The sequence below is a fragment of the Leclercia sp. LTM14 genome, from assembly GCF_023736175.1.
Lineage (GTDB): Bacteria > Pseudomonadota > Gammaproteobacteria > Enterobacterales > Enterobacteriaceae > Enterobacter > Enterobacter barmai.
The window spans coordinates 1-57,671 of record NZ_JAIKTT010000004.1 but is presented as its reverse complement, the minus strand read 5'-3'; the positions used below and the strand labels follow the sequence as shown (position 1 = coordinate 57,671).

Annotated in this window: 50 protein-coding genes, 1 tRNA gene, 2 rRNA genes and 3 pseudogenes (1 of these 56 running past the window's edge); 28 read left to right on the top strand and 28 right to left on the bottom strand. The window is 55.4% G+C overall.

All coding sequences use genetic code 11. The features are described 5' to 3' along the window. A protein-coding gene (locus tag K5I40_RS11050) for a glutamate synthase small subunit (RefSeq protein WP_039031611.1) crosses the window boundary here: on the top strand, nucleotides 1-491 show its 3' portion. It extends 928 nt beyond the left edge of the window; 491 of the gene's 1,419 nt are visible here — the last part of the coding sequence; its start codon lies beyond the left edge, outside the window; it ends in the stop codon at nucleotides 489-491. Between the two features lie 41 nt (nucleotides 492-532). On the opposite strand, the gene K5I40_RS11045 is transcribed toward K5I40_RS11050, so the two are convergent. From K5I40_RS11045 to zapE, 10 genes are all read right to left on the bottom strand, one after another. Continuing rightward, the gene (locus K5I40_RS11045) at nucleotides 533-1,216 is read right to left on the bottom strand and encodes a DUF1120 domain-containing protein (RefSeq protein WP_251929709.1); all 684 of its coding nucleotides are present in this window, start codon (nucleotides 1,214-1,216) and stop codon (nucleotides 533-535) included. A 14-nt stretch (nucleotides 1,217-1,230) separates the two neighbouring features. Continuing rightward, the gene (locus tag K5I40_RS11040; protein WP_251929710.1) at nucleotides 1,231-1,749 is read right to left on the bottom strand and encodes a hypothetical protein; all 519 of its coding nucleotides are present in this window, start codon (nucleotides 1,747-1,749) and stop codon (nucleotides 1,231-1,233) included. A gap of 7 nt (nucleotides 1,750-1,756) precedes the next feature. After that, complete coding sequence (locus tag K5I40_RS11035; protein WP_223074539.1) at nucleotides 1,757-4,135, bottom strand: fimbrial biogenesis usher protein; 2,379 nt, start codon at nucleotides 4,133-4,135, stop codon at nucleotides 1,757-1,759. A gap of 20 nt (nucleotides 4,136-4,155) precedes the next feature. Continuing rightward, complete coding sequence (locus K5I40_RS11030) at nucleotides 4,156-4,827, bottom strand: fimbria/pilus chaperone family protein (RefSeq protein WP_039031608.1); 672 nt, start codon at nucleotides 4,825-4,827, stop codon at nucleotides 4,156-4,158. A 168-nt stretch (nucleotides 4,828-4,995) separates the two neighbouring features. After that, nucleotides 4,996-5,706 (bottom strand): DUF1120 domain-containing protein, encoded by a 711-nt coding sequence (locus K5I40_RS11025; RefSeq protein WP_039031607.1) that lies wholly within the window; start codon nucleotides 5,704-5,706, stop codon nucleotides 4,996-4,998. Nucleotides 5,707-6,171: 465 nt separating this feature from the next. Beyond that, nucleotides 6,172-6,663, bottom strand: coding sequence for a ClpXP protease specificity-enhancing factor (gene sspB / locus K5I40_RS11020; RefSeq protein WP_039031832.1), 492 nt, complete (start codon nucleotides 6,661-6,663; stop codon nucleotides 6,172-6,174). Nucleotides 6,664-6,668: 5 nt separating this feature from the next. Continuing rightward, nucleotides 6,669-7,307, bottom strand: coding sequence for a stringent starvation protein SspA (gene sspA, locus K5I40_RS11015; RefSeq protein ID WP_039031606.1), 639 nt, complete (start codon nucleotides 7,305-7,307; stop codon nucleotides 6,669-6,671). 311 nt (nucleotides 7,308-7,618) lie between these two features. Continuing rightward, on the bottom strand, nucleotides 7,619-8,011 hold the full coding sequence (gene rpsI, locus K5I40_RS11010) for a 30S ribosomal protein S9 (protein ID WP_003025138.1): 393 nt from the start codon (nucleotides 8,009-8,011) through the stop codon (nucleotides 7,619-7,621). Nucleotides 8,012-8,026: 15 nt separating this feature from the next. Then, the gene (gene rplM, locus K5I40_RS11005; protein ID WP_024551131.1) at nucleotides 8,027-8,455 is read right to left on the bottom strand and encodes a 50S ribosomal protein L13; all 429 of its coding nucleotides are present in this window, start codon (nucleotides 8,453-8,455) and stop codon (nucleotides 8,027-8,029) included. 338 nt (nucleotides 8,456-8,793) lie between these two features. Beyond that, complete coding sequence (gene zapE / locus K5I40_RS11000) at nucleotides 8,794-9,918, bottom strand: cell division protein ZapE (protein ID WP_223074538.1); 1,125 nt, start codon at nucleotides 9,916-9,918, stop codon at nucleotides 8,794-8,796. 189 nt (nucleotides 9,919-10,107) lie between these two features. Here zapE and zapG point away from each other — a divergent pair, with 189 nt between their 5' ends. The 3 genes from zapG (at nucleotide 10,108) to degS (ending at nucleotide 13,197) form a co-directional block, all read left to right on the top strand. After that, nucleotides 10,108-10,506 (top strand): Z-ring associated protein ZapG, encoded by a 399-nt coding sequence (gene zapG / locus K5I40_RS10995; RefSeq protein ID WP_039031604.1) that lies wholly within the window; start codon nucleotides 10,108-10,110, stop codon nucleotides 10,504-10,506. A 170-nt stretch (nucleotides 10,507-10,676) separates the two neighbouring features. Further along, a complete protein-coding gene (gene degQ, locus K5I40_RS10990) occupies nucleotides 10,677-12,041 on the top strand; it encodes a serine endoprotease DegQ (protein ID WP_039031603.1) in 1,365 nt (454 codons plus the stop codon). A gap of 88 nt (nucleotides 12,042-12,129) precedes the next feature. Then, nucleotides 12,130-13,197: an outer membrane-stress sensor serine endopeptidase DegS gene (gene degS, locus K5I40_RS10985; protein WP_039031831.1), complete on the top strand. Its 1,068-nt coding sequence runs from the start codon at nucleotides 12,130-12,132 to the stop codon at nucleotides 13,195-13,197. 66 nt (nucleotides 13,198-13,263) lie between these two features. Here degS and mdh read toward each other — a convergent pair whose 3' ends face one another. After that, nucleotides 13,264-14,202 (bottom strand): malate dehydrogenase, encoded by a 939-nt coding sequence (mdh, locus tag K5I40_RS10980; RefSeq protein WP_039031602.1) that lies wholly within the window; start codon nucleotides 14,200-14,202, stop codon nucleotides 13,264-13,266. Between the two features lie 404 nt (nucleotides 14,203-14,606). Here mdh and argR point away from each other — a divergent pair, with 404 nt between their 5' ends. The 3 genes from argR to yhcN (K5I40_RS10965) all read left to right on the top strand — a co-directional run bounded on the left by argR (nucleotide 14,607) and on the right by yhcN (K5I40_RS10965) (nucleotide 16,094). Continuing rightward, complete coding sequence (gene argR, locus K5I40_RS10975) at nucleotides 14,607-15,077, top strand: transcriptional regulator ArgR (RefSeq protein ID WP_032614540.1); 471 nt, start codon at nucleotides 14,607-14,609, stop codon at nucleotides 15,075-15,077. 376 nt (nucleotides 15,078-15,453) lie between these two features. Further along, nucleotides 15,454-15,717, top strand: coding sequence for a peroxide/acid stress response protein YhcN (gene yhcN / locus K5I40_RS10970; RefSeq protein ID WP_039031600.1), 264 nt, complete (start codon nucleotides 15,454-15,456; stop codon nucleotides 15,715-15,717). A 113-nt stretch (nucleotides 15,718-15,830) separates the two neighbouring features. After that, a complete protein-coding gene (gene yhcN, locus K5I40_RS10965) occupies nucleotides 15,831-16,094 on the top strand; it encodes a peroxide/acid stress response protein YhcN (protein WP_039031599.1) in 264 nt (87 codons plus the stop codon). A 60-nt stretch (nucleotides 16,095-16,154) separates the two neighbouring features. Here the strand turns inward: yhcN (K5I40_RS10965) and K5I40_RS10960 are convergent, their stop codons facing one another. From K5I40_RS10960 to aaeX, 5 genes and pseudogenes are all read right to left on the bottom strand, one after another. Further along, nucleotides 16,155-16,424: a barstar family protein gene (locus tag K5I40_RS10960; protein ID WP_039031598.1), complete on the bottom strand. Its 270-nt coding sequence runs from the start codon at nucleotides 16,422-16,424 to the stop codon at nucleotides 16,155-16,157. Nucleotides 16,425-16,469: 45 nt separating this feature from the next. Continuing rightward, nucleotides 16,470-17,924 carry an NAD-dependent succinate-semialdehyde dehydrogenase gene (locus K5I40_RS10955; RefSeq protein WP_223074537.1) on the bottom strand — a complete coding sequence of 485 codons (1,455 nt, stop codon included), beginning with the start codon at nucleotides 17,922-17,924 and terminating at the stop codon, nucleotides 16,470-16,472. 87 nt (nucleotides 17,925-18,011) lie between these two features. Next, nucleotides 18,012-19,979: a p-hydroxybenzoic acid efflux pump subunit AaeB gene (aaeB, locus tag K5I40_RS10950; protein ID WP_139563714.1), complete on the bottom strand. Its 1,968-nt coding sequence runs from the start codon at nucleotides 19,977-19,979 to the stop codon at nucleotides 18,012-18,014. A gap of 5 nt (nucleotides 19,980-19,984) precedes the next feature. Then, nucleotides 19,985-20,916, bottom strand: a pseudogene (aaeA, locus tag K5I40_RS10945) (p-hydroxybenzoic acid efflux pump subunit AaeA). A gap of 7 nt (nucleotides 20,917-20,923) precedes the next feature. Continuing rightward, nucleotides 20,924-21,127 carry a p-hydroxybenzoic acid efflux pump operon protein AaeX gene (gene aaeX, locus K5I40_RS10940; protein ID WP_072036688.1) on the bottom strand — a complete coding sequence of 68 codons (204 nt, stop codon included), beginning with the start codon at nucleotides 21,125-21,127 and terminating at the stop codon, nucleotides 20,924-20,926. Between the two features lie 177 nt (nucleotides 21,128-21,304). On the opposite strand from aaeX, the gene aaeR reads away from it, so the two are divergent. Further along, nucleotides 21,305-22,228 (top strand): HTH-type transcriptional activator AaeR, encoded by a 924-nt coding sequence (aaeR, locus tag K5I40_RS10935; protein WP_039030635.1) that lies wholly within the window; start codon nucleotides 21,305-21,307, stop codon nucleotides 22,226-22,228. Nucleotides 22,229-22,277: 49 nt separating this feature from the next. Here aaeR and tldD read toward each other — a convergent pair whose 3' ends face one another. The 8 genes from tldD to csrD form a co-directional block, all read right to left on the bottom strand. Continuing rightward, nucleotides 22,278-23,723: a metalloprotease TldD gene (gene tldD / locus K5I40_RS10930; protein WP_223074535.1), complete on the bottom strand. Its 1,446-nt coding sequence runs from the start codon at nucleotides 23,721-23,723 to the stop codon at nucleotides 22,278-22,280. 86 nt (nucleotides 23,724-23,809) lie between these two features. Then, the gene (gene yhdP / locus K5I40_RS10925) at nucleotides 23,810-27,607 is read right to left on the bottom strand and encodes an AsmA2 domain-containing protein YhdP (protein ID WP_223074534.1); all 3,798 of its coding nucleotides are present in this window, start codon (nucleotides 27,605-27,607) and stop codon (nucleotides 23,810-23,812) included. Between the two features lie 42 nt (nucleotides 27,608-27,649). Further along, the gene (rng, locus tag K5I40_RS10920; protein WP_039030638.1) at nucleotides 27,650-29,119 is read right to left on the bottom strand and encodes a ribonuclease G; all 1,470 of its coding nucleotides are present in this window, start codon (nucleotides 29,117-29,119) and stop codon (nucleotides 27,650-27,652) included. Further along, complete coding sequence (locus K5I40_RS10915; protein ID WP_223074533.1) at nucleotides 29,109-29,702, bottom strand: nucleoside triphosphate pyrophosphatase; 594 nt, start codon at nucleotides 29,700-29,702, stop codon at nucleotides 29,109-29,111. The genes rng and K5I40_RS10915 overlap by 11 nt, the downstream gene beginning before the upstream one ends. Before the next feature lie 9 nt (nucleotides 29,703-29,711). Next, complete coding sequence (gene mreD / locus K5I40_RS10910) at nucleotides 29,712-30,200, bottom strand: rod shape-determining protein MreD (RefSeq protein ID WP_032614566.1); 489 nt, start codon at nucleotides 30,198-30,200, stop codon at nucleotides 29,712-29,714. Beyond that, nucleotides 30,200-31,216, bottom strand: a complete 1,017-nt coding sequence (gene mreC / locus K5I40_RS10905; protein WP_039030640.1) for a rod shape-determining protein MreC — start codon at nucleotides 31,214-31,216, stop codon at nucleotides 30,200-30,202. The genes mreD and mreC overlap by 1 nt, the downstream gene beginning before the upstream one ends. 62 nt (nucleotides 31,217-31,278) lie before the next feature. Continuing rightward, nucleotides 31,279-32,322 (bottom strand): rod shape-determining protein MreB, encoded by a 1,044-nt coding sequence (gene mreB, locus K5I40_RS10900; RefSeq protein ID WP_000913396.1) that lies wholly within the window; start codon nucleotides 32,320-32,322, stop codon nucleotides 31,279-31,281. 279 nt (nucleotides 32,323-32,601) lie between these two features. Next, nucleotides 32,602-34,542: an RNase E specificity factor CsrD gene (gene csrD / locus K5I40_RS10895; RefSeq protein WP_039030641.1), complete on the bottom strand. Its 1,941-nt coding sequence runs from the start codon at nucleotides 34,540-34,542 to the stop codon at nucleotides 32,602-32,604. A 183-nt stretch (nucleotides 34,543-34,725) separates the two neighbouring features. Here csrD and K5I40_RS10890 point away from each other — a divergent pair, with 183 nt between their 5' ends. The 13 genes and pseudogenes from K5I40_RS10890 to K5I40_RS10830 all read left to right on the top strand — a co-directional run bounded on the left by K5I40_RS10890 (nucleotide 34,726) and on the right by K5I40_RS10830 (nucleotide 46,840). After that, nucleotides 34,726-35,700, top strand: coding sequence for an MDR family oxidoreductase (locus tag K5I40_RS10890; protein ID WP_139563719.1), 975 nt, complete (start codon nucleotides 34,726-34,728; stop codon nucleotides 35,698-35,700). A 77-nt stretch (nucleotides 35,701-35,777) separates the two neighbouring features. Beyond that, complete coding sequence (msrP, locus tag K5I40_RS10885; protein ID WP_138370327.1) at nucleotides 35,778-36,779, top strand: protein-methionine-sulfoxide reductase catalytic subunit MsrP; 1,002 nt, start codon at nucleotides 35,778-35,780, stop codon at nucleotides 36,777-36,779. Then, a complete protein-coding gene (msrQ, locus tag K5I40_RS10880; protein ID WP_223074532.1) occupies nucleotides 36,780-37,379 on the top strand; it encodes a protein-methionine-sulfoxide reductase heme-binding subunit MsrQ in 600 nt (199 codons plus the stop codon). It begins immediately after the preceding gene. A gap of 233 nt (nucleotides 37,380-37,612) precedes the next feature. Then, nucleotides 37,613-38,065 (top strand): type II 3-dehydroquinate dehydratase, encoded by a 453-nt coding sequence (aroQ, locus tag K5I40_RS10875; protein ID WP_039030645.1) that lies wholly within the window; start codon nucleotides 37,613-37,615, stop codon nucleotides 38,063-38,065. Nucleotides 38,066-38,087: 22 nt separating this feature from the next. After that, nucleotides 38,088-38,558 carry an acetyl-CoA carboxylase biotin carboxyl carrier protein gene (accB, locus tag K5I40_RS10870; protein ID WP_039030646.1) on the top strand — a complete coding sequence of 157 codons (471 nt, stop codon included), beginning with the start codon at nucleotides 38,088-38,090 and terminating at the stop codon, nucleotides 38,556-38,558. A gap of 10 nt (nucleotides 38,559-38,568) precedes the next feature. Next, nucleotides 38,569-39,918, top strand: a complete 1,350-nt coding sequence (gene accC / locus K5I40_RS10865; protein ID WP_039030647.1) for an acetyl-CoA carboxylase biotin carboxylase subunit — start codon at nucleotides 38,569-38,571, stop codon at nucleotides 39,916-39,918. A 108-nt stretch (nucleotides 39,919-40,026) separates the two neighbouring features. Beyond that, entirely contained in the window at nucleotides 40,027-40,272 is a 246-nt protein-coding gene (locus tag K5I40_RS10860; protein WP_039030648.1) for a YhdT family protein, read from the top strand. Continuing rightward, nucleotides 40,262-41,713: a sodium/pantothenate symporter gene (gene panF, locus K5I40_RS10855; RefSeq protein WP_223074531.1), complete on the top strand. Its 1,452-nt coding sequence runs from the start codon at nucleotides 40,262-40,264 to the stop codon at nucleotides 41,711-41,713. The genes K5I40_RS10860 and panF overlap by 11 nt, the downstream gene beginning before the upstream one ends. A gap of 11 nt (nucleotides 41,714-41,724) precedes the next feature. Further along, entirely contained in the window at nucleotides 41,725-42,606 is an 882-nt protein-coding gene (gene prmA / locus K5I40_RS10850) for a 50S ribosomal protein L11 methyltransferase (protein WP_138370330.1), read from the top strand. 377 nt (nucleotides 42,607-42,983) lie between these two features. Next, nucleotides 42,984-43,948: pseudogene (gene dusB / locus K5I40_RS10845) on the top strand (tRNA dihydrouridine synthase DusB). 23 nt (nucleotides 43,949-43,971) lie between these two features. Next, nucleotides 43,972-44,268 carry a DNA-binding transcriptional regulator Fis gene (fis, locus tag K5I40_RS10840; protein ID WP_000462905.1) on the top strand — a complete coding sequence of 99 codons (297 nt, stop codon included), beginning with the start codon at nucleotides 43,972-43,974 and terminating at the stop codon, nucleotides 44,266-44,268. 199 nt (nucleotides 44,269-44,467) lie between these two features. Next, nucleotides 44,468-44,632: a DUF2556 family protein gene (locus K5I40_RS10835; RefSeq protein ID WP_039030652.1), complete on the top strand. Its 165-nt coding sequence runs from the start codon at nucleotides 44,468-44,470 to the stop codon at nucleotides 44,630-44,632. A gap of 126 nt (nucleotides 44,633-44,758) precedes the next feature. After that, nucleotides 44,759-46,840 (top strand): bifunctional diguanylate cyclase/phosphodiesterase, encoded by a 2,082-nt coding sequence (locus K5I40_RS10830; RefSeq protein WP_223074530.1) that lies wholly within the window; start codon nucleotides 44,759-44,761, stop codon nucleotides 46,838-46,840. 10 nt (nucleotides 46,841-46,850) lie between these two features. Here K5I40_RS10830 and envR read toward each other — a convergent pair. Then, nucleotides 46,851-47,497 (bottom strand): annotated as a pseudogene (envR, locus tag K5I40_RS10825) (acrEF/envCD operon transcriptional regulator). Nucleotides 47,498-47,890: 393 nt separating this feature from the next. Between envR and K5I40_RS10820 the strand changes: the two are divergent. The 7 genes from K5I40_RS10820 to K5I40_RS10790 all read left to right on the top strand — a co-directional run bounded on the left by K5I40_RS10820 (nucleotide 47,891) and on the right by K5I40_RS10790 (nucleotide 57,227). Further along, nucleotides 47,891-49,030 carry an efflux RND transporter periplasmic adaptor subunit gene (locus tag K5I40_RS10820; RefSeq protein WP_039030655.1) on the top strand — a complete coding sequence of 380 codons (1,140 nt, stop codon included), beginning with the start codon at nucleotides 47,891-47,893 and terminating at the stop codon, nucleotides 49,028-49,030. Between the two features lie 10 nt (nucleotides 49,031-49,040). Further along, on the top strand, nucleotides 49,041-52,154 hold the full coding sequence (locus tag K5I40_RS10815) for an efflux RND transporter permease subunit (RefSeq protein WP_039030656.1): 3,114 nt from the start codon (nucleotides 49,041-49,043) through the stop codon (nucleotides 52,152-52,154). Nucleotides 52,155-52,474: 320 nt separating this feature from the next. Next, nucleotides 52,475-52,696 (top strand): lipoprotein, encoded by a 222-nt coding sequence (locus K5I40_RS10810; RefSeq protein ID WP_039030657.1) that lies wholly within the window; start codon nucleotides 52,475-52,477, stop codon nucleotides 52,694-52,696. 376 nt (nucleotides 52,697-53,072) lie between these two features. Next, nucleotides 53,073-54,098, top strand: coding sequence for an amino acid ABC transporter substrate-binding protein (locus tag K5I40_RS10805; RefSeq protein ID WP_223074529.1), 1,026 nt, complete (start codon nucleotides 53,073-53,075; stop codon nucleotides 54,096-54,098). A gap of 68 nt (nucleotides 54,099-54,166) precedes the next feature. Continuing rightward, on the top strand, nucleotides 54,167-55,348 hold the full coding sequence (locus tag K5I40_RS10800; RefSeq protein WP_039030659.1) for an amino acid ABC transporter permease: 1,182 nt from the start codon (nucleotides 54,167-54,169) through the stop codon (nucleotides 55,346-55,348). Nucleotides 55,349-55,357: 9 nt separating this feature from the next. Further along, the gene (locus K5I40_RS10795; RefSeq protein ID WP_039030660.1) at nucleotides 55,358-56,461 is read left to right on the top strand and encodes an amino acid ABC transporter permease; all 1,104 of its coding nucleotides are present in this window, start codon (nucleotides 55,358-55,360) and stop codon (nucleotides 56,459-56,461) included. 7 nt (nucleotides 56,462-56,468) lie between these two features. Next, nucleotides 56,469-57,227, top strand: a complete 759-nt coding sequence (locus K5I40_RS10790) for an amino acid ABC transporter ATP-binding protein (RefSeq protein ID WP_138370334.1) — start codon at nucleotides 56,469-56,471, stop codon at nucleotides 57,225-57,227. Nucleotides 57,228-57,328: 101 nt separating this feature from the next. Here K5I40_RS10790 and rrf (K5I40_RS10785) read toward each other — a convergent pair. The 3 genes from rrf (K5I40_RS10785) to rrf (K5I40_RS10775) all read right to left on the bottom strand — a co-directional run. Further along, nucleotides 57,329-57,444, bottom strand: a 5S ribosomal RNA gene (gene rrf, locus K5I40_RS10785). 43 nt (nucleotides 57,445-57,487) lie between these two features. Further along, nucleotides 57,488-57,563: transfer RNA gene (locus K5I40_RS10780), tRNA-Thr, on the bottom strand. A gap of 14 nt (nucleotides 57,564-57,577) precedes the next feature. Next, nucleotides 57,578-57,671 (bottom strand): 5S ribosomal RNA (gene rrf / locus K5I40_RS10775); the annotation flags it as partial.

Genomic DNA, 57,671 nt, shown 5'->3' with positions numbered 1-57,671 from the left:
ATGCCACGCACGTTATCTGTGCCTATCGTCGTGACGAAGAGAACATGCCGGGCTCCAAACGCGAAGTGAAAAACGCGCGTGAAGAGGGCGTGGAGTTCCAGTTCAACATCCAGCCTCTGGGTATTGAAGTGAATGCCAACGGTAAAGTCAGCGGCGTGAAGATGGCGCGTACCGAGATGGGTGCGCCGGATGCGAAAGGCCGTCGTCGCGCGGAAATCGTTGCCGGTTCCGAGTATGTGATCCCAGCCGATGCGGTGGTGATGGCGTTTGGTTTCCGTCCACACAGCATGGAGTGGCTGGCGAAACACAGCGTTGAGCTGGATTCTCAGGGCCGCATCATTGCCCCGGAAGGCAGCGATAACGCCTTCCAGACCAGCAACCCGAAAATCTTCGCCGGTGGCGATATCGTTCGCGGTTCAGACCTGGTAGTTACCGCCATTGCCGAAGGCCGTAAAGCGGCTGAGGGCATCATGAACTTCCTGGAAGTGTAATAAATCAGGGCTCGGCGAGCGCAGGCCCGCCGAGCGTCCTATCACAAATAGACGATGCTGATCACTGCTTCGCCGTCCAGCTTAATCACCTGACTGCTGTTCAATTTGTTCGCCAATGTAACACTCACCTGCAGCGGAAGGCTGACGGTGCTGATGGGCTGTGGGCTCAGCATACCTTTCTGCACAAAGGTGTAAAAATAGTCCTGACTTGTTGGCAGGGGCAATAACGCGCTTTTTGCCCACGGCCCCGCCTGGTTTGCCGAACCCGCAATATCAACCAACACGCTTTTGTCGCCATCCGTTGCGGTCACGCCTGCCGCATTGATTTGTACGGCATAACTTCCAATCGCTTTTTTCTCCGCCGTCAACCCGAGTCCAAAAAGCCGCGCCGGCTCGCTGACGTACTGTCCGCCATTAATCTGAAACCGCGCTCCCGCGTGGCCATTTTCATCCTCGCCAGATACTACCGACGCTGCACGCGTGTCCCGGGCAGTAATGGCTATTGCTGTAGAGGATTCGCAGGTGACCGATAACGTTATATCTCGCGTGCCAAGCTGGGAAAAAGTAGCAGTAGAGATACTTCCTGTAGTGCGGCTACCGAAATCAACGACGCCGTTATTGCTCAGGGTCGGGGTGCAGGCCGCGGCATCAGCCGTGACCTCAAAGTCGACGCTGACGGTATCATTTGCCGCCGCAGAGGCGGCCATCAGGACTGTCACCAGCACGCATATTCGTCGCATCATCGCACATCCATTTTTATCTTCAGGTTACCGCGCCAGATAGTTCTTTCAACAATCGCGCCGGGTTTGATGGCAGAACGGACGGTAAAAGTTACCGTAGCCGTTTTCCCGTAGGTCTCGCTGCCGTCCATGAAAGCGAGCCCCTGATGCGGTAAAATCGCCAGGTTCTCGCTGTCGCTGGAGTGCGGCAGGACATCTGCCAGATTGACCGGCGCAAGACGGACAGGTTTGTCATCAACCAAGGCATGCGAAGCGACTATCTGCATCTCACCGTCGGCACCGAGTGCAAACGTCCCGTTTTGTACACGATCGCTCCCCGGAAACAGCCGTATACGCTGCGGTTCGCTGCATACCACCCGCACCTGGAATTGTTTTTCCGGCAGTGAAAGCAATGGTCCTTTAACTTGCTGCCGCTCGGCGGGGCTCAGATTGCCCCAGCTCACCTTTTGCTGGCTGGCAAAAATCTGGCATTCAGCCCAGCCACGCCCCGATATGGCCAGCAGCGCAACCATCAGCACGATTTTTTCACAGGCAAACTCCTTTTGCCGTTTCGTAGAACACACCTGTTTCCACCACTTCCGGTAACGCCAGCTTAATGCGGCAGACGCCGGACTCCCCCTGGGCCAGGAGCACCTGACTTGAGTTGACGTTATTCAGGAAAACCACCCCCTCGTCTACGGATGTGGTGAGGTAGTTGCCGTCCTCGTCCGTAATGGCGAGGTTTTTAGGCAGTTTTTTACCATCAGCCATACTTATTTCCAGTAAGACGCGACGCTGGGTAACGGCAGTAAACTGGACTTTCCCCACAGAACCCCGGCCCTGCTTCAGCTGGTGCGTACCGTTGCCGATATCGACGTTTTTAGGCAACGTTTCGGTACTCACTTCAATACGGGAATTCCGCCAGGCGTTAAGCGCAGGCAATACGGCATATCCGCGCGAATCCGTCCAGACTGGCCCCTGAGGCGTATCAATTTTTACCCCTGAAAGCGGCTGTGCCAGTGAGGCAATCCCGAACGTTTCACGTACCGGTACAGGCGATAACGTAATGCCATCGCCGTGGGCCACAATCCCGCCCTGCAATGAGCCGGTATAGCTGCGCCGATCCTGCCCTGCCACGCTGCCGTTCAGCATCAACTGCGTATAGTGCAGATTGCTGCTGATGCTCGCGTTTACGCTCCTGTCGTGCGCATACCTGCCCTTATCAGTTCCCAGGGTATAAATAGTCTCGTCTCCAAGATTACCGGACATCGTTGAGCCATACCGGGTTTCACTATCTCCATGACGCACATAGGTATTCACGTGACTTTTACCCAGCGGAATACTGACGTTGAGATAGAACGAATCTTCTTTTTTCCCCTCGCCACTGCTGCCATTCAGCTGACGTTGCCAGTTAGCCGAGACATACGCAGAAAAAATCTTGTCGCCCCAGCCTGCCGTTACATAACCGGTTTTAGTGTCATCCTGGCGACTTTTCGTCTCATAGAAACTGCTGCTGAAAGTTCCCCAGCCTGGACTGCTCCACTGGAGTCCAACTGAATATTCCAGCTTTTTCGTCGCGGTGTAGTTTCGATCAATAAACTGCGAGAACTCGCGATAGCCAGAGGTGTAGTAAGCCGATGACGCCGTAATGCTTAAGCCGGACGCCATCGTCATGCTGGCCTCAGCGCGGTAGCTCTGCCCATGCAGCGCAAGCTTGCGATCGTATGATTGATTCGCCTTCAGACCCAGCGATAGCGGCGTCAGGGGGGCTGCATCAATACTTGCCCCCACCGCCTGAAAATCACTGGCGACAATCGCACCGACATTGATATTGCTGCCCGACAGTAAACGCCAGCCGTTTGACGCGCTGACTACCAAAGGTTTGTCATCATAATTGTCGCTGACGCGTCCCAACGATAAAAAGAACCCAGCCGGGTTGCCCATCCGCTGAAGATAAAGCGTGGAAGGAACCGCATAGCTATGCTTATTACCGTCATTTTCGATAACCGTGACGTTCAGATCGCTGGTGTAATTGCGCAGTGAAATATCTGTTAAGGTAAACGGCCCAACGGGAACCAGAGTGGAATGAATCAGGATCCCCTGCTGGCGAACCTCGACTCTCGCCTGGCTGGTATTGGCTATGCCGCTGACCTTTATTCTCCCTTCTGGTGCTTCCAGCGCATCTTCTGGCGTAAATGTCATGCCATATAAACCAACCCCTTCAAGCAGCGCGTTGTTCATATTTACTTCTCCCGCCATGGCGGTAGTGCGTAAACCTACGAAAGTACGCTGCAAATAGGTTTGCCCATTTTCACTGTTAAACTGCCCCTGAGAATGGCTTAAGAGCTGCTGGCTACGTAATAACCAACCGGCGAAATTCACACCGCCGTCAAGCTGCATCTGAGAATAGGTCGCACTGTCACCACTATATTCGCTGCGTGAACTCATCGCCGAATAATTCAATACACCAGCGGAACCGTCAGTAATAAATTCAGCTGCTGATAAACTTTGGTGGGCAATGTTATCAGCTGACACTACTAACTCAACCAATTCCCTGCCCGGCACAGGATTGAGTACCGTCTCTGGAAAGTGCTTAAGATAGTCATAACATCCCTCTGTATAATCAGCAGGAAGACGTAAACCCGCCAGCTCAATAAACGACTTACTGAAGCAGAGTTCGCCGTCCTGATTAAAAGAGGCAATGATATTGCCTTTATTTTCCCCGTTAACAATAACTGTTATAGAAATTTCACCGGGCATAAACCGTGCCTTTTGGGCAAAATAACCGGATATCCCAGGATCAATACCTAAGGATTTTAATGTTTCACTATCAAACTCAATCGGAGAGGGATCTGTATCAGAGGCATATCCTTGCCTCGATAATATCAAACTGAGCGCACACACGAGCAGCGTTCTTTTAAACATCCTTGTCTTCCCTGAACGACTTACTGTAACGGTGCTATATATCGTTCACCTTTGTATCCATAGCGACTGGCCGGATAAAATTCCACTTTAGTATCCGATTTATTGGGCAGCGCCAGCGTCATACTGGTGTGAGGCAATAAATAGGTGTTTTTCAATGAGCCTTGCTTGCCAGAGGGCAAAGAGGTAAAAGAGGCCGTCATCCGGACCACATAACTCGATGGGTTACTTACCACTAAGTCGTTACCGCGTTTGTTCCACTTGAGGTGTTTCCATGGTTCAAGATCTTGCGCGAGTCCGGCAGGATGAATAATTACCGGCAGATCCTGACGCACAGTAACAGCCAGTCTCTGTTTATTTTTCTCTTTAGGGGGAATCCCCTCAAAAGTTACCCTTTTTAGCTCTTCATGCATTAGAGGCTTTGTCATCTGCAACATAAAGCGAACACGTTGCATCGCCCCTGCCTCTACCCGTACCACAGGTTGCGAGGCAATTAAACGCACCGTCTTGTCGCTTTCTGGCAAATCAACAATAGTGGTGTAAAGCAATGCTGGACCCGAATCGGTGTTTGTCACATTCATACTGGCTTCACCTTTTTCTGCGTCAACCAGCAATACGGACGTTTCAGGCAACATACCTGAGGCAAATACCTGTCCGGATAAAATAAGCAGTGAAAGAATAACGCTACGTTTCATAATGTTCTCATTAATAGTAATAATGAAAGAAAGTGTTAACTCCCAGAGGTTAAAATAATTACCACAATAAAATCATAAAAAATAAGAAGAAAATAAAATCATAGTATTTTAACTGGCATGCGACATTTTCCCTTTATGGATTATTTATCGCATGCCTTTAATTATATATTACAGATATACCAGGCTCAGCGTAGCGTTACCGTCGAAGTTAATTTCATCGAAGCCCAGGATATCGCTGGTCTGCACGCCAGCAGTAATTTTCATCGGTACAGACATTTCGGTAAACAGTACTGGCACAGCGGAGTCTGCTTTGCCCACAGACATGATACGAGCACCAGCGATGCGCTGGCGAACGGCAGTACTGGTAGCCCAGTTTGCGCCGTTATCATCAGTGTAGAACAGTTTTGCCGCCGCGCCATCAACAGTGGCGTTTACGCTATCAGCAGTAATGGTGTACACACCAATGTTCGCGTTGTTGGTTGCTTTACCCAGTCCAAAGCCAAACACAGATTCAACAGTATTGGTGTAGCCAGACACGGGATGAGGCAGGAATTTGTTTGCGGATAAGGTCACTACAGAGCTGGAACGGTTATCCGTAAATTTGACGCCCACTGATGCTGCCGCGTCACAGGTCACGTTCATAGTAATATCTTTGTCACCCAGCTGTACCAGGGTGTTACCGGATGTTGCGGTACGAATAGATGCTGCTGCGATAGAACCGAACGACACTTCACCGCTGTTGCTTAATGTCGGAGTACAAGCAGCCGGAACAACGCTACCAGAGACTTTCAACGTTACATCGTTAGCAGCATTTGCCTGAGCAGCGACCAGCAGAGCAGCACATACACCCAGCGCGGATAAATTAAGTTTAAAAGCCATTTTTAAATTTCCTTAACTTGATCAACCAACTTTCTAATTAGCTGGTTGTTTCCTTTTGAAATATTACGACTCACTATGGAGGGTATTATTAATAAACTATTTGTAATAAATAGTGTCGACAAGGTTACAGGATTTTCTCATAGAGAGTATTTATGATATCTAAACAAATTTTCAACCTTACCTAAAAACATATTTATAAAAAATAGATTGTGGGTGCAGAAATAATTGCACTCCAGGTTGGGGTTAGTTTTCAGGCTAAAAATCAAGAGAGTAATCGTGATGCAATTAAATTAAATATATCACACTGATAAAAGAACAGAAGGTTTAATAATCCATACAAATAGATTGCAGACTAATGATAATTAATAAAACTCTTTTTAAGCGACTGAATGGCTGCTTTCCTACAACTGTAGACAAGGGCAGCAGAAATAAAAAAGGGCCTTTCGGCCCTTTTGTTTACAAATTTTATTTCACAACGCGTAACGATGGACGCCCACCGCGCGGCGGCGGTGTATCGTCAGGGTCATCGTCGTGATCGGGTTTATCGCCGTCGATAATCGACATAACCGGTTCGCTTTCGCTCTCGGCTGCGCCATTTTCATCGTTGAGGCTGGAAACGTCTTCATCATAAGCCGCTTCCGGCTCAAACATGGTGCCCGCGCCGTTTTCACGCGCATAGATTGCCAGTACGGCAGCCAGCGGCACAGATACCTGACGCGGAACGCCGCCGAAGCGGGCATTGAAGCGCACTTCGTCGTTCGCCAGCTCAAGACCGCCCACCGCGCGCGGCGCGATGTTCAGCACAATTTGCCCGTCACGTGCGTATTCCATAGGAACCTGCACGCCCGGTAACGTCACATCCACTACCAGGTGCGGCGTGAGCTGGTTATCCAGCAGCCATTCATAGAAGGCACGCAGCAGATACGGACGGCGCGGAGACAGCTGTGACATTTCCACAATCATTAGCCCCGGCCGAGACGCATTTCACGTTCAGCTTCAGTCAGAGAAGCCAGGAAAGAGTCGCGTTCAAATACGCGCGTCATATAGCCTTTCAGCTCTTTCGCGCCCGGACCGCTGAACTCAACGCCCAGAATCGGCAGACGCCACAGCAGCGGAGCCAGGTAGCAGTCTACCAGGCTGAACTCGTCGCTCAGGAAGAATGGACGCTGACCGAACACCGGTGCGATGGCCAGCAGCTCTTCACGCAGCTGTTTACGCGCGGCATCGGCTTCTGAGGAGGAACCGTTAGCAATAACGTTCATCAGCGTATACCAGTCTTTCTCGATACGCTGCATGTACAGACGGCTTTCCCCACGCGCAACCGGGTAGACCGGCATCAGCGGCGGATGCGGGAAACGCTCATCCAGATATTCCATAATGATACGGGATTCCCACAGGGTCAGCTCACGATCCACCAGCGTTGGCACGCTCTGGCTTGGGTTGAGATCGATCAGATCCTGAGGCGGGTTATCCTTTTCCACATGCTCGATCTCAAAACTGACACCCTTCTCGGCCAGCACGATACGAACCTGATGGCTATAAATGTCAGTAGGACCAGAAAACAGCGTCATTACCGAACGTTTGTTGGCAGCGACAGCCATGAAAACCTCCAGGTATATTCAGAATTTTTACTGCTACCGGCCATACAGGCCAGCCAGATGTTTTACTGCCCATCCCAGGGAATTCTTAATCCTGTTCAAAAAGAGAACAAAAATCGAGCATTCACCGTTATTTGGACACAAAAGTGGATGATAGTTTACCAGATTTTGCGACCTTTGTGGTGAGGGGATTCTGGAAATGCGGAAAAAGAGGTCAGAAAGGAAGTCTGCAAGGGAAGGCGTTGCGCTTTCTCCATAAAAAAACCCGCCGAGGCGGGTTTTCGCAAATTGTTGTCTGCCGAAGCAGAAACCAATTAACGTTTGGAGAACTGTGGACGACGACGTGCTTTACGCAGACCGACTTTCTTACGTTCAACCTGACGAGCATCACGAGTAACGAAGCCAGCTTTACGCAGTTCGCCACGCAGGGACTCATCGTACTCCATCAGAGCGCGGGTGATACCGTGACGGATCGCACCAGCCTGACCAGAGATACCACCACCTTTAACAGTGATGTACAGATCCAGTTTCTCAACCATGTCGACCAGTTCCAGCGGCTGACGAACTACCATGCGGGCAGTTTCACGACCGAAGTACTGTTCCAGAGAACGTTGGTTGATAACGATTTTACCACTGCCCGGTTTGATGAACACGCGAGCGGCGGAGCTTTTGCGGCGACCAGTGCCGTAGTATTGATTTTCAGCCATTGCCTATAATCCCGATTAGATGTCAAGAACTTGCGGTTGCTGTGCCGCGTGGTTGTGCTCGTTACCTGCGTAAACTTTCAGTTTACGGTACATAGCACGACCCAGCGGGCCTTTTGGCAGCATGCCTTTAACCGCGATTTCAATCACACGCTCAGGACGGCGGGCAATCATCTCTTCAAAGGTCGCTTGTTTGATACCGCCGATGTGGCCGGTGTGGTGATAGTACACTTTGTCAGTACGCTTGTTGCCGGTTACAGCAACTTTGTCAGCGTTCAGAACGATGATGTAATCACCGGTATCGACGTGCGGAGTGTATTCCGCTTTGTGCTTACCGCGCAGGCGACGAGCCAGTTCGGTAGCCAGACGGCCCAGAGTTTTACCGGTCGCGTCAACAACATACCAGTCGCGTTTTACGGTTTCTGGTTTAGCTGTAAAAGTTTTCATTAAAAGCTTACCCAAATAAATAAGTTACACGTTGGTGAACACCCAAACGTTTAGTAGTTGAGGTTCACACGACATTGTCCAGCAAACCTACCCCTTCGAATAGCCTATGCCGGCGCAGAGAAAGTTTTGGGAAAAAAACCTTCTTGTAACGTGGGGTCGCAAGATTATAGAGAAGTCAGGGGTAAAGATCGACCCCTAATTGTGATTTGACGCGGGTTTTTCCGGGGTGTGGAAAGTGCGCTCTGGTGCCCTCACTCCCGGCCCCTCTCCCACGGTGAACAGTGCGGTCTGGTGCCCTCACCCCCAGCCCCTCTCCCACGGGGAGAGGGTGGCTATCTTTAGGGCATGTGTTCGCGCTTGAGGTACTCTTCGCTCTGCATCTCCTGCAGGCGTGACAGGCAGCGCTGGAACTCAAACTTCAGCCGCTCCCCCTGATAGATCTCATATAAAGGCACGGCGGCGCTCACCACCAACTTAACGTGGCGCTCGTAAAACTCATCCACCAGCGCGATAAAGCGTCGGGCTTCGCTCTCCATCAGCGTGGTCATCACCGGCACATGGAACAGCATTACCGTATGGAACAGGCGCGAGAGCGCAATGTAGTCGTGCTGGCTGCGGGCATCAACGCAGAGGGTATCAAACGACACGGCGAGGGTCTGGTTGACGACGCCCAGCGTTTGCAGCGGACGATGGTTTACCTCCAGCACCGGGGCGTCACCCCGTTCCGCACCGACCAGCGCCAGCCACAGTTTGTCCATCTGCTGCTGTGTCTCTTCATTTAACGGCGAAATCCACAGATGGGCCTGGGTCAGGGTACGCAGACGGTAGTCGACGCCAGCATCCACGTTCATGATGTCGCAATGCTCTTTAATCGCCGCGATAGCGGGCAGGAAACGGGCGCGTTGCAGGCCGTTTCGGTAGAGCTCATCCGGCGGAATGTTCGACGTCGCCACCAGGGTAATGCCCCGGGCAAACAGCGCTTTCATTAAGCCGCCCAGCAGCATGGCGTCGGTAATGTCCGAGACAAAAAACTCATCGAAGCACAGCACATCGGTTTCGGCTTTAAAGCGTTCGGCGACGATATCCAGCGGATCGCTCTGCCCCTGCAGAGCCGTCAGCTCCTCATGCACCCGCAGCATAAAGCGGTGAAAGTGCAGGCGCTGCTTACGCGTGCCGGGCAGGCTCTGATAAAACAGATCCATCAGCCAGGTTTTGCCGCGTCCGACGCCTCCCCACATATATAAGCCGCGTACCGGCGCCACACTCTGGAGCTCTTTCTTGCCCAGCAGTCGTCCAAATGCGGCTTTTAACCCCCCGGCAGGCGCGGCCTCAACCGGCTTTGTTGTCAGTGCATGCCAGATGCTGTCCAGACGACTTACCGCTTCACGCTGGACGTTATCTGGCTGATGGGTGCCCTCATTCAGGGCCTGTTGGTAACGCGATGTTGGGGAGAGGTTCTGCATGATGTTATTGTTATTCCTTCAATTAATACCCGTCAGACTGCGCAGTTGACGAAAAAAGGCCGTTCTACAGTACGCGATGATGCGGCGGGATTCCACTTCTAAGGAAATAGCGGTTATAGTGGCATAATCAGGCCCTGGCATGGAGCCGAGCCAACACCCTACGGAACCACAAGACAACGGGAGAAGTTCATGACCTGGGAATATGCGCTAATTGGTTTAGTCGTCGGCATCGCTATTGGCGCCGTGGCCATGCGTTTTGGAAATCGCAAACTGCGTCAGCAACAGGCGTTGCAGTACGAACTGGAAAAGAACAAAGCTGAGCTGGAAGAGTATCGTGAAGAGCTGGTAAGCCACTTTGCTCAGAGCGCCGAGTTGCTGGACAACATGGCGCATGATTACCGTCAGCTTTATCAGCACATGGCGAAAAGCTCCAGCAGCCTGTTGCCGGAGATGAGCGCGGAAAACAATCCGTTCCGCAACCGTCTGGCGGAATCCGAAGCCGGTAACGATCAGGCCCCGGTCCAGATGCCACGTGACTACTCCGAAGGTGCATCCGGCCTGCTGCGCGGTGGCGCAAAGCGCGAATAATCGCATATCGAAAATAAATTTTACGGGCGCAGCCCTTGCGCCCGTCCTTTCTTCCCGACCCCAGCTATTATTTAGTCAAACACCTCATTGTTCAGCGTTTTAAAATTCAATAACATCAGACTGTTTTAGGGCCGTTATTCCTTCATTCCAGGTTGCGAGAGCCAGCATAAATGAACAAGAAAAATCAGCTGTTGAGCGCGTTAGCATTGAGCATCGGATTATCCCTGTCGGCCTCTTATCCGCTGGCCGCCGCACTCCCTTCGCAGGTTCCGGGCGAGGCCGCGCTGCCGAGCCTGGCCCCGATGCTGGAAAAGGTCCTCCCCGCTGTGGTGAGCGTGCAGGTCGAAGGTACCGCCGTGCAGAGCCAGCGCATTCCGGAAGAGCTGAAAAAATATTTTGGCGACGAAGCCCCCGACCAGGCGCAGCCTTTTGAAGGGCTGGGCTCCGGCGTGGTGATTGACGCCGCCAAGGGCTATGTCCTGACCAATAACCACGTTATCAGCCATGCCGATAAAATCAGCGTGCAGATGAACGATGGCCGGGAGTTCGACGCCAAACTGATTGGCGGTGACGATCAGAGCGACATCGCATTGCTGCAGCTGCAGAATCCCACCGGCCTGACGCAAATCGCTATTGCTGACTCCGATAAACTGCGCGTGGGTGATTTCGCGGTGGCGGTAGGTAATCCCTTCGGCCTCGGCCAGACCGCCACGTCCGGCATCGTCTCTGCGCTGGGTCGCAGTGGTCTGAATCTCGAAGGGCTGGAAAACTTTATCCAGACCGACGCCTCCATTAACCGGGGCAACTCCGGCGGCGCGCTGCTGAATCTCAACGGCGAGCTGATTGGTATTAACACCGCGATCCTCGCCCCTGGCGGCGGCAGCGTCGGGATTGGCTTTGCCATCCCCAGCAATATGGCCCGTACCCTGGCACAGCAGCTGATTGAGTTTGGCGAAGTGAAGCGCGGCCTGCTGGGTATTAAAGGCACGGAAATGAGCGCCGATATCGCCAAAGCGTTCAACCTGAACGTGCAGCGCGGCGCCTTCGTCAGCGAAGTGCTGCCGAATTCCGGCTCTGCAAAAGCGGGCGTGAAATCCGGGGACGTCATCGTCAGCCTGAACGATAAACCGCTGAGCAGCTTTGCCGAACTGCGCTCGCGTATCGCCACCACCGAGCCTGGCGCCACGGTTAAGCTCGGCATTTTACGTGACGGGAAACCGCTGGATCTGCAGGTCACGCTGGATAAAAGCACCTCGTCATCGGCCAGCGCAGAGATGATTGCTCCGGCGCTGCAGGGGGCGACCTTGAGTGACGGGCAGTTAAAAGACGGCACCAAAGGCATCACCCTTGATAGCGTCGAGAAGAGCAGCCCTGCCGCACAGGCGGGTCTGCATGAGAATGATGTGATTATTGGGGTGAACCGCGTTCGCGTGCAGTCTATCGCCGAAATGCGCAAAGTGCTGGAAACTAAACCGACCGTTATCGCCCTGCAGATCGTGCGCGGCAACGACACGCTCTATATCTTGCTGCGTTAAGCCTGTACCTGTCCGGACATCACCCCGTGTGATGTCCGGATAAGTCATGTTATGCTGCTTGCGTTCTCCCTTTAACGACGCCCGTATCATGGTTTTGAAGCTAATTCGTTCGGTCGCCATCGGCCTGGTTGTAGGTGGCCTGTTACTGGCCGCAATGCCCTCTTTACGTCAGTTCAATCAGCTGGCTGCGCCGCAGTTCGACAGCGCTGATGAAACGCCTGCCAGCTACAATCAGGCAGTACGCCGCGCCGCCCCTGCGGTGGTCAACGTTTATAACCGTGGGCTGAACAGCACAAGCCATAACCAGCTGGAGATCCGCACCCTGGGCTCCGGGGTGATCATGGATGAACGCGGCTACATTATTACCAACAAACATGTCATCAACGATGCCGACCAGATCATCGTTGCGCTGCAGGATGGCCGCGTCTTTGAAGCCCTGCTCGTTGGTTCAGACAGCCTGACGGATCTGGCAGTCCTCAAAATCAACGCCACGGGCGGTCTGCCGGTTATCCCCATCAATCGTAAACGGACGCCGCATATCGGCGACGTGGTGCTGGCGATTGGTAACCCCTATAACCTCGGGCAGACCATTACCCAGGGGATTATCAGCGCCACCGGGCGTATCGGCCTGAACCCTTCCGGACGTCAGAACTTCCTGCAAACCGATGCCTCCATCAACCACGGCAACTCCGGCGGCGCGCTGGTGAACTCGCTGGGCGAACTGATGGGCATCAACACCCTGTCGTTTGATAAAAGCAACGACGGCGAAACTCCCGAAGGTATCGGCTTCGCGATCCCGTTCCAGTTGGCCAACAAGATTATGGACAAGCTGATTCGTGACGGGCGCGTGATCCGCGGCTACATTGGCATCGGCGGGCGTGAGATTGCTCCGCTGCACGCTCAGGGTGGCGGCATCGATCAGATTCAGGGGATTGTGGTGAACGAAGTCACCTCCGGCGGCCCGGCGGCAGAAGCAGGCATTAAGGTCAACGATGTGATCGTCTCGGTGAACGGTAAACCGGCGCTGTCGGCGCTGGAAACCATGGACCAGGTGGCGGAGATCAGGCCTGGCTCAATCATCCCGGTGGAAGTGATGCGTGATGATAAGAAACTGACCCTGCAGGTGACCATTCAGGAATACCCGGCCACCAACTGAGTCAGCAGGCATAAAAAACCGGAGCATCGACTCCGGTTTTTTATTGCCCCGAGGGGAGAGCGTCGCTTATTTGTTAACGAACTCTTCGCCCAGAACGATATCGTTCTTCAGGGTATCCAGCATGCCGGCCATCGCCTGCTGTTCAAACGCGCTCAGGGTGCCGATAGATTTACGCTCTTCGATACCGTTTTTACCCAGCAGCAGCGGCTGAGAGAAGAAGCGTGCGTGCTCGCCGTCACCTTCAACATACGCGCATTCCACCACGCCTTGCTCGCCCTGCAGGGCGCGTACCAGAGACAGACCGAAACGTGCCGCAGCCTGGCCCATAGACAGGGTTGCAGAACCGCCACCCGCCTTCGCTTCCACCACTTCGGTGCCGGCGTTCTGGATACGTTTGGTCAGGTCAGCCACTTCCTGCTCGGTGAAGCTCACGCCTGGGATCTGGGACAGCAGTGGCAGAATGGTCACGCCAGAGTGGCCGCCGATAACCGGCACGTCGAGTTCGGTTGGCTGCTTGCCTTTCAGTTCCGCAACAAAGGTGTTGGAGCGGATGATGTCCAGCGTGGTCACGCCAAACAGTTTGTTCTTGTCATACACGCCCGCTTTTTTCAGCACTTCTGCCGCGATAGCAACGGTGGTGTTAACCGGGTTAGTGATGATACCGATGCAGGCTTTCGGGCAGGTTGTCGCTACCTGCTGAATCAGGTTCTTAACGATACCCGCGTTCACGTTGAACAGGTCGGAACGATCCATACCTGGCTTACGCGCAACGCCTGCGGAGATCAGCACAACGTCCGCGCCTTCGAGGGCCGGGCGAGCATCTTCACCGGAGAAGCCTTTGATTTTGACAGCCGTAGGGATGTGGCTGAGGTCAACCGCCACACCTGGGGTTACCGGGGCGATATCATACAGAGAGAGTTCTGAGCCTGCAGGCAGCTGAGTTTTCAGTAGTAGGGCAAGCGCCTGGCCGATACCGCCAGCAGCGCCGAGGACTGCGACTTTCATCCTAAACTCCTTATTATGGTGAGCTAACTTTCTGTTACTCCGTCGCGGCGACCTTAATTCAGCAGATCAATAATTACAATCGTGGTGTTCTAAGAATTAGCGGTCACGCGCTTTTCGCATCTGCCGCAAGGCTATCGGGCGTTATGCGGTGACTAAGCAACGAATCAAGAGGTGGTTACAATACACCCTCGCAAGCCACCAAAACAACATCAATTTGATAACATTTAATTTACTTTTAAGCTTATTTGCGAGGCGTGACGCAGGCATGTTCCTTGATAACGAATTTTGATAAAATCACTCCCTTTCATAACATTATTTCAGCCTAAGATTGGGCAGATAATTTGCATAAAAATTCATCCATGTGCATAATAATGTTGTTTCTACCGCTATATTTCGGGTGATTTATGCGAATCTCTTCTAAACAAGAAGAATTGGTTAAAGCGTTCAAAGCGCTGCTTAAAGAAGAAAAATTTAGTTCTCAGGGTGAGATCGTCCAGGCCCTGCAGGAAGAGGGTTTCGAAAACATCAACCAGTCGAAAGTCTCCCGCATGTTAACCAAATTCGGCGCGGTGCGTACCCGCAACGCCAAAATGGAGATGGTCTACTGTCTGCCTGCCGAACTGGGGGTGCCGACAACCTCGAGCCCGCTGAAGAACCTGGTGCTGGACATCGACTATAACGATGCCGTGGTGGTGATCCACACCAGCCCGGGTGCGGCTCAACTGATTGCCCGCCTGCTCGACTCGCTGGGTAAAGCGGAAGGTATCCTCGGCACCATCGCCGGTGACGATACTATCTTCACCACCCCGGCCAACGGTTTCTCGGTGAAAGATCTCTACGAAGCCATCCTGGTGCTGTTCGAACAGGAACTCTGATCCCCTTCCCTGCTGCCGTCGCGGCGGGGAATCTTCTGCTCCCGCCTCGTTCACCCCTACAATCTGTTATCTGCAATTTAACAAATAGTGCGATTTTCTGCCCAAATACATTCACTCAGTGAATGATAAAACGCAAAATCGCACGAATAATCAAAGCAGCGTATCCCATTAATTTAATTAAAAATAATGGCCATACCCCCGCTTAAACCCCGTTTTTTTATTCCCTGTAGTTATAAAAATGCTTTTGCTTAATACGTGATTACACAAGAAACAATTAGCATGGTATTAATTTTTGCCGTTATTAGTGTATACTTGATTTTGTGATGAGGGTCACGAAACGAAGACCCCAGTAAAGAATATGACGAGGAAAAGAATCATGAAAATCAAAACTACCGTAGCCACGCTAAGCATTCTGTCTGTTCTCTCTTTCGGTGCCTTTGCCGCCGATTCAATCAACGCCGATCAGGCTCAGTCTCGTGAATCTATCGGTACCGTTTCAATCGGTGCAATCGGTACTTCGCCGATGGACATGAACCAGATGCTGAACAAAAAAGCCCAGGAGCAGGGTGCCTCTTCCTACCGCGTGATCGAAGCGCGTACCGGTGACCACTGGCATGCGACTGCTGAGCTGTACAAATAAGTTTTACCAGGCACGACCCGAACTACCCGATATCTCTGTTCAACGGCACCAGGCATAAAAATAGCAGCACAACCCTTCTCGCCGTTGAGCTTGCCCTGTAAGGAGTAAAGACTATGAACACTAAATTAATCATCGCCGCAGGTTTCGCTTCCGTTCTCTCATTTGGTGCCAGCGCAGCTGTACATCAGGTGAATGCCGATCAGGCACAAAGCCTGCAACCAATGGGAAGCATCTCTGTAGGTGCAGTTGCTGGTTCTCCGATGGATGTCCGTGAGGCACTGGCAGCAAAAGCTGAAAAAGCGGGCGCCAGCAGCTACCGCGTTACCGAACTGAACACCGGCGACCACTGGCATGCGACCGCCGAGCTGTACAAATAAACCCTCGTCGTATTGATTTACGACTTGCCCCTGCTTCGCAGGGGCTTTTTTATGCCTGCACTAACGTACGTTAAAGCGAATCTGCCCTTCCAGCTCCTCTTCCGCCTCATCAAACAACAGGATCAGCGCGCCAAAACGCCTGCGCAGCTTTTCCGGCAAATGGATAAATTCGATTTCAAGCGGTAGCGGTAACTGGCTGCTGGTGACGATGTCCCACAGGGAGTCCAGATCCGTCACGCTCTCCTGTCCCATGCCAAAGGCTCGTGAAAATTCACGGTAGAAGTCTTCCTGACTGTCGATTTCATCAAAATCAAACGTATAGATATTCATTGCCAGCCACCCCGTCCAGGTGGGCGGCTTAAGCCGCCCTGTCGATTATAATCCCCCGATATGCAGGGTTTTCACTTCCAGGAACTCCTCCAGTCCCAGTACTGACCCTTCGCGACCCAGCCCCGACTCTTTCACCCCGCCAAAAGGCCCAAGCTCTGTAGAAACCGCGCATTCGTTAATCCCAATCATGCCGCTCTCAATGGCCTGCGACACGCGGAACACCCGCTGCAAATTCTGGGTATAGAAATAGGCGGCCAGGCCATAGGGCGTATTGTTGGCGCGCTGGATCACCTCCTCTTCCGAGGTAAAGCGGAAGCAGGCCGCCACGGGCCCAAAGGTCTCTTCGCTGGCAAGTGCCATCCCTTCATGGCAATCCCCCAGTACCGTTGGCTGCCAGAAGTTTCCACCCAGGGAATGAGCCTTGCCGCCCGCCAGCACCGTCGCCCCTTTGGCAACCGCGTCCTCAACGTGCTCGCGCACTTTTTTCACCGCGGAAGCTTCAATCAGCGGCCCGACAACGGTGCCCTCTTCCAGGCCATCACCGACTTTTAAGTCGTTTACGGCGGCGGCGAGTTTGCTGACGAACTCGTCGTACACCGACTCCTGAATATAGAAGCGGTTAACGCTGACGCAGACCTGGCCCGCATTGCGAAACTTGTTGGCAATCGCTCCTTTCACCGCAGCATCAATGTCGGCATCCTCAAAGACGATATAGGGTGCGTTGCCGCCCAGCTCCATCGACACTTTTTTCATGGTTTCTGCGGCATTGCGCATCAGGGTTTTGCCGACCGCCGTCGAGCCGGTAAAGGAGATTTTGCGCAGCTCAGGGCTAGACATGATCGCATCGCTTATCTCAGCGGTATTGCCCGCCACTGCGTTAAGCACGCCGTCCGGTACGCCCGCTTTTTTAGCCAGCGTCAGCAGCGCAAAGGCGCTCAGCGGCGTGTTGTTGGCCGGTTTTATTACGCCGGTACAGCCAGCAGCCAGGGCCGGGCCCAGCTTGCGGGTCAGCATCGCCATGGGGAAATTCCACGGCGTGATGGCCGCCACGACGCCAATCGGTTCGCGGGTGGCAAGAATGCGGGAGCCGGGTTTAACCGGTGGGATGATTTCGCCGTTGGCGCGTTTGGCCTCCTCGGCAAACCACTGGATAAAGCTCGCCGCGTACTCCACTTCCCCTTCCGCCTCTTTCAGCGGTTTGCCCTGCTCGGTGGTCATCAGCTGGCCAAGCCACTGCTTGTTTTCAATGATGAGTTCATACCAGCGATAGAGGATGGCCGACCGCTCTTTTGCGGTTCTGGCACGCCAGGCCGGGAAAGCACGGCTCGCGGCGGCGATAGCCTCTTCGGTCTCTTTTTTACCTGCTTTTGCCACCTGGGCGATCGCCGCCCCGGTAGCCGGGTTAAGTACATCGAATGTTGTATCGAGCGTTTTCCATACGCCATCGACTAAATATCCGGTCTGAAATAGCGCACTGTCCTGTAGAGCCTGGGTAGTCATGTATCCTCCCAATCCGGGTTTAAGTACTTGCCCGAATAAGTATAGCCATAAAAAAACCGACGCTTATGGCGTCGGTTTTCAGGAGGATCAGCTGTCGGTGAGGGCATTCTGGTAGCGATGGAGCATGCCCACCAGCCGCTGCACCGGTTCGGTCACCTGTCGCGGCGCCTCCCAGATGCGCAGTTTTTCCTGGTAGATCTCCAGTTCGCCCAACAGCTGGGTAAAGTAGCGTCGGCGCTTGTCGTCGCTGGAGGCGGATATCACATGATCCGCAGTACGTCGCAGCTGGCGGTGGAACGCCGAGAGATCGTCATTCACCGGGATCGGGGCATTGCGCAGACGCTGGTGAGCGATGATCAGCGTCAGGGCCAGGCGGAATTTGGCGATATCCCCCGGGAACTTGGTCAGCAGTAAAAAGAGCTGCTGGTAGAGCGCAGGCAGGTGGTTCTCTTTGCGCCGGGCGGTATTGGTCGTCATCGCCGAGACGGCAGCAGATACAAACTGGTTCAGCAGCACGCGTCCGGTTCTGGCCTGCGAGTTATCGCGCACCAGCAGGATCACCATCATCGCCAGGAAGCAGCCGACAATCTGCCCCAGCGCGCTGTCGAGAAACTGGCTGAAATGGAAGGTCATCGGGTTATCCAGCACCAGAATATTGATGGTGCTGGCCAGCGCCCCCAGCGAACCCAGGCGGCGCTTCTGTACCTCGATACCAATAAAGAAGGCCATCACGGCAAGACTGATACAGAGCAGCAGCATGCTTTGCTGGGTCGACGGAAGAACCACCAGGAAATAGAAGGCGCCAAGCGGCAGCGCTGCCAGAGTGCCGTACAGGAAATCGAGCGCCACCATCCGGGGATTTGGCAGACGCATCGCCAGCGAAGTCACCACCGCAATCATCACCATCGCGCCGCTGCCGGAGGTCCAGCCGGTCCACAGCCAGAACAATGTTCCGAGCATACAGGCGAGCGTAGTCCGCCAGAAGTTCACCATCGCATGGTGACGTTCTGCCGACTCGGCCTTAACCACCACTTCCCCCTGCAGCACCTCCTCTTCGGTGGCGCTGATTTTGGTATTGCCGATCACCCCACGTTTGAGCAGCAGGTAGCGCGTCGCCGCCCCGACCCAGGTATAGATGGTCACCGGGGTGTCGCGCTCGCCGGTCCAGGCGATGACCCGGCGCATACGTTTGAGCTGTTTATGCACGTCCTGAACGGTGGTGACGGGGACGGCAAACTGCTCCCGGAAGGTATCGGTGATCGCCTCCGGGCGCGTGTTCTGGATCAGGTAGGTTTCGCAGGCCTGGGTGATCAGCGTTAAGGAGACGGTATTGAGCGCCTTCAGGCGGCGGTTAGCCCGCGACCAGCGGGACGACTCCATATTGAGGTTGCTGCGCATCCCTTCCAGGGCGGTGGTACGACGCACCAGCGCGCTCCAGGCGTTATCCACCTCTTCACTGTCGCCGTGCTTAATGCACAGCTGCATGAGCTGATACTGGGCGACGATCAGCGCGTCCAGTTCGCGATCCACCTCCTGTTTGATCGAGCGCGGGGAGAACAGCAGATCCGCCACGATCGCACAGACGATCCCCATGACGATCTCGCTGCAGCGCTCCACGGCAAACTGCGGCGCCAGCAGAGGGTTGGTCTGGATGGTGATAATAATGATCAGCGCCGTATAGCCGGAAAGGCCCCAGGCGTAGGAGTTCTCTACCCGCACCAGGGAGGAGATCCAGGTACAAAAGCCGGCCCAGATACAGCACACCATCAGCATCAGCAGCGGGGTGCGGATCATCAGGATGACGATAGTCAGCGCGGCGATACAGCCGATAAAGGTGCCGACGATACGCAGCATCCCGCGATAGCGAATCGCGCCGGAGTAAGGTTCCCCCCCCGCCGCAAACGCCGGGCCCGCGGCGACAATCGCCGCCGTCAGCACCGCCCAGCGGGGCGTTTCCAGCTGAAAGTGGAACCCGACAAACAGCGCCAGCACGATGGCGAAGGCCAGCTTAACCGCAAAGCGCAGGTGCTGGTTGGCGATGGAGAAGATACCCATGGCGATTAACCAAACTCACGCAGGCGGTGGGCAATTTTGCGGAACAGCGAGTCGTGGCTGGCATCCCGGTCTTTCTCACCGGTGATCACCACCGTTGCCGTTGTCCCCGCAGGCCACAGGTCACCCTGCTGTTCATCCAGACGAATGCGTACCGGCACGCGCTGGGCCAGACGTACCCACTCCAGATTGGAATCGACCGTCGCCATCCCCTTGCTGTCGCGGGTGGCGCTGGAGTTGGTCACCCCTGCCGACACGCTGTCGACGGTGCCTTTCAGCATCCGGTTGCTGCCAAGGGGGGTGATCTCCGCCCGGTAACCCGGACGAACGTTTTCCAGCTTGGTCTCTTCCATATAGGCAAGCACATAGAAAGAGTGCTGTTTGACCAGCGCCACGGCGGTGGAGCCGCGGGTAATAAATTCGCCGGTGTAGACGTTAAGGTTGGTCACCCAGCCGTCGGACGGTGCGCGGATCACGGTACGCTCGAGATCGAGCTTCGCCAGATCGCGGGTCGCTTCGGCTTTCGCCTGTTGATGCAGAACGGTTTGCAGCACGTTGTTGGACTGGTCGATCTCCTCCCGGGACATCGCCTGCACCCCCAGCTTATTACGGCGTCCGGCTTCACGACGCTTTTCCGCCGCCAGCGCCTGGTAGTAGGAGACGTCCGCTTCGGCCTGTTCCAGCGCTTTCTGGTAACGTGGCTGGTCGATGGTGAACAGCACCTGATCTTTTTGACCAGCTGGTTGTCATGCACGTTAACGGCGGTGATCAGCCCCGCCACGTCCGGGGCGATGGCCACGATGTCGGCGCTAAAGCGCGCGTCACGCGTCCACGGCGACTCGGTGTAATAGACCCACGCGCGGAAAATAGCGATGAACGCGAGGATGACCAGTGCCAGCGTAATGGCGGTACGGGAGATTTTTCTTGTTAGTGTTTTCACATCTACCTCAAACAAACATGCGCGATACAAGATAGAACAGGCAGCAATAGAGCGCGGAATTGAACAATGCAGGGTGCCAGACGAAATCATAGATCCCGGTTGGAGCCAGCACCTTTCGCACCAGCCAAAAAATTGCCAGTGATAAAAGTAGTTCGAAGAATATCGGTGGGAACGACAATCCGAACACCACGATAACGGGAAACAGACTCATGTTGACCTTGATTAGAGCGAGCAGGCGAAAGAATTATTCAGCGTACGGCACCGCAGAAGTGGCCAGAAAAGCCGGGCGAGAGTGGCGTAGCTATAATGTATTAATAATATATTAACGTAACTGTTATGCTGTTATCTATCATATGTGATCTAAATCACTTTTAACTCAGAGTGAATAATGGAACGTCTAAAACGGATGTCAGTTTTTGCCAAAGTCGTTGAGCTGGGCTCCTTTACCGCCGCGGCGAGGCAACTACAGATGAGCGTATCGTCGATCAGCCAGACCGTTGCCAAACTGGAAGATGACCTCCAGGTGAAGCTGCTCAACCGCAGCACCCGCAGCCTCGGCCTGACGGAAGCCGGCAAAATTTATTACCAGGGCTGTCGGCGAATGTTGTATGAAGCCCAGTCGGTGCATGAGCAACTCTACGCCTTCAACAACACCCCCATCGGCACGCTGCGCATCGGCTGCTCTTCAACTATGGCACAAAATGTCCTGGCCGAAATGACCGCCGATATGTTGCAGGAGTATCCGGGGCTGACGGTGAATCTGGTCACCGGCATTCCCGCCCCGGATCTGATTGCCGACGGGCTGGACGTGGTGATCCGCGTAGGTGCCCTGCAGGACTCCAGCCTCTTTTCACGTCGTCTGGGCAGTATGCCGATGGTGGTGTGCGCGGCGAAAAAGTACCTCGCCAGAGCGGGAAGCCCGGAGAAACCGGCGGATCTCAGCAATCACGCCTGGCTGGAGTACAGCGTGCGCCCGGATAACGAGTTTGAACTGGTCGCGCCGGAAGGGCTCTCGACCAAACTGCTGCCGCAGGGGCGCTTTGTGACCAACGATCCGATGACCATCTCCCGCTGGCTGGTGGCCGGGGCCGGGATCGCCTATGTGCCGTTGATGTGGGTGATCAACGAGATCAACAGCGGTGAGCTGGAGATCCTCTTCCCGCGCTATCAGTCGGATCCGCGTCCGGTGTATGCGGTCTACACCGAAAAGGACAAACTGCCGCTGAAGGTGCAGGTCTGTATTAACTATCTGACGGACTATTTTGTGAAGGTGGCAGCGCTGTTTCAGGAGATGCGGGGAAGGAAGGAGTAACGCCTAACAATCCCCTCTCCCTTTAAGGGAGAGGGTTAGGGTGATAAATTTACGCGGTACCGCCGACGGTCAGGTTATCCACCTTCAGGGTTGGCTGGCCGACACCCACCGGCAGGCTCTGCCCCTCTTTACCGCAGACACCGACCCCGTTGTCCAGCTTCAGGTCGTTTCCGACCATCGAGATCTGCTGCATCGCTTCGATACCGGAGCCAATCAGGGTGGCACCTTTCACCGCTTTGGTCACTTTGCCCTTCTCGATCAGATAGGCTTCTGAAGTCGAGAAGACAAATTTACCGGAGGTGATATCTACCTGGCCACCGCCGAAGTTCGGCGCATAGATCCCGTACTCAACGGATTCGATAATTTCCTGCGGCGTGGATTTGCCCGCCAGCATGTAGGTGTTGGTCATACGCGGCATCGGCAGGTGCGCGTAAGATTCGCGACGGCCATTACCGGTTGGCGCAACGCCCATCAGGCGCGCATTCATTTTGTCCTGCATGTAGCCTTTCAGGATGCCGTTTTCGATTAGCACGTTGTACTGACCCGGGGTGCCTTCATCATCGATGGAGATCGAGCCACGACGATCGATCATCGTCCCGTCATCCACCACGGTGCAGAGCTCAGAAGCAACCAGCTCCCCAACCTGACCGCTGAATACGGAGGTTCCGCGACGGTTGAAGTCACCTTCCAGACCGTGGCCGACCGCTTCGTGCAGCAGCACGCCAGGCCAGCCCGCGCCCAGCACCACCGGCAGCGTACCCGCAGGTGCCGCGACGGCAGAAAGGTTCACCAGCGCCATACGCACTGCCTCTTTCGCCCAGGCGTCGGCACGCACATCACCGTCCACCGGGTTCAGGAACCATTCGTAACCGAAACGTCCGCCGCCGCCGCTGGAGCCGCGCTCGCGTTTGCCGTCCTCTTCCACCAGCACGCTGACGGAGAGACGCACCAGCGGACGCACGTCGGCGGCCAGAGTGCCGTCCGTCGCCGCCACCAGGATCAGCTCGTACACGCCGCTCAGGCTGGCAGAGACTTCCTGCACGCGCTTGTCTTCCGCGCGGGCCACTTTGTCCACCCGACGCAGGATATCCAGCTTCTCTTCACGGCTCATACCTTGAAGCGGATCGACGCTGGTATAGAGCGCGGAGTGCTGCACTTCGCCCAGGGTTTTCACCCGGCCATCGCCGTGATCGCGCACGATGGTGCGGGCCGCCTGGGCGCTTTGCTCCAGGGCAGTCAGGCTGATCTGGTCCGCATAGGCAAAACCGGTTTTCTCGCCGCTGACGGCACGCACGCCGACGCCCTGGTCGATGTTGTAAGAGCCATCTTTAATGATGCTGTCTTCTAAAACCCAGGATTCGTGATAGCTCGACTGAAAGTAGAGATCGCCGTAGTCGAGACGGCGTTCGGTCAGTTGACCAAGAATGGAAAACAGGTCCTGATGGCTCAGGCCGTTCGCTGCCAGCAGATGTTCACTTACCAGGTTCAGACTCATCGTTTTGCTACTCGTTCGTTGCCGTCCACAGGACGTATCTAAGATCTTATCTATTGAGAGTGAGGCAATTAATTGCCCGCGTCAAATCATTGCTGTGCATCTTTGCGTGGCTGACGCAGCACTTCATTAATCTGTGGTTTATCCACCGGCCCGGTGATGTGATAGCGCAGAATGGAGACTTTGCTCCACAGCGGCCCCAGCACTTTACTGGCGGCAAATACCGCCGCGCCGACAATCGGGTTAACGGCAAAGGCCGCCGCCACGCCCACGGTCGCGGAAATTTCCGGTGCCACCACGGCTTCCATATCCAGTTCACGCCGCACCAGATTGACGGAGCCTTTCATGGCGATATCCGCTTCCAGCCCGTCAACCAGCGTGTCGTCGGTGTGCAGCACCCCGTCTTTGATCCACGCGGTGCTGCGAATAGAGTCGAAGTAGAAGCCTTCATTAAAGGTATCGCTGAAGTCAAAGCGCAGCTTGCGCAGCAGGGCGTCGAAACTGAGTAAACGCAGCAGCTGCCCGGCATGGCCGGTGCTGAGATCGGCAATTTCACCTTTACCCAGCCGCGCTTTCAGAATGCCGTTCAGCGATGCTTCGTCAGGCTTCCAGGGCATGTCGCGCCAGTGCAGATCGTAATCGACGTCAAACGATGAGCCGCGAACCGGAGTGGCGATGCCAAAATAGTTTGCGGCGGCATCCAGCTTGTTACCCTTGATTTGCCCCTTCAGGGAGGTGCGCTGCTCGCGGGCGCCGTTCACCCACTCGCCGTTAGCGGTCAGGCGTCCGAAGCCGGTATCAATCAGCCCGCCCGCCAGGGTCAGGGTATCGCCCTTGATGGTGAAATCGCCATTAATACGGCCATACTTCTGGCCCCACAGCCAGCACTCGGCACAGCGCAGCTGTAAGTCAGGCCAGCCGCTAAAATTCATCCGCGTAGTGCTGGCTAACGGTGAAACGTTATTGCCCTTTCCGCCCGTGACGGTGGCCGGGTTGTAATAGAGATAGCGGATATCTGCCTGCCACGGCGCGGTATCACGCATCAGCAGGCTGGCGTTGATCTCCCGCCCCTGGGCCTCGACCTTTGAACCGTTGATGGTGGGCTGCGAGACAATGCTCAGGTTGTTCCACTGCTGGCCACCCAGCGTCAGGGCTGGCGTGCGTACCGTGATGTGCTGCGGGAACTGCGCCGCATCATCCACATTTTCTCCTACTCCGCTCTGGAAAAGCGCCAGCCATTCTGCTCCGTCCAGCGGCGGGAGATTCAGCTCCACGCCCGCCTGCTCCGGCAGCGGCGGCAGGGTGCGGCTGTCGGTGGTCCAGATAGCCCTATCCAGCGTCAGCTTGCGGTTCAGCAGCCAGCGGCTGTTAAAGTGATTATCCCCACCGGCATTGCCGGTGAGGGTAAAGCTGTTGAGATCCCCGTCGACGTTCAGCTTCACCGGCAGCGGCTCGCCCGCGCTCTTGTTCAGCGGTGAAGGCAGATCGCTGCTGACGCTCTTCAGGTCGCTACTGATATCCACCCTGTAATGCGCGCTGCCACGGTAAGGCAGATCGATCGCCACCTTGCCGTTCCAGGGCACGCGACCTTCAAGGGACTGGCTGACCACTTTTGGCAGCACATCCATTCGCGCAGGCTGCCAGCTGGCATCCATATTGACCGCCACCTGGTAGGCTTTCTCACCTTCGGTGGTGGAGAAATCGATATTCACCGGCTGGCTGAACCAGTTTGCGGTCAGCGGCCCGCTTTTCAGATCGCCATTCACGAAGCTGAACTGGCCGGTCAGATTTTTCAGCGTGCTGTCCAGCGGCTTGATGAACAGGCTGTTGTTTTTCAGCCTGACGTCACCTTTGGCGGTGGTCATGGTGCCGTCAAACGGGATATCCAGATGTAAGCGAGCATTCACATCGCCATCTAACTGAAGCTGCTGGAGGGTAGCGCCCAGCGAATCATCCAGCGGCGTCTCTTCGAAGTACGGCCCGACGGCTTTTCCGGGCCCGTTAATATCGGCGTCGATCAGCAGTTTTTCTTTTGAATAGTCGGGGATCACCGCGGTCAGATTGCTGGCCTTCACGCCGCCCAGCGCCACACCGTCGGTTTTCATCCACAAGCCGTCGTTGATGAAGTTGAGCTCAATATCAAGGTTTTTCAGCGCCGGCCAGTCGGGCTGGAAGGCATAGGTGGCGTTGCGTAACGGCACCAGCACCTGGAACTGACCTTCGTTGTGCTTATAGGGGAACAGATGGGGATTGCCGCCATAGGCCAGGGTCGCGCTGTCCGCCTGCCCGCCCTGAATGGCGCCGCTCAGGTAATCCACCAGCGCTTTGCCCATCAGGTTTTCAGGAAAATAGCGCCAGGCCTGAGAACCGTCGTCGGTGCTGATGCCCGCCAGGATCCCCAGCCAGGGTTCATCGCCCGCCGGCTGCAGATAGCGGAAATCCCCCCGGGCGTGCACCGCTTTGGCCTTCACGTCGATGTCGCGCCCGTCGAGCTGGAAGCCTTTCTCGTTTTTAAGCCAGTGAAGGGTCGCCGTGCCTTTTTCGATCTCCAGCGGCGCGCGGAAGACGGTTTCATACGGCATTTTTGCATCGTTAATGTGGGCCACCAGACGGCCATCTTCCATGCTGCCTTCCAGCGTGCCGCTGAAGTGCTCGGCACCCGGCAGCATCTCCCACTGCTTCCAGGCGAGATCGGTCCAGGCGATGTTGAAGCGGGTCTTTTCCGTGGCCTGCAGCGGAATATCCAGCGCCAGAGCATTGATTGCCCCCACCGGCTGGGTGGCCTGCCAGACGTCGCCCAGCGCCGGAGAGAGTTTCGCCGCAATGGTCCGCAGCCCGTCGAGGCCGGATAGCTCCAGATTGCTGGCGCGAATGCGCAGCTCATCGCTGCGTTTGCTGTTGGTCCCGCCCACGTCCTGCTCAGGGATCCAGGCCAGCGACAGCGCTCCGCGCGGCCATGCCTTATCGTCCAGGGTAATACGGGTATCCGGAATGGCGAACTGCCAGCCCTCTTTCTCGCGGGTTACGTGGGCGGTGAGGTTATCAACAGAGAGCTCATGCTGACGCGTTTTGCCCGGCCAGGTGGCGCCGCCCTGCTTCAGCCAGAGATCCCCGCTGGCGATCTGACCGTTAGTGAGTGTCATCCAGCCTTCAATACTAAAGCGCGCGGTTTCGAGCTGCATATTCTGCTGCAGCCAGTCTCCCAGCCAGGGTTTGACGTCCACGTCATCGGCCTGCATCCACACTTTGCCGTTATTCAGCAGACCATTATCGTCACGCAGATCCATGCGCACCTGCATCACGCCGTGCTGACCGTTCAGGCTGGAGAGGCTGACCTGTCCTTCAGCACGATGGCGCTCTTTGCCGTTAAGCCAGGTTAACTGGGGGATCGCCAGCTCGGCGCGCTGCCCTGAGAGGGTAATAAAGCTAATTTTGCTGTCACGTAGATCGAAATGATCGAACTGGCGCAGAAAAAGATCGCTGACACGGCTTGCTTCGAAGCCCTCACCCTGTTCGTTGCTGCGCAACGGGGAATTGGTCAGAAACTGCAGCTGATAGAAGGTGAGATCGCGAAACTGCCAGCGCAGGTGCAGCAGGCTTTGCCACACGTCCAGCGCCAGGGTCAAACGACTGATTTTAAGGTGGCCGCCGTCTTTCAGCTGCGCGTCAATGTCGCGCACTTCCAGCGTCGGGCCAAAATTCTGCCAGCTCGCGTCAAGCTGGCCTGCCGTAATGGGTAAGCCGGTTGCGGACTCTATCTTCGCCAGCAGCTGCGGGCGCCAGTTGTCCAGATGCGGCAATGCGAGACGCAGCCCGCTTACGAGCAACGCGACAATCACTATCAGCGTTGCCCCTGTAAGCAGTAAAATCCCCGGCAGTCGCCTCACGCCTCTCTCCTTGTCAGCCGTTTTCTCGCAGCACGCTGCGTGTTACATCATCACCACGTCAAACTGCTCCGGGTTATAGAGCGGTTCGATTTGCACTTTCACCTGTTTGCCGACAAAGATTTCCACTTCCGCAAGGGCGTGTGACTCTTCCCCTTTCAGGGCTTCCGCCACCGAAGGAGAAGCATAGACCAGGAAACGGTCGGAGTCGTAGGCGTGATGAACGCGGACGATCTCACGCATGATCTCATAGCAGACCGTTTCAACCGTCTTCACCGTGCCGCGGCCATGGCAGGTCGGGCATTCGTTGCACAGTACATGCTCCACGCTTTCGCGGGTGCGCTTGCGGGTCATTTCCACCAGCCCAAGCTGGGAGAAGCCGTTGATGCTGGTTTTGACGCGATCTTTACTCAGCGCCTGCTCCAGGGAATGCAGCACGCGGCGGCGGTGGTCTTCGTTACTCATATCGATAAAGTCGATGATGATGATGCCACCCAGATTGCGCAGACGAAGCTGACGCGCAATGGCCTGCGTCGCTTCAATATTGGTGTTAAAAATGGTGTCGTCCAGATTGCGATGCCCGACAAACGCCCCGGTATTGATATCCACGGTGGTCATCGCTTCGGTCTGGTCGATAATCAGATAGCCGCCGGATTTGAGTTCGACCTTACGCTCCAGCGCGCGCTGGATTTCGTTCTCGACGTCATACAGATCGAAAATCGGCTGGCGTCCGGTGTAGTGCTCCAGCAGGCCCGGCATTTCAGGAATGTACTCGGCGGTAAACTCGAGCAACGCGTCATAGGTCAGACGGGAGTCGACGCGGATACGGTCCAGTTGGGCATCGGCGAAGTCGCGCAGCACACGCTGGGCCAGCGCCAGCTCGCCGTACAGCTGATAGCGCGTCTGGTTGCGTTTTTTACGCTCCATCACTTTGGTCCAGACGCGTTTCAGGTAGGCGGCATCCGAGGCCAGATCTTCTTCGCTGATCCCCTCTGCGGCGGTGCGAATAATAAAGCCGCCCTGCTCGTCGCAGTAAGCGCCCACCACCTTTTTCAGCCGCTCGCGCTCGCTTTCGCTCTCGATACGCTGAGACACGCCCACGTGAGAGGCGCCAGGCATAAAGACCAGATAACGGGAGGGTAAGGTGATGTCGGTGGTCAGACGCGCGCCTTTGGTACCCAGCGGATCTTTCACCACCTGCACCATCAGATCCTGGCCCTGACGCACCAGCTCGGAGATATCACGAACGGTGAACTGCTTTTGCTCTTCTCCTGCCACGCACTCGGTGTGCGGCATGATATCCGAGGCGTGCAGGAAGGCCGCTTTATCGAGTCCAATATCTACAAATGCCGCCTGCATACCCGGTAGTACACGACTGACACGACCTTTGTAGATATTGCCTACTATTCCGCGTCGCGCTTCACGCTCAATATGGATTTCCTGAAGAATGCCGCCATCAATGTAGGCCACACGGGTTTCCGAGGGCGTTACGTTTACCAACAATTCAGCCGTCATAATTATCCCTTCCCTCACGCAGTGAGTTAAAATTGCTCAGCAACTCATACGTTTCCACCAGCGGTAAGCCGACTACGGCGTGATAGCTGCCATTGATCTTCCTGACAAAACAGCCACCCAACCCTTGAATACCGTATGCACCTGCTTTATCCATAGGTTCACCGCTGGCGATATAACCGGCGATATCCTCATCAGTGAGTACTCTGAACGTGACCTCAGTGACAACCAGGCAGTCGAGCACATGCTGACTGTCTGCCAGCGCGACGGCGGTCATCACCTGATGCGTTTGCCCGGACAATTTGCGCAGCATCCTGAACGCATGCTCGCTGTCGTGCGGTTTCTCGAGGACTTCACCGTTAAGGATCACGATGGTATCTGCGCCCAGCACCGGTAAATCACGCGGCACCTGCGCCACGCCTGCCAGGGCCTTCTCCCGCGCCAGGCGGGAAACATACTGCTGAGCACTTTCGCCCTCGGCACGTTTCTCTTCAATGCCGGTAACGATGCGTTCAAAAGATACCCCTAACTGTGTCAGGAGTTCCTGACGGCGTGGGGAGCCGGAAGCGAGATACAAAGACGTCATAGAAACCTTTTATTGCACGGCAAATTGCTGGCGGACCTTACGCATCAGCAGGAATAACCATGGCCAGAGCACACCGTTTACTACACTACTCCAGAACACTTCCGGACGGAAAGAGACGTTGATCACTAAAAACTCTGCCCAGAAAACAATGATATCCGCGGCCATAGATAACAACATCACCACCAGCGCCTGTTGCCAGAGCGCCAGATTACGAAAGAGCTGGAATTTCAGTGCGACCAGGTATGCGATGATACTCATGGACAGCGCGCGTACGCCAAGCGTCGAGCCACTGATCAGATCCAGTATGGCACCCATCACAAAACCTGTGCCCACATTTACGCGGTGCGGCAGGGCGAGGATCCAGTAGAGCAAAATCAGCAGCACCCAGTTTGGCCGGAAAACGAGAATGTCATCCGGCCAGGGCATGACTTGCAGCAACAGCGCGATCAAAAACGAGAGCCAGATAACCCAGCGTCCCTGGCTACGGTAGCTTGCCACTATTGCCCTCCCGGGGAGAGTTGCGGTGGCGGCGGCGCATCAGGCGGTGGCTGGGTCAGCCCTGTTGCCGGCGCTGGAACTGGCGCTGGCGGCCCCATCGAGTTTGGCGCAGGCAGAACCTGCGGCATCATCTGCATCAGGCGTTCATTCGCCACGCGATGCACATCTTCCGGCGTCATTGGGTTGCTGCCGTTACGATCGGCACCCCACAACAGCAGCAGATAGCGCAGGCGCTGCAGACCCGCCGTTGGACGTGCCTGAATCACGGTGTAGGCGCGCTGGGTGTCCAGCTTCACGGAGGAGACCACCCCAACCGGATACCCTTCCGGGAAACGACCGCCCAGACCGGACGTTACCAGCACATCGCCCACGCGAATATCGGTATTCGCCGGCAGATGTTCCAGCTGCAGATCGTCCGTACAGCCGTTACCGGCGGCGATCACGCGGATGTCGTTACGCAGAACCTGAATCGGCAGCGCATGGGTCGCATCGCAAATCAGCAATACGCGGCTGGTGAGCTTGGCAACGGCCACCACCTGGCCGACGACGCCTTTATCGCTGATAACAGGCTGGCCTTCGTATACGCCATTGACGCTGCCCTTGTCGATGACCACCTGATCGCTGTAGGGATCGTTAACGGTGGAGATCACCTGGGTCACCATCTTCTGCTCATCCTGACGCAGCGGGGAGCCTAAGAGTTCGCGCAGACGGGCGTTCTCCTGCTTGTACTGGCCCAGCATCAGCAGTTCGCTGTTTTTCAGCAGCAGTTCCTGGCGTAACGCGCGGTTTTCAAGTTCGAGTTGATCGCGTGAGGACAGAGTTTGCGAGACGCTGTCGAGTAATTCACGGGGACCATTTGATACAAAGTAGAAAGGACTGACGGCGGTATCCATGTACGTTCTGATCTGGCTGAACGTACCGAGGCGGCTATCGGCAATAATGACACCAAGCGCTACCAGCACCCCAAGGATGAGGCGAAACTGTAGCGACGGGCCACGGCTAAAAATTGGCTTCATAGGCTATGCGTACTCTCGCGTCAGAGAGAAAGGGTAGCCATCCGCTACCCTTTCACACCTGACTACTCTTCGCTGAACAAGTCGCCGCCGTGCATGTCGATCATTTCCAGCGCCTTGCCGCCGCCACGGGCTACGCAAGTCAGTGGATCTTCAGCAACTACGACAGGAATACCTGTCTCTTCCATCAACAGGCGGTCGAGGTTACGCAGCAGCGCACCACCACCGGTCAGAACCATACCGCGCTCGGAGATATCGGAAGCCAGTTCCGGCGGGCACTGCTCGAGGGCAACCATGACGGCGCTGACGATACCGGTTAACGGCTCCTGCAGCGCTTCGAGGATTTCGTTGGAATTCAGGGTAAAGCCACGCGGAACGCCTTCTGCCAGGTTACGGCCGCGAACTTCGATCTCGCGAACTTCGTCACCCGGGTAAGCAGAACCGATCTCGTGCTTGATACGCTCTGCGGTGGCTTCACCGATCAGAGAGCCGTAGTTACGGCGAACGTAATTGATGATCGCTTCGTCGAAGCGGTCGCCGCCGATACGTACGGAAGAGGAGTAAACCACACCGTTCAGGGAGATAACGGCCACTTCAGTGGTACCGCCACCGATATCGACGACCATGGAACCGGTTGCTTCGGAGACCGGCAGACCGGCACCGATTGCTGCAGCCATTGGCTCTTCGATCAGGAAGACTTCACGCGCACCAGCGCCCTGAGCGGATTCACGAATAGCACGACGTTCAACCTGGGTAGCGCCAACCGGCACACACACCAGAACACGTGGGCTCGGACGCATAAAGCTGTTGCTGTGCACTTGCTTGATAAAGTGCTGAAGCATTTTCTCAGTCACGAAGAAGTCAGCGATAACGCCGTCTTTCATCGGACGAATGGCAGCGATATTACCCGGCGTACGGCCAAGCATCTGCTTAGCGTCATGGCCTACAGCCGCTACGCTTTTCGGTGAACCAGCACGATCCTGACGAATGGCCACAACTGAAGGCTCATTCAGTACGATGCCTTGTCCTTTTACATAAATGAGGGTATTCGCGGTACCCAGGTCAATGGACAGGTCATTGGAAAACATGCCACGAAATTTTTTCAACATACTAAGGGATAATCCTGAAAGCTGGGGCGGAAAACAAAATCCGCTTACTTTACCAACCACACGCAGCAGCGACAAGGCGCAAAAATCGCCTGCTACGGTGAAAATTTGTGCAGCACGTTTCCTTTGTTACAAATCGTCGCCTGACTCCCTCAGGGCTGAGAAAAAACAGCCTTCCTCACGTTCATTTGTAACCCGTTAAAGGTCGTTCACTGTCATTTTGCTCGTCATACATCACGCTACAGGCGCGATATTCTACGTGAAAACTTACCAAACGGCAGGTTAAACAGAGTATCTTTGCGAATATTTTTTCACATTGCTGTCAAGAGGCTGAGAGGCCGCAAAAAAATCCCCCTGGCCCCCTGTCACGCCGCGCTCCGTCAACGTCTGCCATTCCGTTCGCGACCGCACACCTGTAGCAAATACACGTGTTTGCGTTCCTTTGCACGCTTCCACCAGGCTCTGCACCAGCAGCTGGTTTTCCGTGCGCTTTTCGATATTCCTTACCAGCCCCGGATGCAGCTTCAGTAACTCCACCTCCAGCGCCTTGATCCAGCTGGTGCTGACCAGCGTTAAACCCGCCTGCGTAACCGCCACGCGCGCGCCCAACGCATTTATCAACCGAACGACCGGCTGTAACCGACTGATGTGTTGACAAACATCCGCCTCTGCAAGTTCAAAAATAATCCGCTTGCGCTGCGATTTTTCACATTGCATCAACACATCCCGCAGCCAGCGCTGGAATCGCGGGCGGATCAGGGACTCAACCGTGACCTGCAATGCCAGGTGCTCTTCGGGCCAGAAGGATAAGAATGGCATCAATCGCGATATTTGCTGGCGATCGTACTCTTCGGACAGGCCAAACTGCAGCACCATCGGGAGATACTCCGCCGACACCACCTCTTCGTTGCCGTCGAAGATCCGGCACAGCAGCTCCCGGTGATGAACCTGGCCGCTGGTCAGCACCGCCGGTTTTTGATAAATCCGCGGCCCGCCGCGGGTAAGCATCTGCTCAATTAAGGTTCGCCAGCGCACGTTGCCGCGCCCTTTTTCAGGCAGGGAGTCATCATAAACCGCCCAGCCGTTCGCCCCCTGCAACACCGCATTGCGGGTGGCGGCTTCGGCATGCTCCATCACCTGCTCGGTGGACTGGCCCCCGCGCCAGGCGCAAATGCCAATATGCACCATGTCTTCGCGATCGAGCATTTTGCTCGGCGGCAGCGCATCCACTGATTTCAACAGCAGGCTGGCGATACTTTCGGACTCTTTCAGGGTGCGGTGCGGCAGTAACACGGCGTAATCACTGCGGTGATAGCGTGCCAGCAGTGCGCCGGGATAGCGCATAATAAAGGTGGAGAGCATATTGATGAGCGTAAACAGGTGCTCCTCTGCCACCGCCCGCCCCCAGTTATCTTTCAGCAGATCGAAGTCCGGCAGACGGACAATCATCACCACCCCATGGGTGCCCACGTTCTCCTGATCTTCCAGCAAGGTGCCCAGTTGGTTATCAAAGAACAGACGATTATTAAGGCCGGTTTTGTTGTCCTGGGCGGCATAGGAGCGGATCAGCGTGTCGATACGGCTACGCTGGTCGCTGGCAAACTGGATTTCGGAGAGCAGGACGTCCAGCGCGCTGCTGGTGCGCGATGGCCATTCATAAACCGAGCCGCGCACCTGCGCGCCGCGTTCCCCGTTGAGGATCCGCGCTGAACGCGACTCCAGCAACTCCTGTCCTGAGAGCTGACGCCGTAGCCAGCGCACCGCCAGGAAGATCAGCACCACCACGAAGAATACCGCCAGAGTCAGCGGCGCGGTGGTCATCATGGAACGAAAATAACTGGTCATTGGGTCCTGATAGACCAGGCTTATCGTCAGACCGGGATTTTTCAGGGAGGGGACGGTGAGCTCGAGCGTCTGGGGAGCAGAACCCGCCTGTCGGTAATAGGTTTGCCCGGTATGGCTTAGAAGGATGTGATCGCCCTGCTTAATCTCCACCCGCGTGATATCCACCGGGGCCATGAGTTCATCCAGCTCGCGGGTAAGTTCTGGAAAGGGGGTGCTGACAAGGCGGGCATCAATCACCGACGCCACGGAATGGACGCGGTTCGCCAGCTTCCCCTGGATCGCATTATAGAAACTGAGCGAGCAGCCAATAAAGATGACAAAAATGGTCATCCCGGTAAGCAGGGAGATAAAAGCGGAGAACTTCGTCGATAATCGCATCCTTGAGATTACTCCGTGAGTTGGTGAGGATAGCAAGTGAGTACTAACTTGCAATACGGCATCGGCATACTACCAAATCAGGTGTATCTGGCAATTTATTGCGTTAAATCGGCATCGCATGTCATTGAGCGAGTATAGTCTTCAAAAATTTTTTCCAATCATCATCCCAGGTAAGGAATTTGTATGCAGGCTTTGATCTTAGAACAGCAGGAAGGCAAAACTCTTGCATCAGTGCAATCTATTGAGGAGAGCCGTCTGCCTGAAGGTGCCGTGACCGTTGACATCGACTGGTCCAGCCTTAATTACAAAGACGCCCTCGCCATCACGGGCACTGGCAAAATCATCCGCAATTTCCCAATGGTTCCAGGTATCGACTTTGCCGGACGCGTACACGCCAGCGAAGATCCGCGTTTTCATGTGGGCCAGCAGGTGCTGCTGACCGGCTGGGGCGTGGGCGAGAATCACTGGGGCGGGCTGGCGGCACAGGCGCGCGTCAATGGCGACTGGCTGGTGCCAATGCCAGACGGGCTCGATGGCCGCAAAGCGATGATCATCGGCACCGCCGGTTTTACCGCCATGCTGTGCGTGATGGCGCTGGAAGAGGCCGGCGTACGCCCTGAATCTGGTGAAGTGGTGGTGACGGGCGCCAGCGGCGGCGTCGGCAGCACGGCGGTTGCCCTGCTGCATAAGCTGGGTTACCAGGTCGCGGCGGTATCCGGCCGCGAAAGCACCCACGACTATCTGCGAAGCCTTGGTGCCAGCCGCATTCTGGGCCGGGATGAGTTCGCCGAGACCCGTCCGCTGGAAAAACAGATCTGGGCCGGGGCCGTTGATACCGTGGGCGACAAAGTGCTGGCGAAAGTGCTGGCGCAGATGAACTACGGCGGCTGCGTGGCGGCATGCGGTCTGGCGGGCGGTTTTGCCCTGCCGACCACGGTGATGCCGTTTATTCTGCGCAACGTCCGCCTGCAGGGAGTCGATTCCGTGATGACCCCTGCTGAGCGCCGGACACAGGCCTGGGAGCGACTGGTTCGCGATCTGCCTGCCTCCTTCTACGCGCAAAGCGCCACGCAGATTAGCCTTGAACAGGCACCAGAGTATGCCGCGAAGATCATCAGCAACCAGATCCAGGGCCGTACCCTGGTGAAGCTCGCCTAATCTTCAAATTTTCGTGACATATTCGCTTTAACCCTTCTCCTCCGTCATGCTTAGAAAAATGCATGACGGAGGAAGCCATGAAAGTGAAACCCCTGACGGAAGCCGATATCACCGCGGAATCCGTTTTTATGCTCAAGCGCCGCCAGATCCTCAAGATGCTGGGGATAGGCGCCGGTGCGCTGACGCTCTCGCCTCTCGCCCAGGCGGATCTGCTGGACTGGTTTAAGGGCAACGATCGTCCGAAAGCGCCTCCAGGAAAGCCCCTCACCTTTACCCAGCCCGCGCAGTGGCAAAGCCAGCTGGCGAAAACCCCGGAAGAGAAAGTGACGGGCTACAACAACTTCTATGAGTTTGGCCTGGATAAAGCCGATCCTGCCGCCAATGCCGGAAGCCTGAAAACCAACCCCTGGACGCTGAAAATCGACGGCGAAGTGGCAAAACCGCTGACCCTGGATTACGACGATCTCACTAAGCGCTTCCCGCTGGAAGAGCGCATCTACCGCATGCGCTGCGTCGAGGCCTGGTCGATGGTTGTACCGTGGATCGGTTTTCCGCTGCATAAACTGCTGGCCCTGGTGGAGCCCACCAGCGATGCGAAGTATGTCGCCTTCCAGACCCTTTACGCCCCGGAAGATATGCCCGGCCAGAAAGATCGGTTTATCGGCGGCGGGCTCGATTACCCGTATGTAGAAGGGTTACGTATTGATGAGGCGATGCATCCCCTCACGCTGCTCACCGTCGGCGTGTATGGTAAAGCGCTCCCGCCGCAAAACGGCGCGCCCATCCGCCTGACCGTACCCTGGAAGTATGGCTTCAAGGGGATTAAATCTATCGTCAGCATCAAGCTGACCCGCGAGCGTCCGCCGACTACCTGGAACCTGGCCGCACCAAACGAGTACGGTTTTTACGCCAACGTGAACCCGCACGTCGATCACCCGCGCTGGTCGCAGGCCACGGAGCGCTTTATCGGCTCAGGCGGTGCGCTGGACGTGAAGCGCCAGCCCACGCTGCTGTTTAACGGCTATGCCGATCAGGTCGCATCACTCTATCGCGGCCTCGACTTAAAGGAGTTTTTCTAAGTGCGTCTGACGGCAAAACAGATTACCTGGCTGAAGGCGGCCCTGCATCTTGCAGGGTTGCTTCCTTTTATATGGCTGTTCTGGGCCGCCAGCCACGGCGGCTTCAGCGCCGACCCGGCCAAAGATATCCAGCACTTTACCGGCAGGACCGCGCTGAAGTTTTTACTGGCGACCCTGCTGGTGTCGCCCCTGGCGCGCTACGCAAAACAGCCGCTGCTGATCCGCACCCGCCGTCTGTTAGGCCTGTGGTGCTTCGCCTGGGCGACGTTACATCTCACGAGCTATGCGTTACTGGAGCTGGGCATTAATAATCTGGCCCTGCTGGGGAGCGAACTGGTGACCCGTCCTTACCTGACACTCGGGATTGTTAGCTGGGTGATTTTGCTGGCATTAACCCTCACCTCCACGCAGTATGCCCAGCGAAAACTGGGAAGGCGCTGGCAACTTCTGCATAATTTTGTCTATCTTGTCGCGATCCTCGCGCCCATCCACTACCTTTGGTCAGTGAAAATCCTCTCGCCGCAGCCGATCGTCTATGCGCTGCTGGCTGTAGGGCTTCTGGCGTGGCGATATAAGAAGTTTCGCCAGTGGTGGCGATAATGAACGAAACTGTGCGTATTCCCGCAGATTGTTTACCCTTCCCGGGCATTTATCCGAATGCTGTTGATAATCTTCCCTGATAAGACCAGTATTTAGCTGCCAAATGCTACGAAATCGTTATAATGTGCCACTTTGGTTTCCCCGACGGGTTTTTCGTAGCCTGAGAGGGTGACAATCGCGCATCGAAGGTATATTTTGTTTTTTACCGTAGATTCGCAGGAGATAGCGGCACAATGGCTGACAAGTTTCACATCTTAGTTTTGAACGGGCCGAACCTGAATATGCTCGGCACCCGTGAACCCGAGAAGTACGGCACGCTGACGTTAACCCAGATTGTTAACCGTTTGGATAGCGAAGCAGCGGCGCTTAATGTGGAACTTGACCATTTTCAGTCGAACGCGGAGTACGCACTCATCGACCGAATTCATCAGGCTAAAGACACCACGGACTATATCCTGATCAATCCGGCCGCGTTTACGCACACCAGTGTTGCTATTCGCGACGCGCTGCTGGCAGTGAGCATCCCGTTTATTGAGATCCACCTCAGCAACGTGCATGCGCGGGAGCCGTTCCGCCACCACTCCTACCTGTCGGATATCGCCGCTGGCGTTATCTGTGGACTGGGGGCTGACGGTTATTCATTCGCTTTACAGACAGCGGTAAAACGCCTGTCACAATCACACTAAACAAAGAGTACGGAACCCACTCATGGATATTCGTAAGATTAAAAAACTGATCGAGCTGGTTGAAGAATCAGGCATCTCCGAACTGGAAATTTCTGAAGGCGAAGAGTCTGTACGCATCAGCCGTGCAGCGCCAAACGCAAGCTTCCCGGTTATGCAACAAGCTTACGCTGCACCAATGATGCAGCAGCCAGCTCTGTCTAACGCTGTCGCGCCAGCGGCTACTCCAGCAATGGAAGCGCCAGCAGCAGCAGAAATCAGTGGCCACATCGTACGTTCCCCAATGGTTGGTACTTTCTACCGCACCCCGAGCCCGGACGCTAAAGCGTTCATCGAAGTGGGCCAGAAAGTTAACGCGGGCGATACCCTGTGCATCGTTGAAGCCATGAAAATGATGAACCAGATCGAAGCTGACAAGTCAGGTACTGTGAAAGCGATTCTGGTCGAAAGTGGTCAGCCGGTTGAATTTGACGAGCCGCTGGTCGTCATCGAGTAACGAGGCGAACATGCTGGATAAAATTGTTATCGCCAACCGCGGCGAGATTGCCCTGCGAATCCTTCGTGCCTGTAAAGAACTGGGCATCAAGACCGTCGCCGTGCACTCAAGCGCGGACCGCGATCTGAAACACGTATTACTGGCGGATGAGACGGTCTGTATTGGCCCGGCTCCGTCCGTAAAAAGCTATCTGAATATCCCGGCAATCATCAGCGCCGCTGAAATCACCGGCGCGGTGGCTATTCACCCGGGTTACGGCTTCCTCTCTGAGAACGCCAACTTTGCTGAACAGGTAGAGCGTTCCGGCTTTATCTTCATCGGTCCGAAAGCTGACACCATCCGCCTGATGGGCGACAAAGTGTCTGCGATCACCGCCATGAAGAAAGCAGGCGTTCCTACCGTACCAGGCTCCGACGGCCCACTGGGCGACGATATGGATGCTAACCGTGCCCATGCAAAACGCATCGGTTACCCGGTAATCATCAAAGCGTCCGGCGGCGGCGGCGGTCGTGGTATGCGCGTTGTGCGCAGCGACGCTGAACTGGCCCAGTCCATCTCCATGACCAAAGCGGAAGCAAAAGCAGCTTTCAGCAATGACATGGTTTATATGGAAAAATACCTCGAAAACCCACGCCACATCGAAATTCAGGTGCTGGCAGACGGTCAGGGTAACGCTATCTATCTGGCAGAACGCGACTGCTCCATGCAGCGTCGTCACCAGAAAGTGGTCGAAGAGGCACCAGCACCGGGCATCACCCCGGAACTGCGTCGCTACATCGGCGAGCGCTGCTCTAAAGCCTGTGTGGATATCGGCTATCGCGGTGCAGGTACTTTCGAGTTCCTGTTCGAAAACGGCGAGTTCTACTTCATCGAGATGAACACCCGTATTCAGGTTGAACACCCGGTTACCGAAATGATCACCGGCGTTGACCTGATTAAAGAGCAGCTGCGTATCGCTGCGGGTCAGCCACTGTCCATCAAACAGGAAGAAGTGATTGTCAAAGGCCATGCGGTGGAATGCCGTATCAACGCCGAAGACCCGAACACCTTCCTGCCAAGCCCGGGTAAAATCACGCGTTTCCACGCGCCGGGTGGTTTTGGTGTGCGCTGGGAGTCTCATATCTACGCCGGTTACACCGTACCGCCGTACTATGACTCAATGATCGGCAAGCTGATCTGCTACGGCGAATCCCGTGACGTGGCGATTGCCCGCATGAAGAACGCCCTGCAGGAGCTGATCATCGACGGCATCAAAACCAACGTTGATCTGCAGATGCGTATTATGACTGACGAGAACTTCCAGCATGGTGGCACCAACATCCACTATCTGGAGAAGAAACTCGGTCTTAATGAAAAATAAGCACAGATAAGCAGCAAAAGGCCGGTTAATCCGGCCTTTTTTATTTCTGGGGGTTGCGAAGCCCCATAAGGTACAATCCCCGCTTTCTTTTTCCACAAGGGACAAAAAATGGACAAACGTTTTGTTCAGGCCCATAAAGAAGCGCGATGGGCGCTGTGGTTAACCCTTCTTTATCTCGCCGCATGGTTAGTGGGCGCTTACTTACCTGGTTCTGCAATTGGTATCACCGGTCTCCCTCACTGGTTTGAGATGGCCTGCCTGCTGATCCCGCTGGTGTTTATTGTGCTCTGCTGGGCGATGGTGAAATTCATCTATCGCGATATTCCGCTGGAGGATGACGATAATGCAGCTTGAAGTGATCCTGCCCCTCGTCGCGTATCTGTTTATCGTTTTTGGCCTCTCCGTGTACGCCATGCGCAAACGTACCACCGGCACCTTCCTGAACGAGTATTTCCTCGGCAGCCGCTCGATGGGCGGCATTGTGCTGGCGATGACCCTGACCGCCACCTATATCAGCGCGAGTTCCTTTATTGGCGGCCCGGGTGCGGCCTATAAATATGGCCTGGGCTGGGTGCTGCTGGCGATGATCCAGCTGCCCGCCATCTGGCTTTCGCTCGGCATTCTGGGGAAAAAATTCGCTATCCTGGCGCGTCGCTACAATGCCTTGACCCTCAACGACATGCTGTTTGCCCGCTATCAGAGCCGCCTGCTGGTCTGGCTTGCCAGCCTGAGCCTGCTGGTGGCCTTCGTGGGCGCCATGACCGTGCAGTTCATCGGCGGCGCACGTCTGCTTGAAACCGCAGCCGGTATTCCCTATGAAACGGGCCTGCTGATTTTTGGTATCAGTATCGCGCTGTACACTGCCTTTGGCGGCTTCCGCGCCAGCGTGCTCAACGACACCATGCAGGGCATGGTGATGCTGATTGGCACCATCGTGCTGCTGGTGGGCGTGGTCCATGCGGCGGGCGGGTTAACCCACGCGGTAGAAACGCTGCAGACTATCGACCCGAAACTGGTTTCACCGCAGGGCGCGGACGACATTCTGTCCCCGACCTTTATGACCTCCTTCTGGGTGCTGGTCTGCTTCGGGGTGATTGGCTTACCGCATACCGCCGTGCGCTGCATCTCCTATAAAGACAGTAAAGCGGTGCATCGAGGGATTATCATTGGCACCATCGTGGTGGCGATCCTGATGTTCGGTATGCACCTTGCCGGCGCTCTGGGCCGGGCGGTGATCCCGGACCTGACCGTGCCGGATCTGGTCATTCCGACCCTGATGGTAAAAGTGCTGCCCCCCTTTGCTGCCGGGATCTTCCTTGCCGCGCCAATGGCGGCGATCATGTCGACAATTAATGCTCAACTGCTGCAAAGTTCCGCTACGATCATTAAAGATCTCTACCTGAACATGCACCCGGAGCAGATGAACAACGAGCGCCGCCTGAAGCGGATGTCCGCTGCAATCACCCTGATTCTGGGCGCGTTGCTGCTGCTGGCCGCGTGGAGACCGCCAGAGATGATCATCTGGCTGAACCTGCTGGCGTTTGGCGGCCTGGAAGCCGTATTCCTCTGGCCGCTGGTGCTGGGGCTGTACTGGGAGCGCGCCAATGCTGCCGGTGCGCTGAGCGCAATGATCGTCGGTGGCGTGCTGTATGCCGTGCTCGCCTCCTTTAAGATCCAGTACCTGGGCTTCCATCCGATTGTGCCTTCGTTACTGCTAAGTTTGCTGGCGTTTGTGGTGGGGAACCGTTTCGGTCAACCCGCTCCGCAGACCGCCGTCATTTCTACTGATAAATAAAGAGTTTTGCCATGCCGTGGATCCAACTGAAACTGAATACGACCGGCGCTAACGCCGAAGAGATGAGCGATGCGCTGATGGAGGCTGGTGCGGTCTCAATCACCTTCCAGGACACGCATGACACGCCGGTGTTTGAACCGCTGCCGGGTGAAACGCGCCTGTGGGGCGATACCGACGTCATCGGGCTGTTTGATGCTGAGACCGATATGGCCGACGTGGTCATGATTCTGGAAAATCATCCGCTGCTGGGCGCAGGCTTTGCGCACAAGATCGAGCAGCTGGAAGACAAAGACTGGGAACGCGAGTGGATGGATAATTTCCACCCGATGCAGTTCGGCAAGCGTCTGTGGATCTGCCCGAGCTGGCGCGACGTGCCGGATGAAAATGCGGTAAACGTCATGCTCGATCCGGGCCTCGCGTTTGGCACCGGCACGCACCCGACGACCTCTCTGTGTCTGCAGTGGCTGGATGGTCTGGATCTGGACGGTAAAACGGTGATCGATTTTGGCTGTGGCTCCGGTATTCTCGCCATCGCCGCCCTTAAGCTGGGTGCGGCAAAAGCCATCGGGATCGACATCGATCCGCAGGCGATTCAGGCCAGCCGCGACAACGCCGAACGTAACGGCGTCTCCGATCGTCTTGAACTTTATCTACCGAATGACCAGCCACAGGCCATGAAAGCCGACGTGGTGGTCGCAAACATTCTGGCCGGTCCATTACGTGAACTGGCGCCGTTAATCAGCGTGCTGCCCGTTGAGGGCGGTCTGTTGGGCCTTTCCGGTATTCTCGCCAGCCAGGCTGAGGGCGTATGCGAGGCGTACGCCGATCTGTTCACTCTCGATCCGGTGGTGGAGAAAGAAGAGTGGTGCCGCATAACCGGTCGTAAAAAATAGAGAGTTATTCGTTTGCCTGTTTTTTAAACCGCTCCTATGGTTAAAGACCAGGCAACCCATAGATGAAGATCATGTTCTAAAATGAGACGCAGATCGCAAAGAACCGGGGAAATCTGCTGTTAAAAACAGCAGATTATTCGGCTTTAGGTTTCATTAATTAAGAAAAAACGAGAAGTTTTAGGAAATTGTAAGCGGCCATAAAATCGCCACTCACATTTAAGTGAATGATTTATATCGCATATAATTTTGGCTGTTGTGCTTTGTCCCTGATTCCATGATCTGTAACAGGGGATTGTTCAAAGTTTGGCCTTTCATCTCGTGCAAAAAATGCGTAAGATACGCCGCCTTGCAGTCACAGTATGGTCATTTCTTAACTCATGCGCATCGGAAACCACCAGCTCAGAAATCGCCTGATCGCAGCACCTATGGCAGGTATTACCGACCGACCATTCAGGACGCTGTGCTATGAGATGGGAGCAGGACTAACCGTTTCAGAGATGATGTCGTCTAACCCGCAGGTTTGGGAAAGCGATAAATCCCGTCTTCGGATGGTGCATATTGACGAACCAGGTATCCGCACCGTGCAAATCGCCGGGAGCGTGCCTGAAGAGATGGCAGATGCCGCGCGTATCAACGTGGAGAGTGGCGCCCAGATTATTGATATCAATATGGTTGCCCGGCCAAAAAAGTGAATCGCAAGCTTGCAGGTTCAGCCCTTCTGCAATACCCCGACCAGGTGAAGTCAATCCTGACGGCGGTTGTCAGCGCAGTGGACGTTCCTGTTACGTTAAAGATTCGCACGGGTTGGTCGCCGGATCACCGTAACTGTGTAGAGATTGCCCAACTGGCCGAAGACTGTGGCATTCAGGCCCTGACCATACATGGACGCACACGCGCCTGTTTGTTCAACGGCGAAGCTGAATACGACAGCATTCGGGCAGTTAAGCAGAAAGTTTCCATTCCGATTATCGCGAATGGCGACATTACTGACCCGCTTAAAGCCAGAGCTGTGCTCGACTATACAGGGGCTGATGCTCTGATGATAGGACGTGCGGCTCAGGGAAGACCCTGGATCTTTCGGGAAATCCAGCATTATCTGGACACTGGGGAGCTGCTTGCCCCGCTGCCTCTGGCAGAGGTTAAGCACTTGCTATGCGCACATATTCGGGAACTGCACGACTTTTATGGTCAGGCTAAAGGGTACCGAATCGCGCGTAAACACGTATCCTGGTATCTCCAGGAACACGCTCCGGATGACCAGTTTCGGCGCACATTCAACGCCATAGAGGATGCCAGCGAACAGCTGGAGGCGTTGGAGGCATACTTCGAAAATCTTGCGTAATGAAATAAAGAGCTGACAGAACTATGTTCGAACAACGCGTAAATTCTGACGTACTGACCGTTTCCACCGTTAACTCTCAGGACCAGGTAACTCAAAAGCCCCTGCGTGACTCGGTTAAACAGGCACTGAAGAACTATTTTGCTCAACTGAATGGTCAGGACGTCAACGACCTGTATGAGCTGGTACTGGCTGAAGTTGAACAGCCCCTGTTGGACATGGTGATGCAATACACCCGTGGTAACCAGACCCGTGCTGCTCTGATGATGGGCATCAACCGTGGTACGCTGCGTAAGAAACTGAAAAAGTACGGCATGAACTAATTTCGATTAGCTAAATGCTTGTATAAAAAGGCGCTACTCGGCATGGGGACGCGCCTTTTTTATGCCCCGCTTTCCCCCATTTTTTAACCCCCGTGACGCCGTTTCAAAGCGAAACGTAAACATCCGTCTGCCCACTTCTCAGCCGCTAATTTTCGTGTATATTTCCTGCACTCTTGTCAATTGTTCCCGGAAATTCCGAATGATCCGTAAGTATTGGTGGTTAGTCGTCTTCGCGATTAGCGTTTTCCTTTTCGATGCGCTGTTAATGCAGTGGATTGAGTTGATGTCTACGGAAACTGACCAATGCCGCAACATGAATTCGGTGAATCCACTCAAGCTGGTCAATTGCTCAGATCTGGATTAAATACCCGTTTTTCCTCGAAAATGTGCGGATTTAAAACCCTTTGAGGCATCTCCATTGGATGATAATGTCTCAGCCCGTCTCACCCGGTATCACGTAATACCCCACTGTGTATGAGTTGATGAGATCATGCTGGTTAGCCAATACGACCAACTTCTTGTGGTTATCTCCTTTGTTGTCGCGATCCTTGCATCCTATACCGCGCTGAATATGGCAGGGCGGGTTGCCGGCAGCACCGGCGTCGCGGCACATGTCTGGCTGACGGGCGGCGGTATCGCCATGGGGATCGGGATCTGGGCCATGCACTTTATCGGCATGCTGGCGATGGATATCTCCATGCGGATGAACTACGACCTGCTGATAACCGCTCTCTCCATGCTGATTGCCATCTTCGCCTCTCTGTTCGCCCTCTGGCTGGTGAGCCGCGACCATTTACGCAGGCGGCGCTTGTTTACCGGTGCGGTGATTCTGGGTGCGGGCATCGTGGCGATGCACTACACCGGCATGGCCGCATTACAGGTTGAGCCTGCTATCGTCTGGCACATGCGCTGGGTTGCGCTGTCGGTGGTTATCGCCCTGCTCGCCTCGCTGGCTGCCCTGTGGCTGACGTTTCGTCTGCGTCGCGATGCCGCCCAGGTGGCGCTGATGCGTGCGGGCGCCGCCGTGCTGATGGGCGTTGCTATTGCCGGCATGCACTATACCGGTATGAAGGCCGCCCAGTTCCCGTTGCAGGTGCACATGCATCATCAGGGGGTGAACGGCAGCTGGCTGGCGGTGCTGGTAAGCGTCGTCGCGCTCTCTATTCTGGGCATCACGCTGCTGGTCTCGATGTTTGATGCCCGACTGCAGGCCCGCACCTCCCTGCTCGCCTCATCGCTGGCGGAAGCCAACCGCGAGCTGGCACAGCTGGCACTGCACGATACGCTGACCCGCTTGCCGAACCGCGTGCTGCTGGAGGACCGTCTCGATCAGGCGATCAACAAAGCCGATCGTGAAGGGAAACTGTTTGCCCTGCTGTTTATGGATCTGGATGGCTTCAAAGCCGTTAACGATGCCTACGGACATGATACGGGCGACAAGCTGCTGGTGGCGGTCACGGAGCGTCTCGAACAGCCGCTGAAGGGCCAGTACACCCTCGCCCGCATTGGTGGCGATGAGTTTGTGCTGCTCGCCGAGATCGACGCGCCGAACGATGCCGCATCGCTTGCCAGCTCGCTGGTGCATGTTATCGATCAGCCCTTCAGCCTTGAGCTGTACGATCTGGTGGTGACCCTCAGCGTAGGGATTGCCATCTATCCCCACGATGGCAAAAACCAGCGCGAGCTGATGTTTAACGCCGATGCGGCGATGTATCACACCAAGCATATGGGGCGTAACGGCTACCACTTCTTCCAGCCGTCGATGAATGCCCTGGCACAAAATCAGCTGCAGCTGATGAACGATCTGTGGCTGGCGCTGGAGCGCAAGGAGCTGCATCTGGTGTATCAGCCCAAGTTCCAGGCACCGGTTGGCCCCATTGTCGGCTTTGAAGCCCTGCTGCGCTGGCAGCATCCTACGCAGGGTCTGTTATCTCCCGATCAGTTCCTGCCGATGGCGGAAAAGAGCGGGCTGATCATTCCTATCGGCAACTGGGTGATTGATGAGGCCTGTCGTCAGCTGCGCGCCTGGCATCTTGAAGGCCATAGCGAATGGTCGATGGCGGTGAACCTCTCCACGCTGCAGTTTGAGCAGCCCCAGCTGGTTGACACGGTCATGGGCAGCCTGGCGCGGCACGCTATTCCGCCGCATACCCTGATTCTGGAAGTGACCGAAACCACGGCCATGAACAACCCTGATGAGAGCGTCCGGGTGCTGACGGAACTGACCCAGGCCGGGGTAAAAGCCTCAATCGATGATTTCGGCACCGGCTATTCCAGCCTGCTGTATCTGAAAAAGCTGCCCGCCTGCGAGCTGAAAATCGATCGGGCGTTTGTGAAAGATCTCAACAGCGCGGGTGATGATGCGACTATCGTGTCTGCCATCGTCGCGTTGGCAAAGACGCTCAACCTGAAGGTGGTGGCCGAAGGGGTGGAAACCGAGGAGCAGCAGAACTTTTTGACCGAACTCGGATGCAATACGCTGCAGGGCTATCTGCTGGGTAAACCCGTCTCGGCGCAGACCATCAACGCCCTGAGCCACGATCCGCAGGCGATGCTGGCACAGCAAATGTAACGCGATGCCGCTACGATGCGGCGTCGTATAACCTGTGTGGTCGGTGGGCAACCGGTAACGTTGAGAAGATATTGTCCACCAGCTCAGGGGCCTGCTGATACAGATCCACTCTTTCCGGGTTCATTAACCAGTTTTTAATGAGCCCGGAAAAAAACCATGAAAAACAATTAACGTCGTGTCGATATTGATCTCTGCGGAGACGCTACCGAGAATAATGCATTGCTGCAACATTTCACGAACGTTTTCATAGTTGAAACCGATCCTTTCCCGAATTTGACTCTCTAAAATCATCCCCCGGTCAAATTCACATTTGTGATAGAGGATCTGCAATAAAGCTCGCTGGCGTCGATCCCGGGCAATATATTGCAAAGCCGTAACAAACTGCTCACGCAAAATTAATAACGGATCGCTTTGTTCAACCTGCGATAGCCGGACATGAATTATCTCGCGCAGCGGTCGTTGCTCCTGCCAGATAGCGTTGAATATTTCGGCTTTACTGGTGAAGTGCCAGTAAACGGCCCCCCGCGTCAGGCAGGCGGCATCGGCGATATCCGTCAGCGTGGTGCTGGCAACGCCCCGCGCGGCAAACTGTTCTATCGCAGCCTCAATCAGTAACTGACGTGTCTTCTGTGCCTCGGCCTTGGTTTTGCGCGCCATAGAAAATCGCTCATTTAACAGGTTAATGACTTTTACAGAACAACGGTGATGACCGTCAGAGGGCCAATTATCCATCAGTCTGGAAAATAATGATGAACAAAAAAAGTTAACTCAATTAATTTATAAATCACCGTGATGTTTATTCTATATTTAATTCATAAAACATATGAACCCATCTAAAGCAAAAGTGGCAACGATACATAGCCAGACGTGCTATACCGTTGTTTACTCTCACTCCGCGCCAATTTTTTTATCCTCATTTCATTCTCAGCACTTATAAATCAAAAACTCGCCCGGCCATTCTTTATTATGGCGCCCGCCGTTTTCCGTTTACCTCTCCTTAACGCTTAACTCTGTGGGTTAATGCGGATTGATGATTTTGAAGGAATAGTCATGACGCCTAATTTCAGGTTTTTACCTTTATCCGGTTTTATCATCGGTGCCGCATTGCTCGTGGGTTGTGACGATCATGCCGGACAGGCACAGCTGCCGCCGACGCCGCAGGTGATGGTACATGTAGTGAAAAGCGCCCCCCTGGCGGTGACCACCGAGCTTCCAGGCCGGACCGACGCTTACCGCGTCGCCGAAGTTCGCCCGCAGGTCAGCGGCATTGTGCTGAAGCGCAACTTCACGGAAGGCAGCGATGTAAAAGCCGGTGAGTCGCTATATCAGATCGATCCGGCCACCTACCAGGCGGCCTATGACAGTGCTATGGGCGAGCTGGCCAAAGCCAAAGCCGCCGCCAGCATTGCCCACCTGACGGTGAAACGCTATGTCCCCCTGGTCGGTACGCAGTACGTCAGTAAGCAGGAATATGACCAGTCCGTGGCTAACGCCCGCCAGGCTGATGCCTCGGTGATGGCGGCTCAGGCTGCGGTCGAAACTGCACGCATCAACCTGGCCTACACCAAAGTGACGTCGCCCATCAGCGGGCGGATTGGTAAATCCAGCGTCACCGAGGGGGCGCTGGTCGCTAACGGACAGGCCACGGCGCTGGCCACGGTCCAGCAGCTCGATCCGATTTATGTCGATGTCACGCAGTCCAGCAACGATTTTATGCGCCTCAAGCAGTCCAGCCTGCAGACCGGCGAAGGCACCAGCAGCGTACAGTTGCTGATGGAGAATGGTCAGCCGTACCCGCTGAAAGGCTCGCTGCAGTTCTCAGATGTCACCGTGGATGAGAGCACCGGCTCAATTACCCTGCGGGCGATTTTCCCCAACCCGCAACACATCCTGCTGCCCGGCATGTTTGTCCGCGCGCGCATCAATGAAGGTACCCAGCCGCACGCGATCCTGGTTCCACAGCAGGGCGTTACCCGCACCCCACGCGGTGAGGCCAGCGTGATGGTGGTGAACGCTAAAAACCAGGCCGAAGCCCGTAACGTTGTCGCCCCTCAGGCGATTGGCGATCAATGGCTGGTCACGGACGGCTTACACGAAGGCGATCGGGTGATTATCAGCGGGCTGCAAAAAGTGCGTCCTGGCGTCGCGGTAGTGGCAACGCCGGACACCGCCGCGCAGAAAGCGGGATAAGGAACAGAGCATGGCTAACTTCTTTATTCAGCGCCCGATCTTTGCGTGGGTGCTTGCCATCATCCTGATGATGGCGGGCGGGCTGGCGATCCTGAAGCTGCCGGTGGCGCAGTATCCCACCATCGCGCCCCCTGCCGTGGCTATTTCGGCCACCTATCCCGGCGCGGATGCTCAGACGGTGCAGGACACGGTCACCCAGGTTATCGAGCAGAACATGAACGGCATCGATAACCTGATGTACATGTCCTCCACCAGCGACTCTGCGGGCAGCGTGACCATCACCCTTACCTTCCAGTCCGGCACCGACCCGGATATTGCCCAGGTGCAGGTGCAGAACAAATTGCAGCTGGCGATGCCCTTACTGCCGCAGGAAGTGCAGCAGCAAGGGATTGGCGTGGAGAAGTCGAGCAGCAGCTTCCTGCTGGTGGCCGGTTTTGTCTCGGACAATAAAAACCTGAGCCAGGACGATATCTCTGACTATGTGGCCTCTAACGTCAAGGATGCGATCAGCCGCACCTCCGGGGTGGGCGACGTTCAGCTGTTTGGCGCCCAGTATGCGATGCGTATCTGGCTGGATGCGAATAAGCTGAATGCCTACCAGCTGACGCCAGTAGACGTGATTAACCAGTTAAAAACCCAGAACAACCAGATTGCGGCCGGTCAGCTTGGCGGTACGCCATCGGTGCCGGGCCAGCAGCTCAACGCCTCGATCATCGCCCAGACGCGGCTGAAAACCGCCGAAGAGTTCGGCAACATCACCCTGAAGGTCAACCAGGACGGGTCGATGGTGCATCTGAAAGATGTCGCGCGCATTGCGCCCGGCGGTGAAAACTACAACATGGTGACCAAAATCAATGGTCAGGCGGCGACCGGGCTTGGTATCAAGCTCGCCACCGGTGCCAACGCGCTGGATACCGCCGCGGCGATCAAAACCAAGCTGGCGCAGCTGCAGACCTTCTTCCCGCAGGGGCTGAAGGTGGTCTATCCCTATGACACCACGCCGTTTGTGAAGATCTCCATTCATGAAGTGGTGAAGACGCTGTTTGAAGCCATCATCCTCGTCTTCCTCGTGATGTACCTGTTCCTGCAAAACCTGCGCGCCACGCTGATCCCGACCATTGCCGTACCGGTGGTGCTGTTGGGTACTTTTGCGGTGCTGGCGGCGTTTGGCTTCTCAATAAACACCCTGACCATGTTTGGCATGGTGCTGGCGATAGGCTTGCTGGTGGATGATGCCATCGTGGTGGTGGAGAACGTCGAGCGCGTCATGGTGGAGGAGAAGCTCCCGCCGAAAGAGGCGACGCAAAAATCGATGTCGCAGATTCAGGGTGCGCTGGTAGGGATCGCCATGGTGCTGTCGGCGGTATTTATCCCGATGGCCTTTTTCGGCGGTTCCACCGGGGCGATCTATCGCCAGTTCTCCCTGACCATCGTCTCGGCGATGGCGCTGTCGGTGTTGGTGGCGCTGATCCTGACGCCCGCCCTGTGTGCCACTCTGCTTAAGGCACCCAGCGAGCATCATGAGAACAAAGGCGGCTTCTTCGGCTGGTTCAACGCCCTGTTCGACAAGAGCGTGGCGCATTACAGCAATAGCGTCAGCCATATTCTGCGCAAGACCGGTCGCTATCTGGTGGTCTATGTCCTGATTGTCGGCGGCATGGCGGTGCTGTTCCTGCGTCTGCCTACCTCGTTCCTGCCGGAAGAGGATCAGGGCGTGTTTATGACGATGGTGCAGCTCCCGGCGGGTGCCACCCAAACCCGCACCCAAAAAGTGCTGGATCAGGTTGAGCACTACTACCTCAACAATGAGAAGGCCAACGTGGCGTCGGTCTTTACCGTTAACGGTTTTAGCTTCAGCGGCCAGGGCCAGAATGCCGGGGTGGCGTTTATCAGCCTTAAGCCCTGGGAGGAGCGCCCGGGTGCCGAAAACAGCGTCGGTGCTATCGTCAGCCGGGCAACACGGGCCTTCAGCCAGATTAAAGACGGGCTGGTCTTCCCGTTCAACCTGCCCGCAATTATCGAGCTGGGTACCGCAACGGGCTTCGATTTCGAACTGATCGACCAGGCCAACCTTGGCCATAACCAGCTGACGCAGGCCCGAAACCAACTGCTGGGCATGATTAAAGAGCATCCCGATATGCTGGTGCGCGTGCGGCCCAATGGCCTGGAAGATACCCCGCAGTTCAAGCTGGATATCGATCAGGAGAAAGCGCAGGCGCTGGGCGTCAGCGTGGCGGACATCAACCAGACCATCTCCACCGCGCTGGGTGGAACTTATGTGAACGACTACATTGACCGTGGCCGGGTGAAAAAGGTCTATGTCCAGGCGGATGCCCGCTTCAGGATGCTGCCGGAGGATATCAATCGCCTGTATGTTCGCAGCACCAGTGGTCAAATGGTGCCGCTCTCGGCGTTCAGCCAGTCGCACTGGATCTACGGCTCGCCGCGCCTGGAGCGTTATAACGGCTCCCCTTCGATGGAGATCCTCGGCGAAGCCGCACCCGGGAAGAGTACCGGTGAAGCCATGGTGCTAATGGAAAAACTGGCGGCGAAACTGCCGACCGGGATCGGCTATGACTGGACGGGCATGTCTTACCAGGAGCGGCTCTCCGGCAACCAGGCGCCTGCCCTGTATGCCATCTCGCTGGTGGTGGTGTTCCTCTGCCTGGCGGCGCTGTATGAGAGCTGGTCGATTCCGTTCTCGGTAATGCTGGTAGTGCCACTGGGGGTGGTGGGTGCTCTGCTGGCCGCTTCCCTGCGTGGGCTGAATAATGATGTCTATTTCCAGGTGGGGCTGCTCACCACTATCGGCCTGTCGGCGAAGAACGCCATCCTGATTGTCGAGTTTGCCAAAGATCTGATGGAGAAGGAGGGCAAAAGCATTATTGAAGCCACGCTGGAGGCGTCACGTATGCGTCTTCGTCCCATCCTGATGACCTCGCTGGCGTTTATCCTTGGCGTGTTGCCGCTGGTTATCAGCCACGGGGCGGGCAGCGGCGCGCAAAACGCCGTCGGTACCGGGGTGATGGGCGGCATGCTTTCGGCAACCCTGCTGGCGATATTCTTTGTGCCGGTCTTCTTTGTAGTGGTGCGAAGACGCTTTACGCGTCATCATGAGCAGTAACAGATAAAGGCGCTTCGGCGCCTTTTCTTATGATAATAAACAGAGAGTTAGGCTTACCTATTTATTTAACTTATTAATTAGCGGCACAATGAATTGTTTGCTTATGGATTTAAGAGTCTTCTTTTTAATCTTCCGCTCTCCCTAATCTCTCCATTTTTAACGCGTCAGGCTGGGTATTTCTCCATATTTTTTACAATCCAAATAATTTGAGATTATTCACTCTACATGGCGAATTTGCAGCGGTGGTAAAATAGCCACCAGCTTTGCAGAAGACGTTCCTGACTATATCGCAAAGTTAGATTTCATTTTGAGGTAACACCATGAAAAGATTCATTTCGGTTGCACTCCTTGCTGCGTTGCTTGCTGGTTGCGCGCATGATTCTCCGTGCGTACCGGTATACGACGATCAGGGCAGACTGGTTCACACCAATACCTGTATGAAGGGCACCACGCAGGATAACTGGGAAACCGCCGGGGCGATCGCAGGTGGCGCAGCGGCCATTGCAGGCCTGACACTGGGTATCATTGCCGTATCCAAGTAATCCAGAAAGCGCGGCTCCGGCCGCGCTTTTGCTTTTCAAATTTAGGTTAATTAATAAATCTGAATCTGCTCACATCTTTTTCCCGCATTATTTTCTTTCGCTATTCACGCACTAAATCATCACGTCATTAATGTGTTTCATCATCCGACTTTTGCTCTGATTTGTGGCGCAGGTTGTAATTTCGCACCATTTCAGGGCGCTCGATTTAATTATCACTGTCTACACTCTGCTTTACGCGTTGCGTAATCAATTCTTACGTTAAATGCAAAAACTGGCATCACGTTTGCTTTATTAACGTCGGCCACAGCCACAGACAGGTTAAAGCGTTTATAAACGCCTCACTATAACGATAATTTTTCGCCACACAGGATGCATTATGAAAAAGATGATGATGGCCAGCCTCGCCGCTGCAGGTGTGCTTATTGCGATTTCCGGCCAGGCTCAGGCGGGTGCGACTCTGGATGCGGTTAAGCAGAAAGGTTTTGTTCAGTGCGGGATCAGTGACGGCCTGCCGGGTTTCTCTTACGCAGACGCCAACGGTAAGTTCTCCGGTATTGATGTCGACGTATGTCGTGGCGTTGCTGCTGCGGTATTTGGCGATGATACGAAGGTGAAATATACCCCGCTGACGGCCAAAGAGCGCTTTACCGCCCTGCAATCCGGCGAAGTGGATATGCTTTCACGTAATACCACCTGGACTTCATCACGTGATACCGGAATGGGCATGTCCTTCACCGGCGTGACCTATTACGACGGCATTGGTTTCCTGACACACAATAAAGCGGGCCTGAAAAGTGCGAAAGAGCTGGATGGTGCGACGGTTTGTATTCAGGCTGGCACTGACACTGAACTGAACGTCGCCGATTATTTCAAAGCCAATAGCATGAAATATACCCCGGTGACCTTCGACAGATCTGACGAATCCGCCAAAGCGCTGGAATCGGGTCGCTGCGATACTCTCGCGTCGGATCAGTCACAGCTGTACGCGCTGCGGATCAAGCTGAGCAATCCGGCAGAATGGATTGTGCTGCCAGAAGTGATCTCCAAAGAGCCGCTGGGCCCGGTGGTCCGCCGCGGTGATGACGAATGGAACTCGGTGGTTCGCTGGACGCTGTTCGCCATGCTCAATGCTGAAGAGATGGGCGTTAACTCGAAGAACGTCGATGAGAAAGCCGCCAATCCGACCACGCCGGATATGGCCCATCTGCTGGGTAAAGAGGGTGACTACGGCAAGGATCTGAAGCTGGATAACAAGTGGGCGTACAACATCATTAAAAAAGTGGGTAACTACGCGGAAATCTTCGAGCGCAATGTGGGTTCTGAGAGCGCGCTGAAGATCAGCCGTGGTCAGAACAACCTCTGGAACAATGGCGGCATTCAGTACGCACCGCCAGTACGCTAAGCATCTTGCTGTAACGGGCACTGCCAGCGCGGTGCCCAGTCCAGAGTCATGGTTACCCGAGGTTTTATATGTCCCATCGCCGCTCAGCCCTGAAAGGAGCCCTCTCCTTTTCTAATCCTGCGGTTCGCGCCTGGCTGTTTCAGATCCTCGCTGTTCTCGCTGTTCTGGCCGTCGCGATCTACCTGTTCCACAACACTGTTACCAACCTGAGCACACGCGGCATTACGTCGGGCTTTGCCTTCCTGGACCGAAGTGCAGGGTTTGGCATTGTTCAGCATCTTATTGATTACAGTGAAGGCGATACCTACGGTCGCGTATTCCTGGTTGGCCTGATGAATACCCTGCTGGTCTCAGCGCTATGCATTGTGTTTGCTTCCCTGCTGGGCTTTTTCCTCGGGCTCGCGCGTCTCTCTGATAACTGGCTGCTGCGTAAGCTCTCCACACTTTATATTGAGACGTTCCGTAACATCCCGCCGCTGCTGCAGATCTTCTTCTGGTATTTTGCCGTACTGCGCAACCTGCCTGGCCCGCGTCAGGCAGTAGATGCTTTCGATCTGGCCTTTTTAAGCAACCGCGGCCTCTATATACCGGCGCCGCAGATTGCCGAAGGAATGCTGGCATTGCTGGCCGCGCTGGCGTGCACGATCATGGTGTCGGTTGCGCTGTTTCGCTATAACCGCATGCATCAGATTAAAACCGGGCAGCTCCGGCGCACCTGGCCTGTCACACTGGCCTTGCTGGTGATCCTGCCATGGATTGCACATACGGTATTCGGCCCGGCGATACACTGGGATGTTCCGCAGCTGAAAGGATTTAACTTCCGCGGCGGCATGGTATTGATCCCCGAGCTGGCTGCTCTGACGCTGGCGCTCTCGATCTATACCTCGGCCTTTATCGCAGAAATTATTCGCGCCGGTATCCAGGCCGTTCCGCATGGTCAGCATGAGGCCGCACGCTCGCTTGGGCTTCCGAACCCGGTCACCCTGCGCCAGGTAATCATTCCCCAGGCGCTGCGGGTGATCATTCCGCCGCTGACCAGTCAGTATCTCAATATCGTGAAAAACTCGTCCCTCGCGGCTGCGATTGGCTATCCCGATATGGTCTCGCTGTTTGCCGGAACCGTTCTTAACCAGACCGGACAGGCCATCGAAACCATCGCCATTACGATGTCGGTTTACCTGATTATCAGCCTGACCATTTCACTGTTGATGAATATCTATAACCGTCGCATCGCTCTGGTTGAACGCTAAGGAACCATGATGACAAAAGCCGTCTTGTCTCACCCTGCGCGTCCGGCCACAACCGGCAACGGACGCGCCATCACATGGGCTCGTAAAAACCTGTTTTCCAGCTGGAGCAACAGCTTGCTGACTTTGCTGTGCTTCTGGCTGATGTGGGAACTCATCCCGCCGCTCATCAACTGGGCATTTTTGCAGGCTAACTGGGTCGGAACCACCCGCGCCGACTGCACGAAAGAGGGGGCCTGCTGGGTCTTTATTCACCAGCGCTTCGGCCAGTTTATGTATGGGCTCTACCCGCACGACCAGCGCTGGCGCATCAATCTCGCGCTGCTTGTCGGACTGCTCTCCATTGTCCCCATGTTCTGGAAGGGGTTGCCGCAACGTGGACGCTACATCGCCTGTTGGGCGGTGATCTATCCCCTGATCGTCTGGGGACTGTTATATGGCGGCATTCTGGGGCTGGATCGCGTTGAAACCCGCCAGTGGGGCGGCCTGACGCTGACGTTAATTATCGCTTCGGTGGGTATTGCCGGCGCACTGCCGTTAGGGATTTTGCTGGCGCTGGGACGCCGGTCAACCATGCCGGTCGTGCGCGTCCTCTCGGTCATTTTCATCGAGTTCTGGCGCGGCGTTCCGCTTATCACCGTGCTGTTTATGTCTTCGGTGATGCTGCCGCTGTTTATGGCGGAAGGCACCACTATCGACAAACTGATCCGTGCTTTGGTCGGCGTGATTCTGTTCCAGTCCGCCTATGTTGCCGAGGTCGTGCGCGGCGGGTTGCAGGCGCTGCCAAAGGGCCAGTATGAAGCCGCCGAATCGCTGGCGCTGGGTTACTGGAAAACGCAGGGACTGGTGATCCTGCCCCAGGCGCTGAAGCTGGTGATCCCGGGCCTGGTGAATACCATCATTGCGCTGTTCAAGGACACCAGTCTGGTGATCATCATCGGATTATTCGATCTTTTCAGTAGCGTGCAGCAGGCTACCGTCGACCCTGCCTGGCTGGGCATGTCGACAGAAGGCTATGTTTTTGCAGCACTTATCTACTGGATTTTCTGTTTTAGCATGTCGCGCTACAGCCAGCATCTGGAAAAGCGCTTTAACACCGGGCGTACACCGCACTGAGGAACCTATGAGCCAGATAACTATGACCCCCGCTGACGCGATGATTACGCTGGATAATGTGAATAAGTGGTACGGGCAATTTCACGTTCTGAAAGACATTAACCTGAAGGTACAACAAGGCGAGCGTATTGTCCTTTGTGGACCTTCAGGGTCGGGTAAATCAACAACTATTCGCTGTATCAACCATCTGGAAGAGCATCAGCAGGGACGGATTGTGGTGGATGGTATCGAGCTGAACGACGATATTCGCAACGTTGAGCGTGTCCGCCAGGAAGTGGGTATGGTGTTCCAGCATTTCAATTTATTCCCCCATCTGACCGTGCTGCAGAACTGCACTCTGGCGCCCATTTGGGTGCGTAAGATGCCGAAAAAGGAGGCTGAAGCACTCGCCATGCATTACCTGGAGCGGGTACGCATTGCAGAACATGCCCACAAGTTTCCGGGGCAGATTTCAGGTGGACAGCAGCAGCGCGTGGCCATCGCCCGCTCTCTGTGCATGAAACCTAAAATCATGCTGTTTGATGAACCCACCTCAGCGCTCGATCCTGAGATGGTTAAAGAGGTGCTGGATACGATGATAGGGCTGGCGCAATCGGGAATGACCATGCTCTGCGTCACGCACGAGATGGGTTTCGCCAGAACCGTTGCAGACCGGGTGATCTTTATGGATCGCGGAGAGATTGTTGAGCAGGCCCCGCCGGAGGAGTTTTTCTCCAATCCAAAATCAGAACGTACGCGGGCATTTTTGTCGCAGGTTATTCACTAATACCGGCCGGCCCGGTGGCGCATGCGCCCCGGGCTTTACGTTTTTAGGGCGCAGAAATGCAAAAAGGCCATCCTTGCGGATGGCCTTTTCACTTAATTGATGTCTGGCAGTTCCCTACTCTCGCATGGGGAGACCCCACACTACCATCGGCGCTACGGCGTTTCACTTCTGAGTTCGGCATGGGGTCAGGTGGGACCACCGCGCTACAGCCGCCAGACAAATTCTTTTACTTTTTGCCGAACTTTAACCTAAGTATAAAGTGGTGCTGATACCCAGAGTCGAACTGGGGACCTCACCCTTACCAAGGGTGCGCTCTACCAACTGAGCCATATCAGCACGCTAAATTTGATGCCTGGCAGTTCCCTACTCTCGCATGGGGAGGCCCCACACTACCATCGGCGCTACGGCGTTTCACTTCTGAGTTCGGCATGGGGTCAGGTGGGA

Excerpts from the sequence above, each read along its gene's own strand:
- K5I40_RS11035 (WP_223074539.1), bottom strand. The coding sequence starts at position 4,135 with ATGTTTAAAAGAACGCTGCTCGTGTGTGCGCTCAGTTTGATATTATCG.
- K5I40_RS11030 (WP_039031608.1), bottom strand. The coding sequence starts at position 4,827 with ATGAAACGTAGCGTTATTCTTTCACTGCTTATTTTATCCGGACAGGTA.
- K5I40_RS11025 (WP_039031607.1), bottom strand. The coding sequence starts at position 5,706 with ATGGCTTTTAAACTTAATTTATCCGCGCTGGGTGTATGTGCTGCTCTG.
- sspA (WP_039031606.1), bottom strand. The coding sequence starts at position 7,307 with ATGGCTGTCGCTGCCAACAAACGTTCGGTAATGACGCTGTTTTCTGGT.
- rpsI (WP_003025138.1), bottom strand. The coding sequence starts at position 8,011 with ATGGCTGAAAATCAATACTACGGCACTGGTCGCCGCAAAAGCTCCGCC.
- rplM (WP_024551131.1), bottom strand. The coding sequence starts at position 8,455 with ATGAAAACTTTTACAGCTAAACCAGAAACCGTAAAACGCGACTGGTAT.
- zapE (WP_223074538.1), bottom strand. The coding sequence starts at position 9,918 with ATGCAGAACCTCTCCCCAACATCGCGTTACCAACAGGCCCTGAATGAG.
- zapG (WP_039031604.1), top strand. The coding sequence starts at position 10,108 with ATGACCTGGGAATATGCGCTAATTGGTTTAGTCGTCGGCATCGCTATT.
- degQ (WP_039031603.1), top strand. The coding sequence starts at position 10,677 with ATGAACAAGAAAAATCAGCTGTTGAGCGCGTTAGCATTGAGCATCGGA.
- degS (WP_039031831.1), top strand. The coding sequence starts at position 12,130 with ATGGTTTTGAAGCTAATTCGTTCGGTCGCCATCGGCCTGGTTGTAGGT.
- mdh (WP_039031602.1), bottom strand. The coding sequence starts at position 14,202 with ATGAAAGTCGCAGTCCTCGGCGCTGCTGGCGGTATCGGCCAGGCGCTT.
- argR (WP_032614540.1), top strand. The coding sequence starts at position 14,607 with ATGCGAATCTCTTCTAAACAAGAAGAATTGGTTAAAGCGTTCAAAGCG.
- yhcN (WP_039031600.1), top strand. The coding sequence starts at position 15,454 with ATGAAAATCAAAACTACCGTAGCCACGCTAAGCATTCTGTCTGTTCTC.
- yhcN (WP_039031599.1), top strand. The coding sequence starts at position 15,831 with ATGAACACTAAATTAATCATCGCCGCAGGTTTCGCTTCCGTTCTCTCA.
- K5I40_RS10960 (WP_039031598.1), bottom strand. The coding sequence starts at position 16,424 with ATGAATATCTATACGTTTGATTTTGATGAAATCGACAGTCAGGAAGAC.
- K5I40_RS10955 (WP_223074537.1), bottom strand. The coding sequence starts at position 17,924 with ATGACTACCCAGGCTCTACAGGACAGTGCGCTATTTCAGACCGGATAT.
- aaeB (WP_139563714.1), bottom strand. The coding sequence starts at position 19,979 with ATGGGTATCTTCTCCATCGCCAACCAGCACCTGCGCTTTGCGGTTAAG.
- aaeX (WP_072036688.1), bottom strand. The coding sequence starts at position 21,127 with ATGAGTCTGTTTCCCGTTATCGTGGTGTTCGGATTGTCGTTCCCACCG.
- aaeR (WP_039030635.1), top strand. The coding sequence starts at position 21,305 with ATGGAACGTCTAAAACGGATGTCAGTTTTTGCCAAAGTCGTTGAGCTG.
- tldD (WP_223074535.1), bottom strand. The coding sequence starts at position 23,723 with ATGAGTCTGAACCTGGTAAGTGAACATCTGCTGGCAGCGAACGGCCTG.
- rng (WP_039030638.1), bottom strand. The coding sequence starts at position 29,119 with ATGACGGCTGAATTGTTGGTAAACGTAACGCCCTCGGAAACCCGTGTG.
- K5I40_RS10915 (WP_223074533.1), bottom strand. The coding sequence starts at position 29,702 with ATGACGTCTTTGTATCTCGCTTCCGGCTCCCCACGCCGTCAGGAACTC.
- mreC (WP_039030640.1), bottom strand. The coding sequence starts at position 31,216 with ATGAAGCCAATTTTTAGCCGTGGCCCGTCGCTACAGTTTCGCCTCATC.
- mreB (WP_000913396.1), bottom strand. The coding sequence starts at position 32,322 with ATGTTGAAAAAATTTCGTGGCATGTTTTCCAATGACCTGTCCATTGAC.
- csrD (WP_039030641.1), bottom strand. The coding sequence starts at position 34,542 with ATGCGATTATCGACGAAGTTCTCCGCTTTTATCTCCCTGCTTACCGGG.
- K5I40_RS10890 (WP_139563719.1), top strand. The coding sequence starts at position 34,726 with ATGCAGGCTTTGATCTTAGAACAGCAGGAAGGCAAAACTCTTGCATCA.
- msrP (WP_138370327.1), top strand. The coding sequence starts at position 35,778 with ATGAAAGTGAAACCCCTGACGGAAGCCGATATCACCGCGGAATCCGTT.
- aroQ (WP_039030645.1), top strand. The coding sequence starts at position 37,613 with ATGGCTGACAAGTTTCACATCTTAGTTTTGAACGGGCCGAACCTGAAT.
- accB (WP_039030646.1), top strand. The coding sequence starts at position 38,088 with ATGGATATTCGTAAGATTAAAAAACTGATCGAGCTGGTTGAAGAATCA.
- accC (WP_039030647.1), top strand. The coding sequence starts at position 38,569 with ATGCTGGATAAAATTGTTATCGCCAACCGCGGCGAGATTGCCCTGCGA.
- K5I40_RS10860 (WP_039030648.1), top strand. The coding sequence starts at position 40,027 with ATGGACAAACGTTTTGTTCAGGCCCATAAAGAAGCGCGATGGGCGCTG.
- panF (WP_223074531.1), top strand. The coding sequence starts at position 40,262 with ATGCAGCTTGAAGTGATCCTGCCCCTCGTCGCGTATCTGTTTATCGTT.
- prmA (WP_138370330.1), top strand. The coding sequence starts at position 41,725 with ATGCCGTGGATCCAACTGAAACTGAATACGACCGGCGCTAACGCCGAA.
- fis (WP_000462905.1), top strand. The coding sequence starts at position 43,972 with ATGTTCGAACAACGCGTAAATTCTGACGTACTGACCGTTTCCACCGTT.
- K5I40_RS10835 (WP_039030652.1), top strand. The coding sequence starts at position 44,468 with ATGATCCGTAAGTATTGGTGGTTAGTCGTCTTCGCGATTAGCGTTTTC.
- K5I40_RS10830 (WP_223074530.1), top strand. The coding sequence starts at position 44,759 with ATGCTGGTTAGCCAATACGACCAACTTCTTGTGGTTATCTCCTTTGTT.
- K5I40_RS10820 (WP_039030655.1), top strand. The coding sequence starts at position 47,891 with ATGACGCCTAATTTCAGGTTTTTACCTTTATCCGGTTTTATCATCGGT.
- K5I40_RS10815 (WP_039030656.1), top strand. The coding sequence starts at position 49,041 with ATGGCTAACTTCTTTATTCAGCGCCCGATCTTTGCGTGGGTGCTTGCC.
- K5I40_RS10810 (WP_039030657.1), top strand. The coding sequence starts at position 52,475 with ATGAAAAGATTCATTTCGGTTGCACTCCTTGCTGCGTTGCTTGCTGGT.
- K5I40_RS10805 (WP_223074529.1), top strand. The coding sequence starts at position 53,073 with ATGAAAAAGATGATGATGGCCAGCCTCGCCGCTGCAGGTGTGCTTATT.
- K5I40_RS10800 (WP_039030659.1), top strand. The coding sequence starts at position 54,167 with ATGTCCCATCGCCGCTCAGCCCTGAAAGGAGCCCTCTCCTTTTCTAAT.
- K5I40_RS10795 (WP_039030660.1), top strand. The coding sequence starts at position 55,358 with ATGACAAAAGCCGTCTTGTCTCACCCTGCGCGTCCGGCCACAACCGGC.
- K5I40_RS10790 (WP_138370334.1), top strand. The coding sequence starts at position 56,469 with ATGAGCCAGATAACTATGACCCCCGCTGACGCGATGATTACGCTGGAT.